We start from the raw sequence: 56,238 nt of genomic DNA, 5'->3' as shown, positions 1-56,238 counted from the left end.
CAGCGGGTAATAACCGTTCCGGCATGTTTCCGCCGGGAACTGCTCTCCGAATGCCGTTAAATGACGGCTAATCAGCTCGAGGACGTGGCTACGCGCAGAGATCAGTTCATCGCTAAACAGGCGCGAGTCTACGGGAGCAGGAATGGCAGACAGGCGTTCCTCTCTGATACGACTTAACATATTTCGGTTCCTTGTGGTCAGCGTGATGAAGGTTCTGCTACGTTCAGCGGGCGGGGGCCGCGCCATTTGCTCTGGCAGGCGGATAACGTAAAGGCAGAAATAAAGGTAAAGATCAGCGCCGTCGCCCCCATGATGATATAGGTCTGTTCAAAGCCGATGCGGTCATACATATATCCGGCAGGCGAGGAAACCACCACGTTCCCCACGTACAGCATCGCCTGATAGCCCAGTAAATACATGGTGGCGTTCACGCGCTTGTCGAAATGCTCCGCAATATATTTAAAGACCGACACCAGCAGCAGGCAAATTTCTATACCGTATAGCGGCTTGAGCACGGAAATTAACAGATGCGAGTCGCACATCCCGGAAATAATCAAACGCGCCCCGACGATCAGCCCGACAATTAATAGCCCGCGCCTGGCGCCAATAAAGTTAACGAACAGCGGGACAACCATATACATGACGAATTCTATGCCCGACTGCACGGTGCCGAGATAGCCAAACACCGCGTTGCCCTCATGAATATCGTCAAAGAAGGTAACGAAATAGCGCGAGAACTGCTGCTCGGCGATAAACATCATCCACGCCACGCCCGCCACGTACAGGCAAAAAGCCCAGAATTTACGGTTACGCAGCAGGGCATACACATCTGCGGGGGCAATTTTCTCTTTGGTCAGTACCGCATCGGCATGAACGGAGTTAGTGTTCACTTTCAGGCTGAGCAGGACAACCAGCATCACTATCGACGCCACGCTGCCCATAATGAAGTTATAGGTCGGTGAGAGGTTGAACAGCAGGCCGGAGAAGGACGATGCCACCGCCCAGCCGAGCGAGCCCCACATACGAATTTGCCCGAACTCCATGCCGTTTAAGCGGCTGAAGCGGTCGGAATAGGATTCACACGCCGCCACGCCCGCATACCAGGCAAAGCTTAAATAGAGTGCGCCGATAATAATCCCCAGCAAGGTGCTGGACATTAACAGCGGTTGATAGACGTAAATAAAAAATGGCGCCATCAGGGCCGACATGGCGACCACAAAATAGAGCAGGTATTTGCTCATGCCGATTTTATCGAGAATATAGCCGTAGATGGGTTTGAGAATAACGGAAAATATTCCGTTCACCGCGAACACGGTTCCAATTACCGTCCCGCTGAGATTCGCTTTTTGACCCAGCCAGATCGCCAGCAGGCCAATACTCGCGGACCAGGTAAAGAAATAGAGAAAAATAAAGCTGCTGATTTTGTAATATTCGGTTCTGTTGGTTGTCGATGTATTTTTCATACCATCCTCGCCGAGGTGTAGGGTCAGAATTTTTATAACGTGAACGACAGCAGACGTTCGCCTCCAGGGTCGCGGATTACGACCCGGTTATGGTTCATATCCAGATGCGGCGCGGCCGCAACGTTCTGTTTTTCACTGGCAATGACGGCGCAGCAGAGCCAGCGCTCTCCCGGTTGGAGATCGGTTTTTAACAGCGGAATGGAGGCGCACTCCGGGAACATGATGCTGCTGTTCGGCGGCGTGACGATGCTGTCCGGGGTGCGTTCAATGAAAGGCGATAGATCGACAATCGCACTGCTGCCGTTTTCTGCCGCCAGATAGCTGCCGCGCGCGCGGATTTGGTGCCCGGTTTTCATCACGGCGAAACCGCCCTCCGCCGTTTGCAGCGTGCGCGCGCTGTTGATGCGGTGCAGGCGCAAATGCCACTCGCCGAAGGGGATTTGCCAGGTCTCGATGTGCACGTCGTGCCAAGGCGACCAGCGTGAATAGATGTAGTTTTCATCCACCCGCACCGCGTCGCACTCGCGACGGCCGCGGAAATAGTTATCCCCGTCCGCCAGCAGCAGCATGGAATCACAGGCCGCATGCTTCAGGCCAAAGCGCCCGCGCTCAATGGTGAAGCCAAAGCGGCTGGAGTAGGCAAATTTGGTGTATTTCGCTTCGGTGTTGACGTAGTTGTTCAGCTCCAGCTGACCGGCGGTGAGCATGGTGACGTGCTGAGAGTTCGTCGAATGCATCAGGATCTGCTGCGCGTGCGGGATGACGTGCTTCTCCGCCAGCGCGGGCAGCGGCTGTTCTTCTGCCTGCCAGAACGGATGCGTCTCCGGCAGCGCCAGAATCAGGTAGCTTTTTAGCGCCCAGTAGGGCGAGCCGGGAGAGTTATAGTCCTCACACATGGCGAGGTTCGGACAGGCAAAACCGAGGGTCAGAATGCCGTCCCGGTCGGTAATTGTCCGCTGCTGCCACCAGCGGAGATGGCGCAGGATAATGCCCTTCACAATACCCGGCGTGAACACGTCAAGTTCAGAGAAGGCAACCGCGCTCCAGAAGGCGACCATCGCAAAGCGGTAGGTCAGGCTGCGGCCAAACGGTACCGACGCGCCGTCCGCGGCGGACCAGTAGATAAAGTCCTCCGCAAACAGACGCGAGCGCTCGCGCAGCACTTCTGCCCTCGCCTCGTCGCCGCTTAAAGTGGCGTAAATCAGGCCGTAGAAGTGGAACGCCATGGAGATGTAATAATCTTTCGGGCGACCCGCGCCGTCGGAATACCAGCCGTCACCCAGGTAATAGGCCTCCATCAGCGCAAACCGATGGTCGATGGCGGCCTGATCGTACGGCAGCCCGGCGCGTTTGAAGCCCAGCTGGACCATAATGGCAAAGTAGTTCCAGTTGCTGTCGGGCATCTGCGCGTCGGCAATCTGATTCAGCCACGCGTGCAGGTTCATCACCTCGCGCTCGCTGAAGCAATCGGTGAGTTTATTCCCCAGCAGGGAAAGCCCCAGACCGTAGGATGCCATCTCGACCAGACGCTGATCGTACGGACCGGTTTCGCCCCAGTAGCCCGGACTTTGCGGATCGGTGCCGATCCTGATGGCCTGCATGTACTTCTCGCTAAACGGCGAAGCATCGCCCGAAGCCAACAGCGGAAACAGCCCCCATAGCGCGCGGGAGAGCCCCTCCATCTGCGCGATATCCGTCGCGTAGTGCGCGCAGGTATCACCCAGCGAGAACCGCGAATGATTTACCGGAAACTGCTTATCCAGCGCGCCAAGTAAGGTATTCAGAAACGCCACGACGTCCTGGCGTGAAGACAACAGATTTGATTTTTCTTCGCTTTCCGCCCGCATAGTTCCACCCTCGTCATCAACTGCGGCCAAGCATAGTGAATGCGTAAGGTGGAGAAATGTTAGCCACGTCACAGGTGAGAACGCTCGATAAACCTGCGGTTGATAAAATTTAAAAAGGTGGTTTATAAATCTCTTCTGACGGGGAAAAGTTGAGTTTTATTGCACTATGCATGACGCGCCCATAACCGATCGTCTTGAGCTTATTACCTTAAACGACACCGTGGCGTCGTTCAGCCGCCTGTTCGCTAACACGGTGCGTTACCACCACTGGCATCAGTGTCTTGAAATTCTCTATGTGGAAGAAGGGTTTGGCGTCGCGATTGTTGATAACCGTCACTACACCATGCGCCCCGGACGCCTGTTTTTCTTTCCGCCATTTACCCTGCATAAAGTCAGGGTGGACGAACAGGCGGAAGCGATTTACCGGCGCACGATTATTCACCTCGACCACCATGCGGTGCTGAAGTGTCTGCGTGATTTTCCGCACACGCAGCAGCGGCTGGAAAAACTCTCGCGTCGCGGCTCAGAGGCGTGGGTGGTTGACCTGGCACACTGCCACAGCCATGTCGATCATCTGTTCAGCTGTTATCAGCCGCCGATGAGCAGCGAAAGCATCGCCGGGCTGCTGATTAGCCTGTTTGCTATGTTGCCTGACGATCGTACCGGCGCACCGGGCAGCAGCACGGGGATCGCCAGCCAGGTGATGTTCTGGCTGGACGAGCATTATCAGGAGAAATTCCGCCTCGACGCGCTGGCAGCGGAACTGGGCAGATCGCGCAGCTACGTGTCGCGAAAATTTCATGCGGAGACGGGGGAGAAAATCCACCACTACCTGAACACGCTCCGCCTGCGTAAGGCGTGCGAATGCCTGCTGCACAGCGATGCGAGCGTGCGGGAGATTGCCGTGCGGGTGGGATTTTCTGACGTGACCTGGTTTATCAGCGCGTTTAAGAAGGGGATTGGTGAGACGCCGCTGCAGTACCGGAAGAACCATCGTGCGGTATGACACCCTCACCCGCCCCTCTCCTTCAAAGGAGAGGGAAACAATCAACTGCTTTTCTTGCCCGGCTTTAGCCCACGGTGAAGCTCGTTGATGCGCTTCATCGACTTGATGGTGCGCTGCGGCTCGGTGGAAGCGACGGATAAAACAATCATCTCCAGGCACAGCAGCACCGTGCCGTGGAGCGGGATTTTGCCCTTCTCGCCGCCGCGCGGAACGTGGATCACCACGCTGGCCTCTTTGCTGAATCGCGAGTCGGTGGCATTGGTGAGCAAAATGGTGGGGATCCCCAGCCGTTTCGCTTCGCGCAGCGTGGTCTGTCCTTCCCGATGCGCGGATTTTTGCGCCATCATGATCAGCACATCCCCGCGCTGGAGACCTATCAGCTGCTCGGCCAGCCCTATTCCGGTGCGGTTAAGCGGCGTGGCGGGTAGCCCCATCCGGCTGAACAGCCTGGCGGTGTAGTCGGCCAAAATCCCGGACGCGCCAATCCCAAATATGGCAACCTGCCTCGCCTGCGCCAGCAGCGAGACCGCCTGCGCCATCGCGAAGCGGTTGTGGGGTTCAGACAATACTTCACACGTATGCTGATGCCCCTCCAGCACGAAATCAATGCTCGCATTGACGTCGCTGGTCAGCGTATTCACCGTGGTGGAGATCTTTTCGCTGGAGGTCACGACCGGGCCAAACCACTGCTCCAGCGTCTGCTTGAGATCGCGCAGCCCGGCGAAACCCAGCGCCTGGATGGCGCGAACGACGGTAGCGTCCGACGTTTTCAGCAGCGTCGCGATCTCCATTGCCGTCTGCTCCATCACCGCTTCACGATTTTCATTGATATAGCGCGCCACCTGCAGCAGGCGCGGCGTGAGCTGGTGCGACCGGGAGCGGAGGCGGTCGCCGAAGAGATCAACTTTACGGCTCATCGTGACGCCTCCGGCAGCGGACGTCCGGCAATCTGCGACTGGACCTGCGCGGCCATCAGCCCTAACGAGGCGAACGAGTTCGAGATGGCCTCTTCACGCGAGATCAGCACGTAATGTCCGGTCCGACAGGCATTCAGGAACTGACACCAGCCCGGCATCACCGCATCCATCGCCGCCAGCTCATCCTGCGGTTTGCCGCCCGTATCCCCGCGCCAGGTGGCGAAAACGAAATCCGCATCCAGCTCCGGCAGCCGCTCGGCGCTGACGTCAATGCGTCCCCCTTCCGGGATGGACTCAATCAGCGGCGGGAAGGTGAACCCGGCATCACGCAGCACGCGGCCCAGCGAGTGATAGCTGTGCATGGCATTGATTTTCCCCTGATTGGCCTGAATCACCGACACGCTCACTTTGCGGGTATCAATAGTCGCTTTCAGCGCCTTAATTTGCTCCTGATAGCGCCGCTCCAGAACCTTGAGCCGCGCCTGCGTGCCCGTCAGTTGCGCCAGCTTGCGGTAGATCTCCGGTGCGCCGCCGTCGAGATGATCGATACTCACCGTCGGGGCAATTTTCTCCAGCTGTTCCACCGGGGTATTGCGCGTCGGCTCGGTAACGATCAGGTCAGGCTTTGCGGCGGCGATGGCTTCAATGTCGATATCCGCAGTGCCGATAAACTTGATGTCGGAATTATCGAAGTCGACGCCGGTCAACATGCCGCTGGAGCGCAGAAAATGGCTGCCGTCCGGCCGGGTGCGGCCATGGCTCGCCACCGGCGGCACGCCAAGCTCAATCAGCGGAATAGTAATGTCCAGGTCGTGTAGCGAGACGATCCGTTTCGGATGCACCGGCACCGCCACCTTACGGTTCAGATCGTCAGTAAACATCTGCGTCGGCTCGGTCGCGCTCGCCGCAAACCCCACCAGCAACAGCAATGAAAACAGTATGCGCATGTTAATCCCCTAAAATCTGTCCCGACGCTGCCAGAGCAGCAGCAGGAAAAACGGTCCGCCAATCAGTGAAATCACAATTCCCGCCGGCAGCTGCAGCGGGAGGAATGCCAGCCGCCCGACGTTATCCGCCAGTAGCACCAGCAGCGCCCCCAGCACGGCGCTACCCGTCAGGAGCGCCGTTTGCCCGCCGCGGAGCAGCAGGCGCGCCATGTGCGGCGCAATCAGCCCGACAAAACCAATGCTGCCCACGCAGGAGACGCAGGCCGCCGTCAGCACTACCGGGGCGAGAACCCTTAGAAGCGCCAGCCGGTTTGTGCGCACGCCAAGGCCCGCTGCGGTGTGGTTACCAAGCAGCGCCACGTCCGCAGCGCGGGCGGTAAACAGCAGCAGCGCAAACGCCGGAAGCGCCCAGGCAGCGGCAATGCAGATCAGCGTCCAGTTTGCCGCGTGGAGGCTGCCCGCCAGCCATAGCATCGCCGTCTGCACGTCGCGCACGTCCGCCGTGGTCATAAAGACGCCCATTGCGGCGGCAAAGACCCACGACACGCCGATGCCGATCAGGATGAATCGCGGACGTGAGATATCGCGCGCCAGGACCACCACCAGCAGCGCGGTGAGCAGCCCCCCGGCCATGCCAACCAGCGGCCGCCAGGCCAGGCCCAGCGCCGGGAACTGAAATATCAGCAGCAGTACCGCCGCGCTACAGCCCTCTTTCACCCCGATAAGCCCCGGATCGGCCAGGCCATTGCGGGTAATGGACTGCATTGCCGCCCCCGCCATGCCGAGCATCCCACCGCACAGCGCCGCCATCAGCAGGCGCGGCAGGCGGATATCCATCACGATGTAGCGCGTCTCTGACGTCAGGGTTTCTGGATAAAACAGCGCGCGCCCGATGGCGGAAGTGGGGATGGGCAGAGAGCCGTGCGTCAGGCCAAACCCCGTCAGCAGGCAGGCGGCCAGCGTCAGGATGACCAGACATACCAGCGCCTTTGGGCGGACCAGCGCCGAGAAGGCGCCAACGCGCAGCGCACGCAGTCCGGCGCGCTTCATTTAAACATCCTCGAGGCCATGAAGATAAAGACCGGGGCGCCAACCAGCGCGGTCATGATGCCGGTTGCGAGCTCCCAGGGCGAAAACAGCGTGCGGGCAGCGATATCCGCCAGCAGCAGAACCAGCGCCCCGCACAGGGCGGACAGCGGCACCATCACGCGCAGATCGACCGACACCAGACGGCGAACGAGCTGAGGCACCACAAGGCCGATAAAGCCGATCGGCCCGGCGAGGGAGACCGCCGCACCGCAGAGCAGCGCGATGGCCATCAGGGCAAGCAGCCGCGTTTTCAGCAGCGATACGCCAAGCCCCTGCGCCATTCTGTCGCCCAGCGCCAGCATGTTGAGCGAGGGCGACAGCCAGAGCGCCAGCGCAAAGCCCACGCCAGCCACCCACAGGGCAGCGGCAATCGTTTCACCGCTGATCCCCGCTAAATCCCCCGCCAGCCAGGTGCGCATGGCGAGCAGCGTCTGTTCATCGAGGATGAGCACCGTGGCGGTAATCGACGAGGCAAGCGCCGACATCGCCACGCCGCACAGCGTGACCTTCATCGGTGTAAGCCCGGTGCGTCCGGACGAGGAGAACGTGAGCACCAGCAGAAACAGCGCCGCGGCTCCGGCGGCGGCAATCAGCGGGCGCCCAAACGGCAGCGTCATCCCCAGCGCGCTCGTCAGCACCACAGCCAGCGCCGCCCCGGCGTTGAGCCCCAGAATATGCGGTTCGCCGAGCGGGTTGCGGATCGTGGATTGCAGCAGCACGCCCGCCACGCCGAGCGCGGCCCCCGTCACCATCGCGGCGCAGAGACGCAGCAGTCTGAGCTTGATGATGATGTTATGGTCGAAATTGCGCGGATCGAAGTGGAGGATGGCCTCCACCACCGTTTGCGGGGCGATAAAGCGGGCGCCGATCCCCAGATGGGCAATCGCGCCCGTTGCCAGCAGTAGGGCGAACATCAGGAAAGCCAGAAAGGTGCGCATCATGGCTGTTTTGCGACCTGGCGAAACGGCATAAAGAACGGTTTACCGGTCAGCGGATTGATGGACATATGCACGTCGACATCAAACACCGCTTTAATCAGCTCCGGCGTGCAGGCGTCCCCTTCATGCAGTACGCCCTCGACTTTTCCCTGGCGTAAAAAGACCAGCGAATCGCCGTAGCTCACGGCGAAGTTGAGATCGTGCAGCACCACCACCACGGTACGTCCGTGCTCGCGCGTCAGCGTATGCAGCAGTTCGAGGATCTCCACCTGATAGCGGAGATCGAGGAACGTGGTGGGTTCATCCAGCAGGATATAGGGCGTTTGCTGCGCCAGCGCCATGGCGATCCAGCAGCGCTGACGCTGGCCGCCGGACAGGCTTTCGACGGGCATGTGGGCAAACTCGGCCGTGCCGGTCAGGCGCAGGGCCTCCTCCACCGCCTGCTCGTCCTCGTCGCTCCACTGGCGCATAACGTTCTGCCAGGGAAAACGCCCGCGCGAGACCAGCTCAAAGACGGTTAACCCTTCCGGCAGCAGCGGAGACTGCGGCAGGATGCCAAGCTGGCGGGCGACGGCTTTCGTCGGCTGCGCGTGGATCGCCTTGCCGTCGAGAACCGCCGCGCCGCCAAGCGGCTGAAGCAAACGCGCGATGGTACTCAGCAGCGTGGATTTTCCGCAGCCGTTCGCCCCCACCAGAACGGTGATTTTCTGCTGGGGGATCGCAAGGGAAATATCATCAACGATGATTTTTTTCTGATAACCGGCAGAAAGATTCTCCAGAACCAGACCCGGTTTTGTCGTGTTGTGAGCCACGTGCATGCCAACGTAATAAAAAAGGAAACAAATATAAATAAAAATCATTCTCTTTTGAGAGTTTGAGGCCGCGCCATGTAGTAGTCAAGGGAAGAAACACCCTGAAAAAACCAGGGGTAACGGTGTGCTACTACACTGGCCGGTAAAACAATAAAGACTTAATTTTCAATTAATTAGTTGATTACCCATGTGCTTTTCCGTTACGTTTCAGAGATGTAGCCGATTTTTAGCTTTTTTCATTTACTACTACATTTCCGCATGATTGAATGATTCTCAATTACATGTTCGATGCCAGTTCTGGCTAACGGGCAGACCATAAAGGGCAATGACTCACAGGTTCTTCCGTGAAGCACCTTCACGGATATTTTGGGATAACAGTTGTAATGGCTACGTTCACACCTTCACTCTCTGGGATAAAAGGGCGCGCGCTCTTTTCACTGCTGTTTATGGCGCCGCTGTCGCATGCAGCAGACACCACGGCTAAAGACGGCGAAACGCTTACCGTCACCGCCGATCCAAATGCTACGGCGGAGGCCACCAACGGCTACCAGCCGCTGAATACCTCCACCGCCACGCTGACCAACATGCCGATGCTGGATATCCCGCAGGTGGTGAATACCGTCAGCGATAAGGTGCTGGCGGATCAGCACGCCACCACGCTCGATGAAGCGCTCTATAACGTCAGCAACGTGGTGCAGACCAACACCCTGGGCGGTACGCAGGATGCCTTTGTGCGCCGCGGGTTTGGCGCAAACCGCGACGGCTCGATCATGACCAACGGCCTGCGCACCGTGTTGCCGCGCAGCTTTAACGCCGCAACCGAACGCGTGGAGGTGCTGAAAGGCCCGGCCTCAACGCTGTACGGCATTCTCGATCCGGGCGGCCTGATTAACGTCGTCACGAAGCGCCCGGAGAAAATCTTCGGTGGCTCGATTTCTGCCACCTCTTCCAGCTTTGGCGGCGGCACCGGACAGATCGATGTCACCGGTCCGATTGAGGGCACGCGCCTGGCGTATCGCCTCACGGGCGAGTATCAGGACGAGGATTACTGGCGCAACTTCGGCAACGAACGCAGCACCTTTATCGCCCCGTCGCTGACCTGGTTCGGCGACGATGCCACCGTGAGCGTGCTCTATTCGCATCGCGACTATAAGACGCCGTTCGATCGCGGAACGATCTTCGATCTCAACACTAAAAAGGCCGTCGACGTCGATCGCAAAACCCGCTTTGACGAGCCGTTTAATGTGACCGACGGGCAGTCCGATCTCGCTCAGCTTAACGCGGAATACCGCCTCAACAGCCAGTGGACCGCGAAGTTCGACTACAGCTACAGCCAGGATAAATACAGCGACAACCAGGCCCGCGTCATGGCCTACGATTCAAAAACCGGCACCCTGACCCGCCGGGTGGATGCAACCCAGGGCTCGACCCAGCGCATGCACAGCACCCGTGCGGATCTGCAGGGCAACGTGGATATCGCGGGCTTTTATAATGAGATCCTCACCGGCGTGTCGTATGAAAATTACGATCTGCTGCGCACGGACATGATGCGCTGTAAGAACGTCAAAGGTTTCAATATCTATAATCCGGTTTATGGCAAACTCGACGAGTGTACAACCGTCTCCGCCGCTGACAGCGACCAGACGCTCAAGCAGGAGAGCTACTCGGCCTACGCCCAGGATGCCCTGTACCTGACGGATAAATGGATCGCCGTCGCCGGGCTGCGCTACCAGTATTACACCCAGTACGCGGGCAAAGGTCGTCCGTTTAACGTCAATACCGATAGCCGCGACGAGCAGTGGACGCCGAAGCTGGGGCTGGTTTACAAACTGACGCCCGCAGTCTCGCTGTTTGCCAACTATTCGCAGACGTTTATGCCGCAGTCATCCATTGCGAGCTACATTGGCGACCTGCCGCCGGAAACCTCAAACGCGTACGAAGTAGGCGCAAAGTTCGATCTGTTCGACGGCATTACCGCCAATATCGCGCTGTTTGATATTCACAAGCGCAACGTGCTGTACACCGAAAGCATCGGGGGCGAAACCATCGCCAAAACCGCGGGCCGCGTGCGCTCTCAGGGCGTGGAGGTGGATCTCGCAGGATCGCTGACGGAGAACACTAACATTATCGCCAGCTACGGCTATACCGACGCGAAGGTGCTTGAAGACCCGGATTACGCGGGTAAACCGCTGCCGAACGTGCCGCGCCACACCGGCTCACTCTTCCTGACGTACGATATTCACAATGCGTTTGCCGGGAATACCCTGACGCTCGGCGGCGGCGGGCACGGCGTTAGCCGCCGCTCGGCGACCAACGGTGCGGATTATTATCTGCCGGGCTATTTCGTGGCGGATGCGTTTGCGGCGTATAAGATGAAGCTGCAGTATCCGGTGACGCTGCAGGTGAACGTGAAGAACCTGTTTGATAAGACCTACTACACGTCGTCGATTGCGACCAACAACCTGGGCAACCAGATTGGCGACCCGCGCGAAGTCCAGTTTACGGTGAAGATGGAGTTTTGATGTAAAAAAGCCCGGTGGCGCTAATGCTTACCGGGCCTACGATCCATTCCCTCTCCCTGTGGGAGAGGGTTAGGGTGAGGGCATCAGGCCTCAATATCCGCCATATCCCCTTTCTCCTGCAGCCAGTTACGTCGGTCTTCCGAACGTTTCTTGGCGAGGAGCATATCCATCACGGCGTTGGTTTGCTGTTCGTCTTCGTCGCTGATCGTCAGCTGCACCAGGCGGCGCGTGTTCGGATCCAGCGTCGTTTCGCGCAGCTGCATCGGGTTCATTTCGCCCAGCCCTTTAAAGCGCTGCACATTTGGTTTGCCCTTCTTACGCTTAAGCTGCTCCAGCACGCCCGCCTTCTCTTCTTCCGTCAGCGCGTAGTAAACCTCTTTGCCGAGGTCGATACGGTAGAGCGGCGGCAGCGCCACGTGGACGTGACCGTTTTTCACCAGCGTGCGGAAGTGTTTAACAAACAGCGCGCACAGCAGCGTGGCGATGTGCAGACCATCGGAGTCCGCATCCGCGAGAATACAGATCTTGCCGTAGCGCAGCTGGCTCAGATCCTCGCTGTCCGGATCGATGCCGATCGCAACGGAGATGTCGTGCACTTCCTGCGAGGCCAGCACTTCGTCTGAAGAGACTTCCCAGGTGTTCAGGATCTTACCCTTGAGTGGCATGATCGCCTGATATTCACGATCGCGCGCCTGTTTGGCCGACCCACCCGCCGAATCCCCTTCCACGAGGAACAGCTCGGTGCGGTTGAGATCCTGCGCGGTGCAGTCCGCCAGCTTGCCCGGTAGCGCAGGGCCGCTGGTCAGCTTTTTACGCACCACTTTCTTCGCGGCACGCAGACGACGCTGGGCGCTGGAGATGGCCATTTCAGCCAGCATCTCAGCCGCCTGAACGTTCTGGTTCAGCCACAGGGTAAACGCATCTTTCACCACGCCGGAGACGAACGCCGCGCACTGGCGCGATGACAGACGCTCTTTGGTCTGACCGGCAAACTGCGGATCCTGCATCTTCACGGAGAGCACGTAGGCGCAGCGGTCCCAGATATCTTCCGCCGAGAGCTTCACGCCGCGCGGCAGAATGTTGCGGTATTCGCAGAACTCACGCATCGCGTCCAGCAGTCCCTGACGCAGGCCGTTGACGTGGGTACCGCCGAGCATGGTTGGGATCAGGTTGACGTAGCTTTCGGTCAGCAGCTCACCGCCTTCCGGCAGCCACAGCAGCGCCCAGTCCACCGCTTCGGTATCACCGCTAAAGTTACCGACGAACGGTTTTTCCGGCAGCGTCGGCAGGCCGTTTACCGCTTCGCACAGGTAGTCGTTCAGGCCATCGGCGTAGCACCAGGTCTGCTCGGTGTTGTTGACGTGATCTTTAAAGGTAATTTCCACGCCCGGGCACAGTACCGCTTTGGCTTTCAGCAGGTGCGTCAGGCGAGAAACGGAAAAACGCGGGCTGTCGAAGAAGCTTTCGTCAGGCCAGAAGTGGACGCTTGTGCCGGTGTTGCGTTTAGCGCACGTGCCGACAACCTGCAGATCCTGCACTTTCTCGCCGTTTTCAAACGCGATATTGTAGACCTGACCGTCGCGACGGACGTTCACTTCCACGCGTTTGGACAGGGCGTTCACCACGGAAATCCCCACGCCGTGCAGGCCGCCGGAGAACTGATAGTTCTTGTTGGAGAACTTACCGCCCGCGTGCAGACGGCAGAGAATCAGCTCAACGGCAGGCACGCCCTCTTCGGGGTGGATGTCCACCGGCATGCCGCGACCGTCGTCGATGACCTCCAGCGACTGATCGGCGTGCAGGATGACGTCAACGCGTTTGGCATGGCCCGCCAGCGCTTCGTCCACACTGTTATCAATAACTTCCTGGCCCAGATGGTTCGGGCGCGTCGTATCGGTATACATCCCCGGGCGGCGGCGAACCGGCTCAAGCCCGGTGAGTACCTCAATGGCATCAGCGTTATAGGTTTGCGTCATGATTTAAACTAGCAATTCGCATTGATTGTCAGTGGCTGTGCAGTCCAAGAAAATCGACAATCTGGGTGAAATGATCCTCAAAGCCCGTGAAAGCATGGTTTCCGCCCTCTTCTATAGTCTGGCGGCAGGAGGCGTAATACGCCACTGCCTGGCGGTAATCCAGCACTTCATCACCCGTCTGCTGCAGCAGCCAGATGAGATCCGGCGCTTCAAGCGGGTCGACCTGCATAACTTTGAGATCGTAAATATGGCGTGACTCTAGCACATATTGCTGCCCGGTGTAGGGGTTCTCGTTTTCGCCAAGAAAGTCCCTCAGCAGCTCAAATGGCCGTACCGCCGGATTAACCACAACGGCGGGCAGCATAAAGCATTGTGAGAGCCAGGTGGCATAGTACCCGCCCAGCGATGAGCCGACTACGCCAAAGGATTCACCGCCGTGTTCAAGCACGATCGACTCGAGCATTTCCGCCGCCTCCGCCGGATACGGCGGCAGCTGCGGGATAATCATCTCAACGTGGGGGTGATGCTCGCTCAGCCACTGGCGAAACTGCGTCGCTTTTGCGGAGCGCGGCGAGCTGTTGAATCCGTGCAGATAAAGGAGCGTAGACATCAGTAGCCTTCTGAAGCGGTATCCGGGCGGAACTCTGCGCCTGCCAGACGGCAGACTTCCGTGGTCAGCGTGCCGTCGGCATGCAGTTCCAGCCAGCGCCAGCCTGGCGCGATGGTATCCAGCGTAAAGTTGGCGCAGTGCGGCTTAAACTGCACACAGGTCGACGGCGTCGCCAGCATGCGGCGTCCGTTCCAGTCGAGATCCTGTTCCTGATGGATGTGTCCGCACAGCAGGTGTTTCACGCGCGGGTATTTCGCCAGCACGCTATCCAGCGCCGCGGAGTTACGCAGGCTGTGCTGATCCAGCCAGCTGCAGCCTGCCGGCAGCGGATGATGATGGAGCAACAGCAGCGTATGACGTTCAGGTTCGGCAGCCAGTTTGGTCTCCAGCCAGTCGAGTTGAAACTCGCTTAATTCACCGTGCGGAACGCCAAATACCTGGCTGTCCAGCAGCAGGATCTGCCACTGTTCACCCGCAAATACGCACTTCGCCGGAGAAATCCCCGCATCCTGAAGGGAACTGTACATTGCGGGCTGGAAATCGTGGTTTCCGGGCAGCCAGACGCAAGGCACGCTAAAGCTCGCGATGCCTTCAGCAAAATGCTGGTAGGCCGCGGAGGACTGGTCCTGCGCCAAATCGCCCGTTGCGACAATCAGGTCGCAGTCGCGATGTTCAGCGTGAATGGCGCTCAGTACCGCCTGATAACTCTCCCAGGTATTAACCCCCAGCAAAGTTTCATGCTTTTCGGCAAAAAGGTGGGTATCGGTGATTTGTAATATCCTGACTGGCGCCCCACCAGCAACAGTCAGGTTCAACAGGCTTTCCAAATGGTGTCCTTAGGTAGGTTTATGACGCTAACAAACCGGAATCGCCATTGCTCCATGTGCTAAACAATATCTTAGCCAGTCGGCTAAAAACTGGTTAATTTGATGCTTTTCGTCGCGTTGATGCAACTTTTTATTCGGATAATCATACCGCGCCTTGAAGCGAAAGATCTGCTGACTTGAACACACTTCAGCGACCATCGCGTCATGATAGAGACGCACCGTCATCGACGGCAGGCTCCAGTAGCTGATGCTGGGCGCTGTTTGTTCTATTTCCACCAGCGTAGTGTAGCGCGTTGATTCTGTTATCGTTAACCGATACTGCGCGTTGCTCACCTGATAGCTTACCGTTTCGCCGGGTGCGTCGTTTCTCGGCAGCAGGCGGCGCAGCTGTGCGAAATTGGTTTCGCACAGGCGCATCATTTCTGGGAAGTCAGGCGTATAGCGCTTCATTTTTTCCACTCGTTTCGTAATGTCTGATAATGCAGCTGCAGCCATTGCAGGGCGATGACAGACGCTGCGTTGTCGATTTTCCCCTCTTCTACCCACTGATAAGCCTGTTCCCGGCTCACCACATGAACCCGAATATCTTCGTTTTCATCAGCCAGACCGTGAATACCTTCTGCGGTCGTGGCGTCCACTTCGCCCACCATAATGGATAAGCGTTCGCTGGTGCCACCCGGACTCGCCAGATAGCTCAACACCGGTTTTGTGCGGCCTACCAACAGCCCGGCCTCTTCCAGCGCCTCGCGACGGGCGACGTCTTCAACCGACTCGCCCTCTTCGATCATCCCGGCCACCATCTCCAGCAGCCACGGGCTTTCACTGGTGTCATACGCGGCAATGCGGATTTGCTCCACCAGCACGACTTCGTCACGCACTGGGTCAAAGGGTAGCAAGACAGCCGCATGCCCGCGCTCAAAAATTTCACGTCTGATTTCGCCGCTCATTTCACCGTTGAACAGGCGATGCCTGAAACGGTAAAGATCCATCGAAAAAAAACCGCTATAAAGCGTTTCTCGTGCAATAATTTCTACATCGTTTTTGGCGAATGTCACGGGCAACTTTTCTGGTTTTTGCATGAGTCGAGTCCTGGTAGCAATGGTGATGAAATTGTGAATTTCAAGGCTGTTTGGCTGCCGTTTGTAAGGCTATATGGTAGATTGGTGCAAATTACCGCCAGATGGCACGTAACGCCAACCTTTTGGTGTGGATGATTCTGTTAGAATCGGCAATTATTTTTTAATTAGATCAGCGCTAATACTGCTTCACAACAAGGAATGCAAATGAAGAAATTGCTCCCCATCCTTATCGGCCTGAGCCTGACGGGCTTCAGTGCAATGAGCCAGGCGGAAAACCTGTTACAGGTCTACCAGCAGGCACGTCTGGGCAACCCTGATTTACGTAAATCAGCGGCCGATCGTGATGCTGCGTTTGAAAAGATTAACGAAGCGCGTAGCCCACTGCTGCCGCAGTTAGGGTTAGGTGCAGATTATACCTACAGCAACGGTTTCCGCGACGCTAACGGCGTAAACTCCAATGCTACCAGCGCCTCACTGCAATTGACACAGACGCTGTTTGATATGTCCAAATGGCGTGCCCTGACCCTGCAGGAAAAGAGCGCGGGCATCCAGGATGTGACCTATCAGACCGACCAGCAAACGCTGATCCTGAATACTGCCACCGCGTACTTCAACGTGCTGAGCGCCATTGATGCGCTCTCCTACACCGAAGCGCAGAAACAGGCGATCTACCGCCAGTTGGATCAAACCACCCAGCGCTTCAACGTGGGTCTGGTGGCGATCACCGACGTGCAGAACGCCCGTTCACAGTACGACACCGTGCTGGCCAACGAAGTGACCGCGCGTAACAACCTCGACAACGCGCTGGAATCCCTGCGCCAGGTGACCGGGAATTACTATCCTGAGCTGGCTTCCCTGAACGTCGACAGCTTCAAAACGGATAAGCCGCAGGCCGTTAACGCCCTGCTGAAAGAGGCGGAAAACCGCAACCTGACGTTGCTGCAGGCGCGTCTGAGCCAGGACCTGGCCCGCGAGCAAATTCGTCAGGCGCAGGACGGCCATCTGCCAACCCTGAGCCTGAGCGCCTCTACCGGTGTCTCTGATACGACCTATAGCGGCTCTAAGACCAATACTTCCCAGTATGACGACAGCAATATGGGTCAGAACAAAGTGGGCCTGAGCTTCTCTCTGCCACTGTACCAGGGCGGTCAGGTAAACTCTCAGGTGAAACAGGCGCAGTACAACTTTGTTGGCGCGAGCGAGCAGCTGGAAAGCGCGCACCGCAACGTGGTGCAGACCGTGCGTTCGTCCTTCAACAACGTGAACGCGTCTATCAGTAGCATCAACGCCTATAAACAGGCCGTTGTGTCTGCACAGAGCTCCCTGGATGCAATGGAAGCGGGTTACTCGGTCGGTACACGTACAATCGTTGACGTGCTCGACGCGACCACCACGCTGTACAACGCGAAACAGCAGCTCTCCAGCGCACGTTACCAGTACCTGATTAACCAGCTGAACATCAAGCAGGCGCTCGGTACGTTGAACGAGCAGGATCTGCAGATGCTGAACAGCGCGCTGGGCAAACCGGTCTCTACCTCGCCGGACAGCGTTGCGCCGGAGAACCCGGAGCAGGTTGCCGCCGTTGATAACTTCAACGCTAACGGCAGCGCCCCTGCCGCACAGCCAGCGGCCGCGCGTAGCACGGCACCTGCAAGCAGCGGTTCTAACCCGTTCCGTAACTAAGAGTGTTATCACGCCCTCTCTCACCGGGAGAGGGCGCAGCTGAATCACACCCGAACGTAAGCCAACGTAAAGATCCCCCTGATTCCGCCCCTCTTCGCTTCATTTTCAACCACTCATCCACTATCCTGAGCGTTATTACCACTGGGTCCTGGAAGACAAACATGAAACGGACAAAAACGATTAACCACGCGTCGTTCCGCAAAAGCTGGAACGCACGTCATCTCACCCCTGTTGCGCTGGCAGTAACCGCGGTCTTTATGCTGGCAGGCTGTGAGAAAAACGACGAAACGGTTTCGCTGTATCAAAACGCGGACGACTGCTCCGCCGCAACCGGCCAGGCAGCAGAATGTAAAACCGCCTACACCAACGCCCTGAAAGAAGCGGAACGCACCGCGCCGAAATATGCCTCACGCGAAGACTGCGTGGCGGAATTTGGTGAAGGACAGTGTCAGCAGACGCCAGCTCAGGCAGGTACTGCGCCGGAAAATCAGGCGCAGGCGCAGTCCAGCGGCAGCTTCTGGATGCCATTAATGGCAGGCTACATGATGGGCCGCCTGATGGGCGGCGGTGCGGGCTATCAGCAGCAACCGCTGTTTAGCTCGAAAAACCCGGCCAGCCCGGCTTATGGTCAATATACCGATGCCAGCGGCAAAGGCTATGGCGCAGCGACCCCGGGCCGCACCGTGACCGTCCCGAAAACCGCGATGGCGCCGAAGCCTGCGACCACCAGCACCATCACCCGCGGTGGGTTCGGTGAGTCTGTGGCGAAACAGACCAGCATGCAGCGTAGTGCAACAGGCACTTCCACTCGCTCAATGGGCGGCTGATCATGGAACGAGTCAGTATTACCGAGCGCCCGGACTGGCGCGAAAAAGCCACTGAATACGGTTTTAACTTCCACACCATGTACGGCGAGCCGTACTGGTGTGAAGATGCTTACTACAAACTGACGCTCGACCAGGTGGAAAAACTGGAAGAGGTGACGGCCGAGCTGCACCAGATGTGCCTGAAGGTGGTGGATAAAGTCATCGACAGCGACGAGCTGATGACTAAATTCCGTATTCCGAAGCACACCTGGAGTTTCGTCCGTCAGTCGTGGAAAACGAATCAGCCTTCGCTTTACTCTCGCCTCGATCTGGCGTGGGACGGCGTGGGTGAGCCGAAGCTTTTAGAAAACAACGCGGATACGCCGACCTCTCTTTACGAAGCGGCATTCTTCCAGTGGATTTGGCTGGAAGATCAGATGAACGCCGGAAACCTGCCGGAAGGTAGCGACCAGTTCAACAGCCTGCAGGAAAAGCTGATTGAGCGTTTCGCCGAACTGCGGGAGCAGTTTGGCTTCAATCTGCTGCATCTTGCCTGCTGTCGCGACACGCAAGAAGACAGGGGCACGGTTCAGTATCTGCAGGACTGCGCGGCCGAAGCGGAAGTGGCGACTGAATTCCTCTATATCGAAGATATTGGCCTGGGGGAAAAAGGTCAGTTTACGGATATGCAGGATCAGGTGATCAGCAACCTGTTCAAGCTCTATCCGTGGGAATATATGCTGCGTGAAATGTTCTCCACCAAGCTGGAAGACGCGGGCGTGCGCTGGCTGGAACCGGCGTGGAAGAGCATTATCTCCAACAAAGCCCTGCTGCCGATGCTGTGGGAGATGTTCCCGAACCATCCTAACCTGTTGCCAGCTTACTTTGCCGAAGATGAGTTCCCGCCGATGGAGAAATACGTCGTTAAGCCTATCTTTTCCCGCGAAGGCGCGAACGTCTCCATTATCGAAAACGGTAAAACGCTGGAAGCGGTTGAAGGGCCGTACGGTGAAGAAGGGATGATCGTCCAGGAGTTTTATCAACTGCCGAAGTTTGGCGACAGCTATACGCTGATCGGCAGCTGGCTTATTAATGATCAACCTGCCGGGATTGGTATTCGCGAAGATCGCGCGTTGATTACGCAGGATCTGTCACGGTTCTATCCGCATATTTTTGTTGAATAAAACTTGCCCGGTGGCGCTACGCTTACCGGGCATGTTTTTACCCCACCTGCACCGACAGCATACTCAAACTGCCCATCTCAATGCCGTCAATCGGAATGGTAACCGGCTCCTGACCGTCCCATGCACCAAGCACATACAGCAGCGGCAGGAAGTGTTCCGGCGTCGGGTTAGAGAGCGAACCGCCTTCGTGTTCCAGATAGTTCACTAACGGATGCTTCTCAACCGGGCCTTGCCAGGTCAGGTTCGCTTTGACGTAGGCGTTAAAAGCGCTCGCCCACGGGTATGGCGTGTTTTCGCCATGCCAGCGCGCCGTACGCAGGTTGTGCACCACGTTGCCACTCGCCACCAGCATGATGCCTTCATCACGCAGGGTTGCCAGCTTGCGGCCCATTTCCAGATGCCAGGCGGCGGGTTTAGTGCTGTCGATGCTCAACTGCACCATTGGGATATCGGCATCCGGGTACATCTTAATCAGCACGCCCCACGAGCCGTGGTCAAAGCCCCAGGCTTCTTTATCCAGCGTGACCGGGACGGGAGCCAGTAAATCAACCAGTTGCTGCGCCAGTTCAGGCGAACCCGGCGCAGGATAATGCGTGTCGTACAGCGCCTGCGGGAAGCCGCCGAAATCATGGATGGTCTTTGGTGCTTCCATCGCGGTGACGCCCGTACCACGGGTAAACCAGTGTGCAGATACCACCACAATCGCCTTCGGACGCGGCAACGTCTCGCCCAGATGATGCCAGGCACGGGTATAGACGTTATCTTCCAGAACGTTCATTGGGCTACCGTGGCCTAAAAACAGTGCTGGCATACGTGAAGAAGTCATGGTGATATCCTTAGAGATATTGGCAATTTGATGGTGCTACATTACGCCCATTCAGGTGAAGATAAACGCAGATAACCGTGAAGATCATCACCAGGAAATTTGAACGTAAGATATCCCTTAAGGAGAGTGCATGTCAGTACCCTTAATTTTGACCGTGCTTGCGGGTGCCGCGACCTTTATCGGTGCGTTCCTCGGCGTACTTGGGCAAAAACCGTCTAATCGTCTTCTGGCGTTTTCGCTGGGCTTCGCCGCTGGGATCATGCTGCTTATCTCTCTGATGGAGATGCTGCCCGCAGCGCTTCACACTGAGGGAATGTCTCCGGTGATCGGCTACGGCATGTTCATCGTCGGCCTGCTGGGCTATTTTGCGCTCGACCGTATGCTGCCCCACGCCCATCCTCAGGATTTAATGCAAAAAAGCGTTACTCCAATCCCCGGCAACATCAAGCGCACGGCCATCCTGCTGACGCTGGGTATCAGTCTGCATAACTTCCCGGAAGGGGTCGCCACGTATGTTACGGCCAGCAGCAATCTGGAGATGGGCTTTGGCGTGGCGCTGGCGGTGGCCTTGCACAATATTCCTGAAGGACTTGCGGTTGCCGGGCCGGTTTATGCTGCGACCGGCTCAAAACGTACGGCCGTATTCTGGGCGGGAATCTCCGGAATGGCCGAAATTCTCGGCGGGGTACTGGCGTGGCTGATCCTCGGCAGCCTGGTGTCTCCTGTCATGATGGCGGCAATTATGGCTGCCGTCGCCGGGATCATGGTTGCGCTCTCCGTCGATGAGCTGATGCCGCTGGCGAAAGAGATCGACCCGAATAATAACCCGAGCTATGGCGTGCTGTGCGGCATGACAATCATGGGAATGAGCCTGGTGATATTACAAACTGTAGGTATCGGCTAAAACGGAAAGCACCTTCAGAATTGAAGGTGTAACTTTATGTGTCTTTTTTGTCATAACACACATTAATTAGTCTAAGTTATAATACATTCTGAAAGAAATTGTTTCATGCAATTGCATTTGATAAAAATATAATTATTTACTCAATCATTAATCTTGCAAAAAAAAGAGTCAATTCGTTTAGCAATTATAATAACCTGATGGACGTCTGATTCCCGCACTTTTCTTGATGGAATCCTAAGAAACCCTCACTTTCATACACTCCTGACACATACATTCCAGAGCATGATCATCATCCTTATGAATATAAACATCTCAGCTTAAAGCTCTTTTTAAATTTTCTAAAAATGAAATCACAAATAATAATGATATATTCCCCTTCGCTGCACTAAAACAATATCAGTTAATTAAAATTGATAATCATACCTTCATTACTATAAAGGAATATATTAAATGTTGAACAAAACACTGTTAGCCGTTGTTACTGCTTCCCTTCTTTCTGGCGTAGCTTTCAATGCATCAGCTGCTGATGCAGGTCATGGTAAAGTGACGTTTAAAGGTGAAGTTATCTCTGCACCTTGCTCAATCGCGCCTGGCGATGAAGACCTGCAGATTAACCTGGGTGAAGTTGCGGATTCAGCGCTGAACGGTGGCAAGTTCTCTCTGCCAGTTGATTTTACTATCCATCTGCAGGACTGTACGCTGACGGGCGGAACCACTGAAGCACCAACCACTATCAGCAAAGCGAAAGTAACCTTTAACTCTGCAAACGAAGATGCGACCACTAAACTGCTGAAAAATACCTATGAAGGTAACTACGGTGCTGCATCAAACGTTGGCGTACGTATCCTGACCGAAGGTAAAGCTAACGTAGACATGGGTGTAGCGCAGGTATTCAGCCTGGTTGCAGGTAAAGCGTATCAGGAACTGAATTTCAAAGCACGTATGGAATCACCAACCAAAACTGCAACTGCGGGTGATGTTTATACCCAGGCTAACTATATTCTGGCTTACGAGTAATCGTTATCGAATAGCGTTAGGGCAATATAAGTCGGTGAAGGAATTACCGACTTATATAGTCTATTTTATTAAAAGAAAAGGATTTTATGCGCAACATTAAAAACCCGACCATATCTGTATTATCTCTTTTAATAAAACAGATCATTCACCCTATTATTGTCGCAGGTGTAATCATAGCTCCTGCCTGGTCGGTAGAGTTCAACACCGACATGATTGACACTGAAGATAAAAGCAATATTGACCTCAGCCAGTTTGAAAAGAAAGGTTACATCCCTGTAGGGCAGTACATCGCTCGCGTTGAGATCAACAAAAAAAGCCTTCCCAACTTATGGTCATTTGACTGGATTAAAGCCGACAACGAAAGCGGCTCTCAGGTCTGTCTTACACAGAGCGATTTACGCTCATTTGGTTTCGCTGATGAGTTTATTCAACAACTTCAGCCTGTTAATACACAGGGTTGTCTCGATCTCAGCGCAAAACCTGAATTAATCATCGGTCTGAATAAAGCGGATATGGTTGTGTCCATCACTGCGCCTCAGGCATGGATGAAGTATCAGGCAAAAAACTGGACGCCTCCAGAATTCTGGGACGATGGCGTGGCGGGTGCCTTACTCGATTACAACGTCTATGCAAGTCAGTACGATCCTGATAGCGGCGAAAAAAACCAGAACATCAGCTCTTACGGCACACTCGGGTTCAACCTGGGCGCATGGCGTTTGCGCTCAGATTACCAGTACGATAAATCATATACTAATGGGCATATCAACAGCAGTGACAGTGGGCTGGATCGCACCTATTTATTCCGTCCTATACCATCATTGGCAGCCAAATTGACTCTGGGTCAGTACGACCTCAATTCCGATATTTTCGACACGTTCCACTTCACAGGGCTCTCACTGGAGAGTGATGAAAATATGTTGCCCCCGGATTTGCAAGGGTATGCTCCTCAGATTACCGGCATCGCGCAGACCAATGCCAAAGTAACCGTGACCCAAAATGGGAGAATGGTTTACCAGACCACCGTCGCGCCTGGTCCATTTAACATCACCGACCTGGGCGATACTTTCCAGGGGCAACTCGATGTTACCGTTGAAGAAGAGGATGGGCGTAAAAACACCTTCCAGGTCGGCTCGTCTTCAATCCCCTTCCTGACTCGTAAAGGTCAGGTACGTTATAAAACCTCGACAGGTAAGCCTACAAGCGTTGGCCACAGCGACGTTAACAATCCTTACTTCTGGACTGGAGAATTTTCGTGGGGATGGAAGAGTGACATTTCGCTTTACAGCGGAGCATTGCTGACGGCCGATGATTACCAGGCAGTCACAACGGGTATCGGTTATAACATGAACAGCTTTGGCGCACTGTCATTTGATGTCACACGTGCTGAAGCAACATTGCACAATGTGGATAGCGGCAAACAGCGAGGCTACAGCTATCGAGCAAACTATTCTAAACGCTTTGAAGAAACCGGCAGCCAGGTAACGTTTGCTGGCTATCGTTTTTCTGACAAAGAATACGTCACTATGAACGAGTATTTAATGTCGCGAAGCGGTGATGATTCGCTCAGTAATGAAAAAGAGAGCTATGTTCTCTCTTTAAACCAGTTTTTCACTTCGCTGGGAATGAACGCCTATCTCAACCTGACGCGCAATACTTATTGGGACGACACAGCCAGTACAAACTACACGGTATCGGTCAACCGTAACTTTGATATTGGCAACCTTCAGGGTATTTCGGCGTCGCTCTCAGTTAGCCGCTCCAGGTGGGACGGAGAAGATGAGACACAATATTATCTTTCCTTCTCAGTACCACTGGAGCAGAGCCGCAGCGCCTCCTGGAGCATGCAAAAAACAGGCAATAGCAGCCTCACACAGACGGCTTCGTACTACGATTCTTCAGACCGGAGCAATACCTGGAATATTTCCGCATCCGGCAAGGATAGCGATTTTAGTCACGCCGAGCCGACCGTTCGCGGTGGCTACCAGCATTATTCTCCTTATGGCCGTCTGAATATGACGGGGAGTATTCAGCCCAACTTTTACAACTCTTTCACGGCAGGCTGGAATGGCTCCTTGACCGCAACGCGTCACGGTATGGCCCTGCATGATTACAGTAACGGCAACAATGCACGCATGATGGTTGATACCGACGGCATTGCTGATATCCCGTTAAGTGATAACCGCACTGTCACCAACAGATACGGTATTGCGGTTACCAACGCCGTCAGCGACTACATCACCTCTACAATTCGCGTGAAAAGTGCCGATCTCCCGGAAGGTGTAGATGTGAATAATTCAGTGATCAGTACCACGCTCACTGAAGGTGCAATTGGTTACGCCAAAATGAATGCCACTAAAGGTTATCAAATTTGGGGTGTTATCCGTCTGCAAGACGGTCATTTTCCGCCGTTAGGTGTCAACGTTGTGGATAAAACAACAGGCAGAGATGCGGGCCTGGTTGCTGAAGACGGCTATGTCTACCTCAGCGGTCTTCAGGATGAAAGTGAACTCACACTTACGTGGGGTAGCAACAGCTGCGAAATTTTAGCGCCGAATAAAAGTAATGCCGATGGAAAAGCCATTATTTTACCTTGTAAATCAGTAAATTAATTCAGGATGAATGAAATGAAATTAACGTTAATTGCAAAAGGATTTTTGTGTTTACTCTGTCTCAGCACGCTCGCCCATGCCACCGTTTCACCGGACAGAACGCGGATAATTTTTAATGAGACGGACAAGAGCACCACGGTCAAACTAACTAACCAGAGTAAAACCATGCCTTACCTGGCTCAGTCATGGATTGAAGATAAAAACAGCGTCAAGACGCGTGAATACATTACGCCTCTACCTCCGTTACTGCGCCTGGAGGCTGGCGAGCAGAGCCAAATTCGTCTGATGGGACAACCCACGCTTGCTCAGTTGCCTAAAGACAGAGAGAGTCTGTTCTATTACAACATGCGCGAAATCCCCCCTCGTTCAGACGCGAAAAATGTCATGCAACTGGCGATGCAAAGCCGCCTGAAGCTTTTCTGGCGTCCTAAGGCGATTGTGCTTAAAGAAGGGCAAGCCGTGCCTATGGAAAAAGTGGATATCATCCGAACCGCATCAGGCATAACGATCAAAAACAGAACACCTTACCACGTCTCGGTTGGTTACATCGGTACAGACGGTAAAACCCTCTTACCTGGCGCCAGTGGGTTTATGGTAGCCCCTTTCAGCGAAAATACCTCTGACCTTAAAAACCTCCCGGCCAAATTCCAGATTGGCTATATCGGCGATTACGGCGGTTTGAATATGTTCAGTATTAACTGCACTTCGGTGCAGCCAGTGTGCCATAGCGAAATAGTGAAAAAGGGCTAATAATGAAAAAGATCGCTTCACTGCTGGGCTTATTGCTGCTGCTTTTTTCATCGTCGTCATGGGCGGTAGACTGCTACCAAAATCATAAAGGCGGTGCCACGGTTTACACCGCTAACCTTCCAAGCTTTACCGTCCCTTCAAATGCGGTCGTCGGAAGCAAAATATGGGAAAGCTCTGACGTTAACGTAACCGTTTATTGCGATAATGCATCAGGCTGGAGCAAAACCAACCAGACAGAAGACCTCTTCGCATGGATAAAACTATCTGCAAAGAACAGTGCGGATGTATTAAATAACCCCTATTTCACTTTTGGCGTTACCTATAACGGCGCAGACCATGAGATGAATGATGAAGGTATTGATACCGGGGCCTGTCTTGATAAATACGAACCATACTATGATGGTATATGGCATAACCCGGTATGTAATGGCATCACGATGCAGAAAAGCATCACGTTTCCTGCACGTTTCCGCTTATATGTAAAACTAAAGGCATTCCCTGACGATCCGGATACTGTTTATAACTTTGGCAGCGTCAATGTCCTTCAATTTGACGGCGAGGGTGGAGCGAACCTCGCTTCTAATGCAAAAAACCTCCGATATAACATTGATGGTCTCGATCATGTTCACTTTCTGGACTGTGGCGTTGATATACAGATATTCCCTGAAAACCAAATTGTCGATTTTGGCCAAGTCAATAACATCGACGTAAACAACCAAAAAGCCCCATTTAGCGTGTCGACAATACGCGACGCGACTGCGGCATGCTCACAGCAGTTTGATGTGACCATGAGTTTTAACACAGATGATTTGTTTGATACCAGCCACGTCGATATGGGTAACGGTTTAGTAATGCAAATTCGTGATGAAACTTTAGGACAGGATATCTTAATGAATACCTATTATCCCTTTGCAACCTATTTCCCAGACGGTAGGGCATCCATCGTAACCCATAATTATATGGCTAAGCTAACGAAGAACCCGAACAGAGAGGTTGAAGTAGGTCCCTTCAGCAAGGACATTATTCTTAAGATAAACTATGAGTAAATAAATACAAAAAAGCCGGGTTTCCCCGGCTTTTTCACATCAGCATGTTCAGCTTGCTTTGCGCTCGTGCGCCTGGCGATACTCAACCAGATCTTCAATCGTCACGACCGGCATATTGTGCAGACGCGCAAAGGTGATGCACTCCGGCGCGCGGGCCATGGTGCCGTCATCGTTGGTCAGTTCACACAGCACGCCCGCAGGCTTAAAGCCCGCCAGTGTCACCAGGTCGATGGTCGCCTCGGTGTGGCCGCCGCGGGTCAGCACGCCGCCCGCCTGCGCACGCAGTGGGAATACGTGGCCTGGACGGTGCAGATCGGATGGCTTAGCACCGTCTGCAATCGCTGCACGTACGGTGGTCAGACGGTCAGCCGCCGACACGCCGGTGGTTACGCCATGCGCCGCTTCAATGGTCACGGTGAAGCCGGTACCAAAGGCGCTGGTGTTGTTTTCGACCATCATCGGCAGCTCAAGCTGCTTACGACGATCTTCGGTAATACACAGGCATACGATGCCGCTGCCGTGACGGATGGTCAGCGCCATCTGTTCAACGGTCATGTTTTCGGCGGCGAAAATCATGTCGCCTTCGTTTTCACGGTTTTCATCGTCAAGCACCATCACACCGCGGCCTTCGCGCAGTGCATCCAGTGCATGTTCAACACGTTGAGTTGAAGTGCCAAAAGAGGAAAGTAGCGTCTGATTCATGGTAAAAAAACCTCATTAACATTATGGTTACCAGAATCAGGGCAGTCTTAGGAGCGCCGTATAAGCGGCAAAAAGATAACGTGAGCGGGCCCATGCCCGACTGGATCGTTACTCTCTCCCATCCGGACTCTAACCGTCGGCCCCGGAATTACACCGGATCTGCTGACCTTTGAGAATTCACCCAAAGCGCTCGCGGGCTTTCAGCGCTAAGCTGATTTACCGCCGGTGGGGAATTTCGCCCCGCCCTGAGAATAAGCGAGATAACTATAACGCTATTGATTACCCTGGGCAATGCATAAGCTTCAAACAATTTTGTTTAACCCGCGGCATGACGCGCTACAATAGGCACTAACACCTTTTCATCAAGGGAAACGACAATGATTGACCCAAAGAAAATTGAGCAGATCGCGCGTCAGGTTCATGAGTCCATGCCAAAGGGCATTCGTGAATTTGGTGATGACGTTGAGAAGAAAATCCGCCAGACGCTGCAGGCGCAGTTGGTTCGCCTTGATTTAGTCAGCCGCGAAGAGTTTGACGTGCAGACCCAGGTTCTGCTGCGCACCCGCGAGAAGCTGGCGCTGCTGGAACAGCGTCTGAGCGAGCTGGAAAACCGCAATGCGCCGGAAGAAGTGAAGCCGGCACCGGCCATTCCGCCGGTGGACGATCAGGAGTAAGTGCGGCCTGATGCCCTCTCCCACAGGGAGAGGGTGAAAAAAAACGGGCCAACTGGCCCGTTTTTTACTGACTGTCTTTCTGGATCTTCTTGATGATGTTGGTGGTTGAACACCCGTCCTCAAAATTGAGCACCATCACCTCACCGCCGTTGGCCCAGACCTCTTCGCTACCTGCGATTTGCTCTGGTTTGTAATCACCGCCCTTCACCAGCAGGTCAGGCAAAATTCCGGCAATCAGGCGCTGCGGGGTGTCTTCTTCAAATGAGACCACCCAATCCACCGCTTCCAGCGCGCCGAGCACGATCATGCGCTGCTCCAGCGGGTTCACCGGACGCGTTTCACCCTTCAGACGCTTCGTCGACGCATCGCTGTTCACCGCCACAATCAGGCGATCGCCCAGCTTGCGCGCATTCGCCAGATACGAGACGTGGCCCGCATGCAGGATGTCGAACACGCCGTTGGTCATCACCACTTTTTCACCGCGTTTGCGCGCGGCGGCAACGGCCACCTTCAGCTCGTCTTCGGTCATCACGCCAAAACCGGTATCCGCACGCCCGCGCACCGCGTTTTCCAGCTCGATTGGCGAAACGGTTGAAGTACCCAATTTACCGACGACCACGCCCGCCGCGGCGTTCGCGAAGTAGCACGCCTCTTCCAGGGAGTTACCCGCCGCCAGCGTTGCCGCCAGCACGCCGATCACCGTATCACCGGCACCGGTCACGTCGTACACTTCCTGCGCCTGGGTTGGCATATGCAGCGGCGCCTTGCCCGGCTGCAGCAGCGTCATCCCCTGCTCGGAGCGGGTGACCAGCAGCGCGGACAGCTCGAAGTCAGCAATGATCTTCATGCCGCGCTCAACCAGTTCTTCCTCGGTTTTGCACTTGCCCGCCACCGCTTCGAACTCAGAAAGGTTTGGCGTCAGCAGGGTTGCGCCGCGATAGCGCTCAAAATCGGTGCCTTTCGGGTCGATCAGCACCGGTACGCTGGCTTTACGCGCCAGCTGAATCATCGTTTGCACGCTCGCCAGCGCGCCTTTGGCGTAGTCAGACAGCACCAGCGCGCCGATATTGCCCAGCGCCTGATTGATGCGCTCGTGCAGCGGTTCAGGATCAACGCCTTCAAAGCCTTCTTCAAAATCGAGGCGGATCAGCTGCTGGTTACGCGACAGCACGCGCAGCTTGGTGATGGTTGGGTGTGTCGGAACAGAAACGAAGTCGCACTTCACGTTCACGTCCGCCAGCGACTTGCTCAGCGCACGCGCCGCATCGTCGATACCGGTCAGGCCCACCAGACGCGAGTGCGCGCCCAGCGAGGCTATGTTCATCGCCACGTTTGCCGCGCCACCTGGACGCTCTTCAATGGTGTCGACCTTAACCACCGGTACCGGCGCTTCAGGTGAGATGCGGCTGGTCGGCCCATACCAGTAGCGATCCAGCATCACATCCCCGACAACCATTACTCCAGCACGTTCAAACTCTGGCAGTGTTACTTTCATTCCTGACTCCAGAAAGATTCACAATTTGCGCGCGATAATATCACACTTGTTTTGTTACGCACGGCTCCACCAGCCATTTCTGCCAGCTTGCCGTCACCTGGGCGCGCTCTGCGGTAAAACAGTCCAGCGCCACGTGGCCCGGCTGTTCCTGCAACGCCAGGTGATGAAGTTCGTCGCGCAGCGTGGTGTAGGCGCGGGTTAAGGCCTGCGCCTCATGCTCGTCCATAATGTCGTTTTGCGCCAGCAGTTCCAGAATGCGCACGTTATCGGACCAGCGGGTTAGCTTCGGCTTGTCGTGGGCATGCAGCAGCACCAGGTACTGAGTGATAAATTCAATATCGGTAATACCGCCCTCATCGGCTTTGATATCAAAGCGATCGCGATGTTTGTTGCCCAAATGCGCGCGCATTTTCTCACGCATTTCGCGCACTTCAGTTTGCAGGGTGCTGCCCTCGCGCGGGGTCGTCATGACTGACTTGCGGATCGCATCAAACTGCGTTTTGAGCTGCGGATCGCCGTACACCACGCGGGCGCGCACCAGCGCCTGATGTTCCCACGTCCAGGCTTCGTTCTTCTGATAGTCAGCAAAAGCGTCCGTCGAGGTGACCAGCATGCCTGCCGCGCCGGACGGGCGCAGGCGCGCGTCCACCTCGTACAGAATGCCCGACGAAGTGCGGGTGCTGAACAGGTGCATGATGCGCTGGGCCAGGCGCAGGTAGAACTGCCGCCCGTCAATCTCACGTTCGCCGTCGGTCATGACGTCCGCCGGACAGTCGTGCAGGAAAATCAGATCCAGATCGGAGCTGTAGCCCAGCTCCCAGCCGCCCAGCTTGCCGTAACCGACCACGGCAAACCCTCGCCCCTCGCGGTCAGCAAGATGCTTCGGCTGGCCATAGCGGGCCACCATCTGCACCCACGCCTGGTGGACTACCGCGTCGATGATCGCCTCCGCCAGCCAGGTTAAGTGATCGCTCACTTTCATTACCGGCAGCGTACCGGCGATATCCGCAGCCGCCACGCGCAGCATCTGCGCCTGCTTAAACTGACGCAGCGCCTCCAACTGCTGCTCTTCGTCCTCTTCCGGCACGCGCAGCAGATACTGGCGCAGCTCGTCGCGGTAAGCGTCCGTCGCCGTCGGCTGATAGAGCGTGTTCGGGTCAAGCAGTTCGTCCAGCAGCAGTGGGTATCGCGCCAGCTTGTTGGCTACCATCGGCGACGCGGCGCAGAGGGAAATCAGGTGTTTCAGCGCGCCGGGAAACTCGCTCAGCAGTTCAAGATAGGTGGTACGCGTGATAATCCCGCTCAGCAGCGGCATCATGCGCGACAGCGGCACCGGCGCATCCTCGCGGGAGCAGACCTCGCTCAGCAGGTGCGGCATCAGATGATCCAGTACCTGCCGACCGCGCGGCCCAATGGCGCGCTTGTTCAGCTCAAGGCGGAAATCGGCAATCAGGGCCACCACGCGATGGCGGGCATCGTCGCTTAAGTGCGCCAGCACCGGCGTGGTGTCATCTTCCTGGAGCGCGTCCTGCCACAGTTCGCGCCAGTGCTCGGAGAGCGCATCGTCCGGCGATTCACTTTCGTCGTCACCAATAAGATCGTTAAAGATGCGGCGAACGCCTGCCATATGGGCATCCAGCCGTTCGGTCAACGTTGACCAGTCATCTACCCGCATGCCCCAGGCCAGTCGCGCCCGGTTAAGGTCATCGCCCGGCAGGGTCTGGGTCTGTTCGTCGTTAATGCTTTGCAGCAGGTTTTCCAGACGGCGCAGGAAAAGATAGGCTTCGCGCAGGGTTTGCGCGTCGCCGTCCGGCAGCAAATGCAGTTGCTCAATGGCGCTCAGCGTCGGCAGGAGCGAGCGCGACTGCAGCGACGGCTCGCGCCCGCCGCGGATCAGTTGGAAGACCTGAACGATAAATTCGATTTCGCGGATGCCGCCCGCGCCAAGCTTGATGTTGTCCTTCAGACCGCGACGGCGCACCTCGCGGGCGATCATCCCTTTCATATTGCGCAGGGACTGGATCACGCTAAAGTCGATGTAACGGCGGAACACGAACGGGCGCAGCATGGCGCGAAGCTCGTTGGCGTAGGCGTCGTCGCTGTCGCCCATGATCCGCGCTTTGACCATCGCGTAACGCTCCCAGTCGCGCCCCTGCTCCTGGTAATAATCTTCCAGCGCGGCGAAGCTCAGTACCAGCGGGCCGCTGTCGCCAAACGGGCGCAGGCGCATGTCCACGCGGTAAACAAAGCCGTCCTGCGTAGGCTGGTCCAGCGCCTTAATCAGACGCTGCCCGAGTCGGGTAAAGAACTGGGCGTTATCCAACTCGCGACGACCGCCTCGCGTGGCGCCATTCTCCGGCCAGGCAAAGATCAGGTCGATATCCGAGGAGAAGTTCAGCTCGCAGCCGCCCAGCTTGCCCATCCCCAGAATCAACAGCGGCTGCGGAACCCCTTCTTCGCTGCACGGCGTGCCCCACTCTTTACAGCAGGCGGCGTAGAGCCAGTCCCGCGCGGCGACAATCAGCGTCTGCGCCAGCTCGCTCAGCTGCTGCAAGGTGCTCTCTTCACTCACCAGCTCCAGCGCCTGCGCCCAGGCAATGCGCACCATCACCCGGCGGCGGAACTGACGCAGAACGCGCATCAGCGTGGCTTCATCCGCCACCTCTGCCAGCGCGGTTTGCAGCCAGCCAGCATAGTGCCGCCACTCGTCAGCCTGCGGCGGCGCGCTTTCCAGCTCTGCCAGCCAGTCAGGATTCGCGCTGACGCTCTCCTGCACAAAATCACTGAACGTGAGCACGCTTTTCGCCTGCTCGCTTAACGATGACGCGGGTAACGACTCGGGCAGACGTTCGCAAACGGTTTGCCAGTGCTGCTGTAACTGCGAAGAAAGCGGCATATCAGGGGTTCCTTGCCAGAATTAACGTTTTCCGCTGTGCAGCCAGTATGGATCCTGCGAAATGGCTTCGTTGCGGAAATGCTCGATCTCAATCTGCTGACGGGTCTCAATGGCATGCTTAAGCCCCTGCCAGTTCTCCAGCCAGGCCTGCGCCTTCACGCCCTCGTACGCTCCCGACAGAAGCAACATGCTGTCGATATTACGCGCCAGGCGGGGAAGCTGGTCGCCATACTGGTCGCCCAGCGGATGCGCGAAGGTGGTTCTCAGCTCGGCGGCGTGGCGGGAAAGATGGATATCCGCGAAGCGTTTAAAGTTGTCCGCGATTTTGGTCTGCGCTTTTGCATCGAGGAAGACGCGCCAGCCGCGCGTCACCAGAAACTCGGTCAGCGCCAGTTTTGCCGCGGCATTTTGCGGGCTATAAAGCGCGGTTTGCGCCGACACGTCGGAAAGCAGCAGCGTTTCGGTCTGGGTCAGCAGATCGCGTAAGTGAGCGCTAGCTTTACGCGGTACGATACCGCCAAACAGCGTCAGGGTATGACGCACCAGACCAATCGCGGCCAGCACCTGTTTTTTGGCATTTTTGACGTTACGCGCCCACAGTTCTTCATGGTACTGCCATTGGGAGAGCGCCAGCTCCAGCGCCGCTTCCATGCCCTGCTCAATGCTGGCTTTCGGGACGACGCGCAAAATCGGAGTCTCTCTCAGCACGCGTGGCGCATTTCCGGCAGCCAGGTGGTAGCCGCGCGCCGCTTTGCTCAAGCTGCCCTGACGTAAACCCGGCTGGCTTACCAGCTTGCGCGCCAGCTTCAGCACGTCGCTCGCATCCCCTTCCAGAAGTTCCAGCTCCAGCTCGCAGATCGGTTCCTGGAACTCACCCGCCTTCACCTCGCCTAAATCCAGCGCGATTTCAATGCGGCTCTTGCCTTCCGTCACCAGCCATTTCTCGCGAGCGAAATCGGTGCTGAACAGCGGCTGCACCTGCCCTGCCAGCGTGGCGGGCAGTTCGCCTTCCGGCCAGACCTCCGCCGGGAAACGTTCCAGCTCAAGTTCTGGCTTACTGATGTCGATATTGTATTCCGGGCGCTGATGCAAACCGCCGACCACGCGGCCGGCGATTTTCATCGTCATCTCGTAGCGTCCGTTCGCGCCGCGGATGCGCAGCCCCATATCGTGGTTGCGCAGCCAGTTGTCCGGCGTTTCGTAGTAGATGTTGAGCAACGGTACGGGTTCATGGTGCTCGCCGGAGAGCGTATTCAGATGCTGACGGAGCGCGTCAACGCTGTCTTTTTCGACGATAAATTTTAATTCGATTTCCTGAGCCATAGCCTTGTACTTTTGCGGGCGTCACAGACGCGTCAATGAGGGCGAACTTCCTCGCCATTTGTTTGTCAGTACATAGTATTTTGCGCCAAATTGCCATGCAATGAGCAATTTGTCGGGCGTAAATGTGTAGAGTCGTGACACAGATGATTCTGATTGCTGATGAATGCTTTGCGTAGAGACACTGTTGCCACTACTATCGTTCCACTTTTTATGAAAATAACGACTAATGATGCTTAAATTACGCCTGATTGGACTTACTTTACTCGCTTTTAGCGCCGCAACCGCAGTGCACGCTGAAGAGAAGCGTTACGTTTCTGACGAACTTAACACCTGGGTGCGCAGTGGCCCCGGAGACAATTATCGCCTCGTGGGCACGGTGAATGCCGGCGAGGAAGTCACCCTGTTGCAGACCAACGCGGAGACCAATTACGGTCAGGTTCGCGACAGTTCCGGCCGTACCTCCTGGATCCCAATGAAAGAGCTGAGCACCGTGCCAAGCCTGCGCACCCGCGTGCCGGATCTGGAAAACCAGGTGAGGACCCTGACCGACAAGCTGAACAACATTGACGGGACCTGGAACCAGCGCACCGCTGAAATGCAGCAGAAAGTGGCGCAGAGCGACGGCGTGATCAACGGTCTGAAAGAAGAGAATCAAAAGCTCAAAAACGAGCTGATCGTCGCGCAGAAAAAAGTGAACGCCGCGAACCTGCAGCTTGATGACAAACAGCGCACCATTATCATGCAGTGGTTTATGTATGGTGGCGGCGTGCTGGGCGTTGGTCTGGTGCTGGGTCTGGTTCTGCCACATCTGATCCCAAGCCGTAAGCGTAAAGATCGCTGGATGAACTAATTCGTCTTCTCTGCCAGACTTACGTATCATTCTGGAAAAGAGAAAACGGGAGAGTTGGGCGTGAAGAGTTATCTGGTCGGTGGTGCGGTACGTGATGCGTTGTTAGGTCTGCCGGTCAAAGATAAAGACTGGGTGGTGGTGGGCGCCACCCCGGAAGAGATGCTCGACGCGGGCTACCAGCAGGTAGGCCGCGATTTTCCCGTGTTCCTGCATCCGAAAAGCCGGGAAGAGTACGCCCTGGCGCGTACCGAACGGAAATCCGGTTCCGGTTATACCGGCTTCACCTGCTACGCCGCGCCGGATGTGACGCTGGAGCAGGATCTGCTGCGCCGCGATCTCACCATTAACGCCCTGGCCCAGGACGAAAACGGCCATATCATCGACGCCTACGGCGGGCAGGACGACCTGCGCGATCGTCTTTTGCGTCACGTCTCCCCGGCATTTTCTGAAGATCCGCTCCGCGTGCTGCGCGTGGCGCGTTTTGCCGCGCGTTACGCGCATCTGAGCTTCCGTATTGCGGATGAGACGATGGCGTTGATGACGGCCATGACCGAGGCGGGCGAGCTGGAACACCTGACGCCGGAGCGCGTCTGGAAAGAGACGGAAAATGCCCTCACCACCCGCAACCCGCAGGTCTTTTTCCAGGTTCTTCGCGACTGCGGCGCGCTGAAGGTGCTGTTCCCGGAAATCGACGCGCTGTTTGGCGTGCCCGCACCGGCGAAATGGCATCCCGAAATTGATACCGGCGTGCACACGCTGATGACGCTGAGCATGGCCGCCATGCTCAGCCCTGAGGTGGACGTACGTTTTTCCACCCTGTGCCACGATCTCGGCAAAGGCTTAACGCCGAAAGAGTTCTGGCCGCGCCATCACGGGCACGGTCCGGCGGGGGTAAAGCTGGTTGACGGGCTCTGCCAGCGTCTGCGCGTGCCGAATGACATCCGCGATCTGGCAAAGCTGGTCGCCGAGTTCCACGACCTGATCCATACCTTCCCGATCCTGAAGCCCGCCACCATCGTGAAACTGTTCGCTAATATCGACGCCTGGCGCAAGCCGCAGCGCGTGGAGCAGATTGCGCTCACCAGCGAAGCGGACGTGCGCGGCCGCACCGGGTTTGAAGCGTCCGATTATCCCCAGGGGCGTTTGCTGCGCGAAGCGTGGGAAGTCGCAAAAGCGGTGCCAACGAAAGACGTTGTTGAGGCAGGATTTAAAGGCCCGGAGATTCGCGAGGAGCTAACCAAACGGCGGATTGACGCGGTTACCGCGTGGAAGGAAAAGCGTTGCCCTCAGCCGAAAGAGTGAGGGCAATCGGTTATCAGAAGAAGACCACGTACACCGCAGCCGCGACGATAAAGCGGTAGATCGCGAACGGAATAAACGAGATACGCTTAATCAGCTGCAGGAAGGTTTTGATGGCAATCAGCGCCACGATAAAGGCGGTGATAAAGCCCACGGCAAACATCGGAATATCACCTGTGGTCAGGAAGCCAATGCTTTTGTAAAGGTCCAGCGCGGTGGCGCCCATCATCATCGGCACCGCCAGCAGGAACGAGAACTCGGAAGCCGCGTAGCGGCTCACGCCCATCAGCATCCCGCCTGAAATGGTCGCACCTGAACGGGAGAAGCCCGGCCACAGCGCCAGACACTGGAAGCAGCCAATGATAAACGCCTGACGATAGGTCATATCGTCCAGGCCTTCCGCACGCGGGACTTTTGGCTTCAGCACTTCCGCGGCAATCAGCAGGAAACCGCCCACCACCAGCGCGTACATGACGTTAATCGGGTTAAACAGCGATTTAATGGTGTCGTGGAATACCAGCCCCAATACCACCGCCGGGATCATCCCGAGCAGGATGTGAATCAGCGTCAGGCGGCCTTTGCCCTCTCCTTCACGCTGCGGCAGACGGCCAAAGTGGATGCCGATCAGGCCAAACAGGCGACGCCAGAACATCACCACCACCGCCAGAATCGAGCCCAGCTGAATTACCACCTCAAACGTCTTTGCGGTATCGCCTTCGAAGCCCAGCAGATGGCCAACGATAATCATATGGCCCGTACTGGAAACCGGTAAAAACTCCGTCAATCCTTCGACCACACCCAGAATTGCCGCCACCAGCAGCGAGTGCATATCGCTCATCTATAAACCCCTAAAAAAGATATAAAAAAACGGTCGCCCCTAACGGCTACCGTGAAAGATACAGCCTTAAGACCGATATAACCTAAAATGGTTTAGCAATTATGACGTTAATTGTTTCCTTTCAGATTTGTGCCACGCTCGATAATCACGCCTACGTTGGCCGCGCGCGCCACTGCCCCCGGCTTGCTCAGCTTAATGCGTACCCACGGTGAGTTGAATTTGGTCAGCAGCAGATCCGCCACCTCTTCCGCCACCCGTTCCACCAACGCAAAACGCTGTCCTTCCACGTGGCCGATCACCGCTTCGCTGATGTCGGCATAGCTCAGACAGTCATTCACGTCATCGCTTTTTGCCGATTTGCGGTTATCCCATCCCATTTCGATATCGAACACCAGTTTCTGCTCGATGGTCTGTTCCCAGTCGTAAACACCAATTGTGGTGATTACCGAAAGTTGCTCTATAAATACAATATCCATCACGACCTGCCTGCTTTTTGGCTAAACCGGATACCACTTCCGGCGAATTATGCGTATTATCCACAGATGCTGAGAATACAGATACATTTTCAAAACGGAACAGCGTTATGAGTGCAATCGCGCCTGGAATGATCCTCCTCGCCTATCTTTGCGGCTCAATCTCCAGCGCCATTCTGGTCTGCCGCATTGCCGGGTTACCTGACCCGCGTGAAAGTGGTTCCGGGAATCCGGGAGCGACCAACGTGCTTCGAATTGGCGGCAAGGGAGCAGCCGTAGCGGTTTTGATTTTTGATGTTCTGAAGGGGATGCTACCCGTCTGGGGCGCGTATGCGCTGGGCGTCACGCCGTTCTGGCTGGGGCTCATCGCCATCGCCGCCTGCGTCGGCCATATCTGGCCCGTATTCTTCGGCTTTAAAGGCGGCAAAGGGGTGGCGACCGCCTTTGGTGCCATCGCGCCCATCGGATGGGACTTAACCGGCGTCATGGCCGGGACCTGGCTGCTGACCATTCTGCTGAGCGGCTATTCGTCGCTGGGCGCCATCGTCAGCGCGCTGATTGCTCCGTTCTATGTCTGGTGGTTCAAACCGCAATTTACCTTCCCGGTGTCGATGCTATCGTGCCTGATCCTGCTGCGTCATCATGACAACATTCAGCGCCTGTGGCGTCGTCAGGAAACCAAGATCTGGACGAAGCTCAAGCGTAAGAAGAAAGACGCTCAGTAAACCGTTCGTTATGCCTTATAACCAAATGTGATTTTTGTCACCTTCTGCCTGTGGTAACTGTTAATGACACAACACAACCACACAAAAAGAAAATGGCAGAAATCACAGACACCACTCCCCTTTCAACGGCAGGAATTCCCCCTGATGGCGACATTCAGTGGGTGCGCAGTGCATCGGACGTTTCACGCCTCGTTAATCACGGCTCACAGGGCCGGGCTAACGCCCGAATCGTGGTGGGTATCGCACTCGGGGGAATTTTCCTCGATGCCTACGATCTGGGCGCGCTGGCGTTCGGCATTAAAGACATCACCCGCGAATTTAACCTGACGCCCGCCGGTACCGGCATGGTGGCCTCGGCAATTACCTTTGGTGCGATTGTCGGGGCGCTGCTCGGCGGTTACCTCACGGATAAAATCGGGCGCTACCGCGTCTTTATGGCCGACATGGTATTCTTTGTCGTCGCCGCTATCGCCTGCGCGCTGGCCCCGAATGAATATGTGCTGGCGGGCGCGCGCTTTGTGATGGGCCTTGGCGTGGGGATCGACCTTCCCGTGGCGATGGCGTTCCTGAGCGAGTTTGCCAGGCTGAAAGGGCCGGGCAATAAGGCCTCCAGCGTCGCGATGTGGTGCCCTACCTGGTATGCGGCGATCAGCATCTCTTACCTTCTGGTTCTCTTTTTCTACGCCGTGCTGCCGGAAAGCCACAGCGACTGGCTGTGGCGATTGATTCTCGGCTTTGGCGCGGTACCCGCGCTGGTGATTATCGCCATCCGCAGCCGCTATATGAGCGAATCGCCGGTCTGGGCGGCGAATCAGGGCAACCTGAAAGAGGCGGCGTCCATTTTGCGGCAGTCGTACAATATTAACGCCCACGTCCCGCAGGATGCGCTCACCCAGCCTGCGCCTGTCGTGAATAAAGCCAAATGGTCGAACTATCTGAACCTGTTCCGCGGCATCTATCTGCGGCGTACCACGCTCGCCACGCTGCTGTCCGTCGTCTCCTCGTTCGCCTATAACGCCGTGGCCTTTGGCCTGCCGGTGATTATTTCAAGCTTCTTCGTGCAGTCTATGCTGACCACTATTGTGATCTCGCTGGCGCTGAACCTGCTTTTTGCGTTTATCGGTGGATTACTGGCGGTGCGCTATGTGCCGCGCTTTGGCGCGTGGCGGATGTCGCTGGCGGGTTACGCCTGTCAGCTTGTGGCGCTGCTGGGACTGGCGCTGATTGGTCGACCGGACGGTGCTTCTGAAGGGGTGCTTGCCGTGGCGATGCTGGCGCTTTTCCTGTTCGGTCAGGGATTTGGCCCGGGCGCGCATACCATGACGTTCGCCTCGCTGAGCTACCCGACCTCGCTGCGCGGCGTGGGCGTGGGTCTCAACCAGACGCTGATGCGCAGCAGTTCCACGCTGTCGCTGTTCCTGTTCCCGCTGCTGGTTGCTTCGCTCGACACCGCCGTGTTCTGGGTGATTGCGCTGGCGCCGTTTATCGGTCTGGCGTCATTGCTGGCGATCCGCTGGGAGCCGTCCGGGTATGATGTGGATGCAGAAGATTACCGCTAGTCTCGCAAACCGGCTCACATGAGCCGGTTTTTTATCCATAAGCGACTCATATGACAGCCTTCATTTCCGCCAGGGCATACTTAAACGTACCCCGATAGTGTGGAAATGGAAGCACCATGTTAGCAGCTCAGGTCACTGATAATACGTATAAAGGCTGGCAGGCGTCGCTTGCCCTGCAGTTTTGTCACACCCCTGAGAAAACCCTCCTGCGTTCCGCTCGACACGTCGGGCCGCTCACCGTACAACGTCCGTTTTATCCCGAAGGAAAAACCTGCCATCTCTATCTGCTGCACCCGCCCGGCGGCGTTGTGGGCGGCGATACGCTGGATATTTCCGTTCGGCTCAATGCCAAAAGCCACGCGCTTATCACCATGCCCGGCGCCAGCAAGTTCTACCGCAGCAGCGGCCCGCAGGCGCGTCTGAGCCAGCACTTTTATCTTGATGAAAACGCTACGCTGGAGTGGCTGCCACAGGACACCATTATCTTTCCCGGCGCGAACGCCGCGCTGCGTTCCGTCTTCCACCTTAAGGCCTCCAGCACGCTGCTGGCGTGGGAGCTGTACTGCCTGGGCCGCCCGGTAATCGGTGAGACCTTCAGCCACGGTACGCTGGAGAGCCGCCTTGAGGTGTGGGTGGATGATGAACCGCGCCTGATAGAGCGCCAGCACCTCGGCGACGGCGATCTCACGCCCGTTGCCGGACACCCGTGGATCGGCACCCTGCTGTTCTATCCGGCCCGGGAAGAACATCTCGACACGGTGCGCGCGCTGCTCGCGCCTCTGGGCCATTTTGCGGGGGCAACGCTCACCGACGCTCTGCTGTCGGTGCGTTTTCTCTCCCACGACAACCTGATTTGCCAGCGGGCGATGCGCGACATCTGGCAGTCGCTTCGCCCGCTTCTTACTACCAAAACCGCCTGTTCGCCGCGCATCTGGCAGACATAAGAGAAACGTTATGGAACTGACCCCCAGAGAAAAAGACAAGCTGTTGCTGTTTACCGCCGCGCTGGTTGCCGAACGCCGCCTTGCGCGCGGGGTAAAGCTCAACTACCCGGAATCGGTCGCGCTGATCAGCGCCTTTATCATGGAAGGCGCGCGCGATGGCGAAACCGTCGCCTCGCTGATGGAGGCGGGCCGCCACGTCCTGACGCGCGATCAGGTGATGGAGGGCGTGCCGGAGATGATCCCGGATATTCAGGTGGAAGCCACCTTCCCGGACGGCTCCAAGCTCGTCACCGTCCACAACCCGATCGTGTAAGGAGCACGTGATGATCCCAGGTGAATACCAGATCCAGCCCGGCACTATTGCGATCAACGTCGGGCGTGAAGCCCAAAGTGTTGTTGTTGAAAATCACGGCGACAGGCCGATCCAGGTCGGATCGCACTACCACTTTTACGAGGTCAACCCGGCGCTGAAGTTTGATCGCGAAGCCACCAGGGGCTACCGGCTGAACATTCCGGCGGGCACCGCCGTGCGCTTCGAGCCGGGCCAGAAGCGAGAGGTGACGCTGGTGCAGGTGACGGGCGCGCAGCGCATTTTTGGCTTTCGCGGCGAGGTCATGGGCGAGGTGAAACATGGCTGAAATTTCACGTCAGGCGTATGCCGACATGTTCGGCCCCACCACCGGGGATAAGGTGCGGCTGGCGGACAGCGAGCTGTGGATCGAAGTGGAAGACGATCTCACGGTCTACGGCGAAGAGGTCAAGTTCGGCGGCGGGAAGGTGATCCGCGACGGCATGGGCCAGGGGCAGATGACCGCTGACAGCTGCGTGGATCTGGTTCTCACCAACGCGCTGATCGTCGACCACTGGGGGATCGTGAAGGCCGATATCGGCGTGAAGAACGGGCGGATCTTCGCCGTCGGCAAAGCCGGGAACCCGGACATTCAGCCCGGCGTGACGATCCCGATCGGCGCCGCGACGGAAGTGATTGCCGCCGAGGGGAAGATCGTCACCGCTGGCGGGATCGACACCCACATCCACTGGATCTGCCCGCAGCAGGCGGAAGAGGCGCTGGTCTCCGGGGTCACCACCATGATTGGCGGCGGCACCGGACCGGCGGCGGGCACCAACGCCACCACCTGCACGCCGGGGCCGTGGTATATCGCCCGCATGCTGCAGGCCGCCGATACGCTGCCGGTGAATATTGGCCTGCTCGGCAAAGGTAACGGCTCCAACCCGGACGCCCTGCGCGAGCAGATCGCCGCCGGCGCCATCGGGCTGAAGATCCACGAAGACTGGGGCGCGACGCCCGCGGCGATTAACTGCTCGCTGGAGGTGGCCGAAGAGATGGATATTCAGGTGGCGCTGCACAGCGACACGCTGAACGAGTCCGGGTTTGTCGAAGACACGCTGGCGGCCATCGGCGGGCGCACGATCCACACCTTCCACACCGAAGGCGCGGGCGGCGGCCACGCGCCGGATATCATCACCGCCTGCGCGCACCCGAATATTCTGCCCTCTTCCACCAATCCTACCTTGCCCTACACGGTGAACACCATCGACGAGCACCTCGACATGCTGATGGTTTGCCATCACCTCGACCCGGATATCGCCGAGGACGTGGCGTTTGCCGAATCCCGCATTCGCCGGGAGACCATCGCTGCGGAAGACGTGCTGCACGATATCGGCGCGTTCTCGCTCACCTCGTCAGATTCGCAGGCCATGGGCCGCGTCGGGGAAGTGATTATCCGCACCTGGCAGGTGGCGCACCGCATGAAGGTCCAGCGCGGCGCGCTGCCGGAAGAGACGGGCGATAACGATAACTTCCGCGTGAAGCGCTACGTCGCCAAATACACCATCAACCCGGCGCTGACCCACGGCATCGCCCATGAAGTGGGATCGATTGAGGCGGGCAAGCTGGCGGATCTGGTGGTCTGGTCCCCCGCTTTCTTTGGCGTCAAACCCGCCACCATCGTCAAAGGCGGGATGATCGCCTGCGCGCCGATGGGCGACATCAACGCCTCGATCCCTACGCCGCAGCCGGTGCATTACCGCCCGATGTTTGGCGCGCTGGGCGCCGCACGCCACGCCACGCGGCTGACGTTTGTCTCGCAGGCCGCTGATGCCAGCGGCATTCCGCAGCGGCTCGGACTGCAAAGCGCCACCGCGGTGGTGAGAGGCTGCCGGTCAGTGAAAAAGGCCGACATGATCCACAACGATTTACAGCCGAATATCACCGTTGACTCGCAAACCTATGAGGTACGCGTCGACGGCGAATTGATCACCAGTGAACCGGCAAAGGTTTTGCCGATGGCGCAACGCTATTTTCTGTTTTAAGGAGTCATGATGATCTATTTAACCCAACGCCTGGACCATGCGCATCCGGTTACCGCCAGCGTCACGCTGCCGATTGACGTGCGGGTGAAAAGCCGCGCTCGCGTGGCGCTGAACGACGGCCGCGAAGCCGGACTGATGCTGCCGCGCGGCCTGCTGCTGCGCGGGGGCGACCTGTTGACCACCGACGACGGCAGCGAAGTGATCGAAGTGATCGCCGCCCCGGAGTCGGTTTCCGTGGTGCGCTGCGCCGATCCGTTCCTGCTCGCCCGCGCCTGCTACCACCTGGGCAACCGCCACGTACCGCTGCAGGTCATGCCCGGCGAGCTGCGCTATCACCACGATCACGTTCTCGACGACATGCTGCGCCAGTTCGGGCTGGAGGTAACCTTCGCCAGCCTGCCGTTTGAACCGGAAGCGGGCGCTTACGCCAGCGATGCCCACAGCCATAGCCATTCTCACGCCCATTCACATTAAGGATCAATCATGCGTAAGTATTTACCGCTGTTACTGCTGGCTTTTTCCGTTCCCGCGCTCGCGCATCCCGGCCACGGCGCCGACAGCTTTCAGGCTGGGTTTTTCCATCCGCTGACCGGGCTGGATCACCTGCTGATGCTGACCGGGGCTGGCGTGCTGTCTGCCCTGAGCGGCCGCAAGCTCCTGCTGCCGTTTGCCACCCTCGGCATGATGCTTGTCGGCGCCGTTGCGGGCAGCCTGCTCGGCGGCTTTAGCGGCATGGAGATGCTGATTATCGCCTCGCTGGCGGTCTGCGGGGTGATGATGTTTAAAACTGAAAACCGCCTGCTGCTGGCGGTGCCTGCCCTGGCGATGTTCCACGGCTGGGCGCACGGCGTGGAGATGTCTGGCCACAGCTTCTGGCTGTTCACCAGCGGTTTTATGCTGGCCAGCGCGACGGTGCTGTGCGCCAGTTTCGCCGCAGGCTTGTTGCTGCGCCGTCACGACGGGCTGCGTAAAACCTTCGGCGGCGGGTTGATCGTCTCCGCCCTGCTGGCGCTGATGAGCTGATGGAGCATGCCCGCCAGCGGCTGCGCCTGATGCAGCTCTCCAGCAGCAGCCTGCCAGTCGGGTCGTTTACCTGGTCGCAGGGGCTGGAGTGGGCCGTAGAGGCGGGCTGGGTTACGAGCACCGACGCCTTCAGACGCTGGCAGATCCAGCAGATGGAGCAGAGCTTTTTCTGCGTCGATCTGCCGATGTTTATCCGGCTGTTCCGGGCCTGCGAACAGCAGGACATCGCGGCAGCAAAACGCTGGACGGCATATCTGCTCGCCTGCCGGGAAACGCGCGAGCTGCGCGAAGAGGAGCGCAACCGTGGGGCGGCCTTTACGCGCCTGATTAAAAGCTGGGAGCCGAACTGCCCGGCAGAGTGGCTGTCGCTGTTTGCACAGAGCCAGCTCTGCGGCATGGCGTGGCTCGGCGTGCGCTGGGGCATTGGCGCGCGCGAGCTGGCGCTGAGCCTCGGCTACAGCTGGATAGAGAGCGCGGTGATGGCGGGCGTCAAGCTCGTCCCCTTCGGACAGCAGGCGGCGCAGCAGCTGATTATCGAGCTGAGCGACCATTTTGCCGCCGGGTTTGAACAGGCATTTTTACGTGGCGACGACTCGCTGGGGGCAGCTACGCCACTGTCGGCCATCGCCTCCGCGCGCCATGAAACACAATATTCACGACTATTCCGTTCCTGAGGAGTCAACATGGCTGATTACAAACATCCCCTGCGCGTGGGCGTGGGCGGTCCGGTAGGATCGGGCAAAACCGCGCTGCTGGAAGCGCTCTGCAAGGCGATGCGCGACACGTACCATCTGGCGGTGGTCACTAACGATATCTACACCAAAGAGGATCAGCGCATCCTCACCGAGGCGGGCGCGCTTGAGCCAGAGCGCATCGTGGGAGTAGAGACCGGCGGCTGCCCGCATACCGCCATCCGTGAAGATGCCTCAATGAACCTCGCGGCGGTAGAAGCACTCAGCGAGAAGTTCGGTAATCTGGATCTGATCTTCGTTGAAAGCGGCGGCGACAACCTGAGCGCGACCTTCAGCCCGGAGCTGGCGGATCTGACTATTTACGTGATCGACGTGGCCGAAGGGGAAAAAATCCCGCGCAAGGGCGGACCGGGGATCACCAAATCCGATTTTCTGGTGATCAACAAAACCGATCTTGCGCCATACGTGGGGGCGTCGCTGGAGGTAATGGAGCGTGATACCAACCGCATGCGCGGCGAGCGCCCGTGGACGTTTACCAACCTGAAGGCGGGTGACGGTCTGGGGACGATTATTGCGTTTCTGGAAGAGAAAGGGATGCTGCGGGTGTAGTCGTAAATGTCCCTCTCCCTGTGGGGAGAGGGTTAGGGTGAGGGGGTTACGCCTCAGGCAGTTCCGCCAGCGGCCAGCGCGGACGCACGGACACGCTCAGGTCGGACGTTGCCCCCGCATTCAGGCGCACCATACCGGCGTAAGCGATCATCGCCCCGTTATCGGTACAGAATTCCGGACGCGCGTAGAACACTTCCCCGCGACGCTTTTGCATCATCTCCGCAAGCTTCGCACGCAGCGTGCGGTTGGCGCTGACGCCGCCCGCCATCACCAGGCGCTTAAACCCGGTCTGATCCAGCGCGCGCTTGCACTTGATCATCAGCGTATCCACTACCGCGTCTTCAAACGCGCGGGCAATATCGGCGCGGGTCTGCTCGTCGTTGTCGTTATTGCGGATAGTATTCGCCGCGAAGGTTTTCAGCCCGGAGAAGCTGAAATCCAGCCCCGGACGATCGGTCATCGGACGCGGGAAAACAAAGCGCCCTTCCGTTCCCTGCGACGCCATTTTAGAGAGCATCGGGCCGCCCGGGTAATCCAGGCCCAGCAGCTTGGCGGTTTTATCGAACGCTTCACCGGCGGCGTCGTCGATCGACTCGCCCAGCAGCTCGTACTTGCCAATACCCGTTACGCTAATCAGCTGGGTATGCCCACCGGAGACCAGCAGCGCCACGAACGGGAACTCGGGCGGATTGTCTTCCAGCATCGGCGCCAGAAGATGCCCTTCCATGTGGTGAACCGGAATGGCGGGAACGTCCCACGCGAAGGCCAGCGAACGGCCAACCGTCGCGCCGACCAGCAGCGCACCGACCAGACCCGGCCCTGCGGTATAGGCTACGGCGTCAATATCGGTTGAGCTTAATCCGGCCTCTTTCAGCGCCGCCTGAATCAGGGGAACCGTTTTACGCACGTGGTCACGAGAGGCCAGTTCAGGTACGACGCCGCCGTAGTCAGCGTGCAATTTCACCTGACTATACAGCTGGTTGGCCAGAAGCCCTTTTTCGTCGTCGTAAATGGCGATGCCGGTTTCATCGCAGGATGTTTCAATACCCAGTACACGCATGACTTGTTTTACCTCGTTTCAATACCGCGCAGTGTAGAGCCTGGGCGGGTTGATGTAAAACTTTGTTCGCCCCAGGAAGAAGGCTCGTGTATACTCCTCACCCTTATTAAAGTCCCTTTCAAAATCGCATCGGTGCTTTACAAAGCAGCAGCATTTGCAGTAAAATTCCGCACCATTTTGAAATAAGCTGGCGTTGATGCCAGCGGCAAACCGAATTTATTAAAGGTGAGAGTTACATGCCGGTAATTAAAGTACGTGAAAACGAGCCGTTCGACGTAGCACTGCGTCGCTTCAAACGTTCATGCGAGAAAGCAGGTGTTCTGGCTGAAGTTCGTCGTCGTGAGTTTTATGAAAAACCAACGACCGAACGTAAGCGCGCTAAAGCTTCCGCTGTGAAACGTCACGCGAAGAAACTGGCTCGCGAAAACGCACGCCGTACTCGTCTGTACTAATCTGTTGAGGGCCAACGCCCTCAATTGACAGACAGAGTAGTAGTCGTAAGGCCGTGCTTCCGGAAGGAATGCGCGGCTTGTTTTCGTTTATAAGTCGCTTAAATTTTTGGGGCATATGGCCGGAAGAATCCCACGCGTTTTCATCAATGACCTGCTCGCCAGAACCGACATCGTCGATCTCATCGACGCGCGGGTAAAGCTGAAAAAGCAGGGCAAGAACTACCATGCGTGCTGTCCGTTCCATAACGAAAAAACCCCCTCCTTCACCGTAAACGGTGAAAAGCAGTTTTACCATTGCTTCGGCTGTGGCGCACACGGTAATGCCGTCGATTTTTTAATGAACTACGACAAGCTCGAGTTCGTTGAAACCGTCGAAGAACTGGCGGCGATGCATAATCTTGAAGTGCCGTATGAAGCAGGCAGTGGGCCAAGTCAGATCGAGCGCCATCAGCGGCAAACGCTGTATCAACTGATGGATGGCCTGAATTCGTTTTACCAACAGTCTCTTAAGCACTCTGCGGCTGAGCCTGCGCGTCAGTATCTGAACAAGCGCGGACTGAGCGACGATGTGATTGCGCGTTTCGCTATTGGTTACGCCCCGCCCGGCTGGGACAACGTGTTAAAGCGTTTTGGCGGCAATAGCGAAGATCGTAAATCCCTCATCGACGCAGGCATGCTGGTCACTAACGACCAGGGACGAAGCTACGACCGCTTCCGTGAACGGGTGATGTTCCCGATCCGCGACAAGCGTGGCCGGGTAATTGGTTTTGGTGGTCGCGTGCTGGGTGATGCCCTGCCGAAATACCTCAACTCTCCGGAAACCGATATTTTCCATAAGGGCCGCCAGTTGTACGGTCTTTATGAGGCGCAGCAGGACAATGCGGAACCTCCGCGTCTGTTGGTCGTCGAAGGCTATATGGACGTCGTTGCGCTGGCGCAGTACGACATTAACTACGCGGTTGCGTCGTTAGGTACGTCCACCACTGCCGATCATATTCAACTGCTGTTCAGGGTGACCAACAACGTCATCTGCTGTTACGACGGTGACCGAGCCGGACGAGACGCCGCCTGGCGAGCGCTGGAAACCGCGCTGCCGTATATGACCGACGGACGTCAGCTACGCTTTATGTTCCTGCCCGACGGTGAAGACCCGGATACGCTGGTGCGTAAAGAGGGCAAAGCGGCATTCGAAGCGCGGATGGAGCAGGCACAGCCGCTTTCGACGTTTCTGTTTAACAGCCTGATGCCGCAGGTGGATTTGAGTACCCCTGACGGGCGCGCGCAGCTCAGTACCCTGGCGCTGCCGTTAATCAGCCAGGTGCCCGGCGAAACGCTGCGCATCTACCTGCGTCAGGAGTTAGGCAACAAGCTCGGTATCCTGGATGACAGCCAGCTTGAACGTTTAATGCCTAAACAGGCTGAAAACGGCACGGTTCGCCCCGCGCCTCAGCTAAAACGCACAACCATGCGTATACTGATAGGGTTACTGGTGCAAAACCCCGAACTTGCTCCGCAAGTGCCGTCGCTGGCGGGTTTGAACCACGAAAGGTTGCCCGGACTTGGCTTATTTTCAGAACTGGTCAACACTTGTTTGTCTCAGCCAGGTCTGACCACCGGACAACTTTTAGAGCATTATCGCGGCACAAAAGAGGCCGCTACCCTTGAAAAACTGTCGATGTGGGACGATATAGCAGATAAGGAAATTGCAGAAAAAACGTTCACCGACTCGCTCAACCATATGTTTGATTCGATGCTTGAGTTGCGCCAGGAAGAGTTGATAGCTCGCGAGCGCACCCATGGCTTAAGCAGCGAAGAACGCCGGGAACTCTGGATGATTAACCAGGAACTGGCGAAGAAATAAAAAATTTAACGGCTTAAGTGCCGAATATCGATCGGGAAGCCCCCGGCAGCCGCACTGAGAGGCAGCGGCAAAAATATAAGTACGCCCTCGCTTTAAAGGTTGGCAGCACCATCGCCGACACCAATCAAACGAATTAAGTGTGGATACCGTCTTATGGAGCAAAACCCGCAGTCACAGCTGAAACTTCTTGTCCAACGCGGTAAGGAGCAAGGCTATCTGACCTATGCCGAGGTCAATGACCATCTGCCGGAAGATATCGTCGATTCAGACCAGATCGAAGACATCATCCAAATGATCAATGACATGGGCATTCAGGTGATGGAAGAAGCACCGGATGCCGATGATCTGTTGCTGGCTGAAACCTCCAACAACACTGACGAAGATGCGGAAGAAGCTGCTGCACAGGTCCTGTCCAGCGTGGAATCTGAAATCGGGCGTACCACTGACCCGGTCCGCATGTACATGCGCGAAATGGGTACCGTTGAACTGTTGACCCGCGAAGGCGAAATTGACATCGCAAAACGCATCGAAGACGGGATCAACCAGGTTCAGTGCTCTGTTGCCGAATACCCGGAAGCGATTACCTATCTGCTGGAGCAGTACGATCGCGTTGAAGCGGAAGAAGCGCGCCTGTCTGACCTGATCACCGGTTTTGTCGACCCGAACGCTGAAGAAGATATGGCGCCTACCGCCACTCACGTCGGTTCTGAGCTGTCTCAGGAAGAGATGGATGACGACGAAGATGAAGATGAGGAAGAAGACGACGACAGCGCGGACGATGACAACAGCATCGACCCGGAACTGGCGCGCGAGAAGTTTGCCGAACTGCGTACCCAGTACGAAGTAACGCGTGACACCATCAAAGCGAAAGGTCGCAGCCATGCCGCCGCTCAGGAAGAGATCCTGAAGCTGTCTGAAGTGTTCAAACAGTTCCGCCTGGTGCCAAAACAGTTCGACTACCTGGTAAACAGCATGCGCGTGATGATGGATCGCGTACGCACCCAGGAACGCATCATCATGAAGCTGTGCGTTGAACAGTGCAAAATGCCGAAGAAGAACTTCATCACCCTCTTCACCGGCAACGAAACCAGCGAAACCTGGTTCAACGCGGCTATCGCGATGAACAAGCCTTGGTCTGAAAAACTGCACGACGTGAAGGACGATGTCTATCGCGGTCTGCAGAAGCTGCAGCAAATTGAAGAAGAGACCGGCCTGACCATCGAGCAGGTCAAAGACATCAACCGTCGTATGTCCATCGGTGAAGCGAAAGCGCGCCGTGCGAAGAAAGAGATGGTTGAGGCGAACTTGCGTCTGGTTATCTCTATCGCCAAGAAATACACCAACCGCGGTCTGCAGTTCCTGGATCTGATTCAGGAAGGCAACATCGGTCTGATGAAAGCGGTAGATAAGTTTGAATACCGTCGTGGTTACAAGTTCTCTACTTACGCGACATGGTGGATCCGTCAGGCGATCACCCGCTCTATCGCGGACCAGGCACGCACCATCCGTATTCCGGTTCATATGATTGAGACCATCAACAAGCTCAACCGTATCTCCCGCCAGATGCTGCAGGAGATGGGCCGCGAGCCGACGCCGGAAGAGCTGGCTGAACGCATGCTGATGCCGGAAGACAAGATCCGTAAAGTGCTGAAGATCGCCAAAGAGCCAATCTCCATGGAAACACCAATCGGTGACGATGAAGATTCGCATCTGGGTGATTTTATCGAGGATACCACCCTCGAGCTGCCGCTGGACTCGGCTACAACCGAGAGCCTGCGTGCCGCAACGCACGACGTCCTGGCTGGCCTGACCGCCCGTGAAGCAAAAGTGCTGCGTATGCGTTTCGGTATCGACATGAATACCGACCACACGCTGGAAGAAGTGGGTAAACAGTTCGACGTGACACGCGAACGTATCCGTCAGATCGAAGCGAAGGCGCTGCGTAAGCTGCGTCATCCAAGCCGCTCTGAAGTGCTGCGTAGCTTCCTGGACGACTAATCCTGATAAACAGCAAAAAGCTCCCAATCGGGAGCTTTTTTTTTGTTTATTCCCTCTCCCCGTGGGAGAGGGCCAGGGTAAGGGCATCAGGCCGCAAAAAAGCTAAAGCCCCCGCACCATCAGCGCCTCATCCAGCTCCCTGTAGGCCTCCACCAGCTTGTCCAGCGTCGCTCTGTTGAGCCCGCTAGGATTCGGCAACACCCACACCTGCGTAACGCCAATGGTGATGCTCTGCTTACCCCACTTAGCCCCGCGCTGGCTAAACGCCTGCTCGTAGGCCTGCTTACCGAGGATCGCCAGCGCGGCTGGCTGGTAGTCTTCAATCTTCTTCACCAGCTCCCGCCCGCCGCTGCGCAGCTCATGCAAGTTGACCTCGCTTGCCTGTACCGTCGGCCGCTCGACCAACATGGTGATCCCGCAGCGCGTGTCCAGCAGGTGCTGCTCCTCTTCGGGCTTGAGTAACCTGTCGGTAAACCCGGCCTGATAGATCACCTTCCAGAAGCGATTGCCCGGATGGGCGAAGTGAAAGCCGGTGTGCGCCGAGGACTTTCCCGGGTTGATTCCGCAAAACACCACCCGCAGGCCAGGGGCCAGAATGTCGTTGATCATCTTTACTCCCACTGATACGTCGTTATGGAAGTATAAAGGATTGATAATGCGTTGTTTATAAAAACAGCAGGCAGGTGTGAATGGCTGGATTGCTGCGGGGAGTTACTTTATAATTCACCGCCACGGCCCCTTAGCTCAGTGGTTAGAGCAGGCGACTCATAATCGCTTGGTCGCTGGTTCAAGTCCAGCAGGGGCCACCAAATTTTAGATGTAGAATCAAAGAATTAAGCCACTCGATTGAGTGGCTTTTTTATTGGTTTTTTATGAGCCGGTGGCACCGCCGTTAACCGTGACTCATCGAAGCCGTTCGGACACGTTCAGAGGCGCCAGGAGTTGCAATCAGACGCTCCACGGATTCCATCGTCACGAACGTACAGCTGCAGTCCACATTGGTGCACTGATGATAGCGCTCTTTGGTGTTTTCACTTAAATAGCGACTGGTACGCGCATGCGCTGAATGCTTGCACTTAGGACAATGAAACATATACCCTCCGTTTAATTCACTTTATGTGAATCAATGATACTCAAAAACAACGTAATGGCAAATGAATTACTCTCTATCCACAGAAAATTTTTCGTCGGTGACGTTCAGCTCAAGGTTCAGCTGCGTGGTAAATCCACTCCCGCTCAGCGTATGAACCACTTCGCTGATGATCCACGCCTGCTCGTCAATGACTCGTTTAAAGCCGTTAACCAGCACCGGCGTTTCGGGAAACAGATCGGCTCGCCCCAGCGCCAGCTGGATAGAAAATTTCACGGTTCCCCGCTGAAGCGCGCGCCACTTCGCCTCCGCAGCCCTGAGCGCCTGCTCTTCAGACGCATACACCGTAGCAAGCTCAAACACGTTCTCCGCCGATCCCACCAGCCTCTCTTGCGGCTTCGGCTCCATGCCTTTAGCTCCCGACGCGGCGGCATCCGGATGCTGTAGCACCTCTGTGGGCTGCCCCCCAATCTGGCGATTAATACTCAATTGAGGATTTTGCTGTTTTGGATCGCGCGTTTGCAGCCATTTGGCCGTCACGCCGGAATAACTTTCACGGTCGGCGACGGAAAAAAGGTGCCGATCGCCATCCCCACGTTCAATCATCATTAAGGGAATCGCTGTGCCGCTGGCCGTCACGGCCTGGCCCGCTTTCATGAAAATGACCTTCCCGGCTTTGATGGAAACAAATGCACCATTGCGTTCGGCCAGGCGGGTGAGAAACGCCGCGTCAGTCTCCTGAGACTGGTCAATATGAGAAATGGCAATGGATGAAAGCCCAGCCGCAACGCTTGTGGTCAACTGGTTCCGCTGAGCGATAGTAGTGACTATCGCGCCGATCGTCGTGTCATGCCACGACTGTTCGCGCCGCACGTTTAGCTTCCCACGAAAATCCGCGCTGCATCCCCGAATGGTCAGGGTATCCGGCGCCCCCCGAAATTCAATTGTGTCGATCGTGAAGTTCCCTTTCGGCTGGAGCGGAGCTCCCTCCCACCCCAGCCATAAGGAGAGCGTTGCTCCCCGGGCTGGCAGGTCTAACAGCCCATCGGAATCATCCAGTTGAATATCCAGCTGATCGGCTTCCAGCCCACGTTTGTCGGTCATGGATAAACTGATAAGGCGGTGGCTGAAATTTTGCGTGATATCACGGTCGTTAAGCTTAAGCATAAAGTCAGGGGCGATTTTGCCGCCCGCCCGGATATTCATCTCGGCGATCATCCCACCAGCCCTCCAATGCTATTACGTGCGCTAGTCACCAGCTCTTCAGCCTGCGTTCTCAGATCGCCAAACATCTTCATCAGCGATTCGTCCACGCGTTTTAGCGACAGGGAAAATTCAATTTTTCGCGCGGTACCATCACTGTAAAAATCCGAATGCGTGTGCGTGACTTTCTCAATGATAAACATGCCGTGAATGATGCCGGTACCATCTATCAACGGCCATACCCGCCCTTCATTCGCCATCAGCTCAACCGCCTTGAGAGAAAGCCGCCCTCCCGTGAGCTCCGGGTAAAGTACTCCGGTGAGGCTAAAGGAGGTCTCACCTTCGCCAAGATATTGCCAGGCTTTGGGCTTCCCGATGCGATCGTTGGACGCCCAACGGTAGTCCTTTGTAAACTGCATTGTCTGATACGGTAAGGTTCGTCGTTCAAAGACAAACAGACCCAGCACCATTAACATTTTCTCTCTCCTCAACCAGACATAAAGCTGGATTGCCGCCGTCTCGCTTGTTCACGTTCACTATTCTCTATTGCCTCCCGGATTTGACGCGTCAGATCCATTCCGGAGGCCGTGCCCCCCTGCAGCGTGATGTTGTACTCGCTTTTACTCTGATCGACGTAAGAGCGTCCCCCTGTGGCGATGGTTGGCTGATACCCCTGGTAACCGCCATAGGTCCCCGTACCCGGAATATAAGAGCTGCCCACAGGAGAGGATGCCGCTTCTGCTTTTGCCGCAGCGGAGTCGAGATTCCCCGACTCGTTTTTGATAAGACCGAGTTTCTCCAGCAGCCAGCTGGCCTTGCCGCTCAGGCTGTTAAAGAGATCAAGCGGTGCCGTTAACGCATCGCCCAACGCCTGCCCAAAAATCACGCCAGCATTTTTACAGCCATCCAGCGTTTCCTGCGTCGCCTTGATCGGCGCAACCAAATTGGTGAACCATTGCCAGATACCGCCCAGCTTCTCCGAGATAGCATCAAATACCGTTATCACCGGTGAGAACATCGCCCCCAGCGGTGCGAAGGCCGTCGAAAGCCCTTCCATCACCCCGCCAAAGAAGGCGCTGATGGGTTCCCAGTATTTAAAAATCAGCAAGGCTCCGGCGGCAATCGCCGCGCCAAGGGCAATCACCGGCCAGCTAAGGGCACCCAGCACCGTCATGATGGCGCCGCCCACCACGCTGAATACCGTTCCCAACATCCCGGCCGCGGTAATAACCATATTGACGCCCGTCAGAACCGGGGCGATAACCGTTCCTACGCCGCCCAGTACGCCAGCAAACGCCTGCGCGCCGACAACAATGCTGGCCAGGGTCTGCGTCAGCTCAGGGTTGGCATTCACCCAAAGGGTGGCCGTGCTGAGCCAGCCGGTTGCGGTTGTTATCAGGTTGCGCAGAGCGCCATCTGCTTTATCGAACACGTCAATCTTCAACCCGCTCCACGCGGCCTGGAATCGGTTGATATCGCCGTCAAGATTATCGGTCTGAACGGAAGCCGCGAGCGCGGTACTGCCCTTTGCCCCCTGCAGCTGCTTACGTTTTTCATCAAGCGATCCATCACCCGCGGCGGAAACCAGCGCCCCTGCGGCTTTTATGGCATCCGGAGTCTGAACATGGCGCAACATCGCGCTGAGCGCGTCCCCGGCGGCGGCACCGTACATCCCCTTTTCCGCCAGAACGCCAAGCCGCGCCGTTGTCTCTTCAAGCCCCATACCAGCGGCGTCCGCGGCTGGCGCAGCGGCGTTCAGGGCCGCCGCCATCTCAGCGAGGCTGGTATTCGAAGAGGTAAAACCGCGCGTAAGCACGTCTGCGATGCGTCCGGCATCTGCATCTGCCAGGTTATACGCGGCCTGCGTGCTGCTGATAATATCGGCCGCTTTTGCAGCGTCGATATTCCCCGCCTGACTGAGGTTGATCGTTGGCACAGTGGCCACAAGCACTCCATCGGCGTCATAGCCTGAACGGGCCAGTTCGCTCTGTGTCCGGACGACCGCATCCGCAGGCGTTCCGGTGCTAACACTAACTTCCCGTGCCTGCCGGCGAATGGCCTCAAGCCGGAGGTCTCCCTTCTCCAGGCCAAGGTTTGCCTGAATGGCAGAGATCTGTTTTTCAAAACTGATGCCTGGCGCCATAAAGCGGGACGTCTGGTCAAAGCCCGCTTTTGCCATACTCACGCCCGCATTAGCCAGTTGCTGCACTCGCGAGATAGCGCGCTTGCCTGACTCGTAGCGGTTCTGAACGGTACTCAGCCGCTCCTGCTGCTGGTTGACGCGGGCCAGCGCATCCCGCTGCCGGTTAAGCTGCTGCGTTTTCTCGCTGATATTGGTTCGTAGACGACGCTCGTCCGACGAAAGCGTGCGCGTGTTTATCCCCGCCTTTGCGAGCTCAGCACGTTGACGCTGTACCGAGTAGCGTAAGCTGTTGTACTCAAGCTTAAGATCGGCTGCCGATTTTCGGGCCGCGGACAGCGCATCAGCCTGTGCCTGGGTGGGGTTTTGCGTGTTTTTAAACTGTACCGCCAGCGCCGCTGCCTGCTGTTTCGCCTGAGCAAGGGACTGCTCCGTCATGGCGAGCTGGCCGTTTGCTTTCCTGAAGCCGTTGATACGCCCCGCCTGCTCATCGAGTGCCCCGAGCGCCACCTGCGCATCGCGGATATCGTTCGCGAGAGTGAGGCTGGCGTTATGGAGAGCGTTAAGCGGTCGGGTTGCCCGGTCGACAGCCTTAAACAATTCCTGAAGTCTGACATTATTACTCATGGTGGTTTCCGCTTCGCTGCAGCGCTTTTTCGCGCCATAAGAGGAGTTCGGTCACGCTCAGGGTGTACAGCTCTGACGGCGGCCAGTGAAATATCACCGCGATATCCGCCATCAGATCGTCGACCGACAGATTTTCAGGAAATTTCAGCGAGCCGAAGCCGGTGACAAAAAACCGATCACCTTGCCAGCAAAAGAGAGCAGATCGCAGGCATCCAGGCGCGCAACCTCATGCTCGGTCAGGGCTGGCGAGGTCATTCGCGGCAGCACCTTGATCAGCGCATCTACGTCAGATTGCGCCAGCGACGCCAGCGATACCCCTCGCAGGGTCCCTGCATTCGGTTTTGAAACGGTCACCTTTTCAATTTTTTGCTCACCGCGCTGAACGGGGCTATCAAGCGTGACGATATGTGGATTTTCGTTCATGGCGATCTCGTTGGTATTTTCCATTTCGTTACTCTTCACAAAGTTAACTTACCGGCCGGCGATCCCGGCCGGTTAAAGGGTTACAGGCCG

General features: G+C 56.7%; 55 protein-coding genes, 1 tRNA gene and 1 riboswitch (2 of these 57 only partly in view). Of the genes, 27 read left to right on the top strand and 29 right to left on the bottom strand.

Translation table 11 applies throughout. From position 1 onward, the window contains the following. The 3 genes in view from APT89_RS09245 to APT89_RS09235 are tightly spaced (at most 32 nt apart) and all read right to left on the bottom strand, a layout consistent with a single transcriptional unit that may run on beyond the window. On the bottom strand, positions 1 to 180 hold the beginning of the coding sequence (locus APT89_RS09245; RefSeq protein ID WP_041908119.1) for a glycoside hydrolase family 88 protein. The gene continues 1,008 nt to the left of window position 1, outside the view; 180 of the gene's 1,188 nt are visible here — the first part of the coding sequence; it begins with the start codon at positions 178 to 180; its stop codon lies beyond the left edge, outside the window. Between the two features lie 17 nt (positions 181 to 197). After that, on the bottom strand, positions 198 to 1,463 hold the full coding sequence (locus APT89_RS09240) for an oligosaccharide MFS transporter (RefSeq protein ID WP_041908117.1): 1,266 nt from the start codon (positions 1,461 to 1,463) through the stop codon (positions 198 to 200). 32 nt (positions 1,464 to 1,495) lie between these two features. After that, positions 1,496 to 3,310, bottom strand: a complete 1,815-nt coding sequence (locus APT89_RS09235; protein WP_060572130.1) for a DUF2264 domain-containing protein — start codon at positions 3,308 to 3,310, stop codon at positions 1,496 to 1,498. A gap of 166 nt (positions 3,311 to 3,476) precedes the next feature. On the opposite strand from APT89_RS09235, the gene APT89_RS09230 reads away from it, so the two are divergent. Then, a complete protein-coding gene (locus APT89_RS09230; protein ID WP_060572129.1) occupies positions 3,477 to 4,316 on the top strand; it encodes a helix-turn-helix transcriptional regulator in 840 nt (279 codons plus the stop codon). A gap of 41 nt (positions 4,317 to 4,357) precedes the next feature. On the opposite strand, the gene APT89_RS09225 is transcribed toward APT89_RS09230, so the two are convergent. Genes APT89_RS09225 through APT89_RS09205 form a run of 5 tightly spaced genes read right to left on the bottom strand, consistent with a single transcriptional unit; the run spans position 4,358 to position 9,019 of the window. Then, the gene (locus tag APT89_RS09225) at positions 4,358 to 5,233 is read right to left on the bottom strand and encodes a MurR/RpiR family transcriptional regulator (protein WP_028014433.1); all 876 of its coding nucleotides are present in this window, start codon (positions 5,231 to 5,233) and stop codon (positions 4,358 to 4,360) included. Further along, positions 5,230 to 6,180 (bottom strand): iron-siderophore ABC transporter substrate-binding protein, encoded by a 951-nt coding sequence (locus tag APT89_RS09220; protein ID WP_048957257.1) that lies wholly within the window; start codon positions 6,178 to 6,180, stop codon positions 5,230 to 5,232. The genes APT89_RS09225 and APT89_RS09220 overlap by 4 nt, the downstream gene beginning before the upstream one ends. Positions 6,181 to 6,189: 9 nt before the next feature. Continuing rightward, entirely contained in the window at positions 6,190 to 7,230 is a 1,041-nt protein-coding gene (locus APT89_RS09215; protein ID WP_060572128.1) for a FecCD family ABC transporter permease, read from the bottom strand. Beyond that, positions 7,227 to 8,210 (bottom strand): FecCD family ABC transporter permease, encoded by a 984-nt coding sequence (locus tag APT89_RS09210; protein ID WP_060572126.1) that lies wholly within the window; start codon positions 8,208 to 8,210, stop codon positions 7,227 to 7,229. Before APT89_RS09210 ends, APT89_RS09215 begins: the two co-directional genes overlap by 4 nt. Continuing rightward, positions 8,207 to 9,019, bottom strand: a complete 813-nt coding sequence (locus tag APT89_RS09205; RefSeq protein WP_028014437.1) for an ABC transporter ATP-binding protein — start codon at positions 9,017 to 9,019, stop codon at positions 8,207 to 8,209. The genes APT89_RS09210 and APT89_RS09205 overlap by 4 nt, the downstream gene beginning before the upstream one ends. A gap of 383 nt (positions 9,020 to 9,402) precedes the next feature. On the opposite strand from APT89_RS09205, the gene APT89_RS09200 reads away from it, so the two are divergent. After that, complete coding sequence (locus APT89_RS09200; protein WP_060572123.1) at positions 9,403 to 11,541, top strand: TonB-dependent siderophore receptor; 2,139 nt, start codon at positions 9,403 to 9,405, stop codon at positions 11,539 to 11,541. 83 nt (positions 11,542 to 11,624) lie between these two features. Here the strand turns inward: APT89_RS09200 and parE are convergent, their stop codons facing one another. From parE to nudF, 5 genes are read right to left on the bottom strand one after another with little or no spacing between them, the layout of a single operon-like run. Then, the gene (parE, locus tag APT89_RS09195) at positions 11,625 to 13,517 is read right to left on the bottom strand and encodes a DNA topoisomerase IV subunit B (protein ID WP_028014439.1); all 1,893 of its coding nucleotides are present in this window, start codon (positions 13,515 to 13,517) and stop codon (positions 11,625 to 11,627) included. 28 nt (positions 13,518 to 13,545) lie between these two features. Continuing rightward, on the bottom strand, positions 13,546 to 14,127 hold the full coding sequence (gene yqiA, locus APT89_RS09190; RefSeq protein WP_041908103.1) for an esterase YqiA: 582 nt from the start codon (positions 14,125 to 14,127) through the stop codon (positions 13,546 to 13,548). After that, positions 14,127 to 14,954 carry a 3',5'-cyclic-AMP phosphodiesterase gene (gene cpdA, locus APT89_RS09185; RefSeq protein WP_028014441.1) on the bottom strand — a complete coding sequence of 276 codons (828 nt, stop codon included), beginning with the start codon at positions 14,952 to 14,954 and terminating at the stop codon, positions 14,127 to 14,129. The genes yqiA and cpdA overlap by 1 nt, the downstream gene beginning before the upstream one ends. A 27-nt stretch (positions 14,955 to 14,981) precedes the next feature. Continuing rightward, entirely contained in the window at positions 14,982 to 15,404 is a 423-nt protein-coding gene (locus APT89_RS09180; protein ID WP_003862516.1) for a DUF1249 family protein, read from the bottom strand. Continuing rightward, positions 15,401 to 16,033, bottom strand: a complete 633-nt coding sequence (gene nudF / locus APT89_RS09175; protein WP_045631567.1) for an ADP-ribose diphosphatase — start codon at positions 16,031 to 16,033, stop codon at positions 15,401 to 15,403. The genes APT89_RS09180 and nudF overlap by 4 nt, the downstream gene beginning before the upstream one ends. Positions 16,034 to 16,237: 204 nt before the next feature. On the opposite strand from nudF, the gene tolC reads away from it, so the two are divergent. From tolC to APT89_RS09160, 3 genes are all read left to right on the top strand, one after another. Then, positions 16,238 to 17,716 (top strand): outer membrane channel protein TolC, encoded by a 1,479-nt coding sequence (gene tolC / locus APT89_RS09170; RefSeq protein ID WP_060572121.1) that lies wholly within the window; start codon positions 16,238 to 16,240, stop codon positions 17,714 to 17,716. A 161-nt stretch (positions 17,717 to 17,877) separates the two neighbouring features. Next, the gene (locus APT89_RS09165; protein ID WP_028014445.1) at positions 17,878 to 18,543 is read left to right on the top strand and encodes a DUF1190 family protein; all 666 of its coding nucleotides are present in this window, start codon (positions 17,878 to 17,880) and stop codon (positions 18,541 to 18,543) included. Between the two features lie 2 nt (positions 18,544 to 18,545). Then, the gene (locus APT89_RS09160) at positions 18,546 to 19,706 is read left to right on the top strand and encodes a glutathionylspermidine synthase family protein (protein ID WP_060572117.1); all 1,161 of its coding nucleotides are present in this window, start codon (positions 18,546 to 18,548) and stop codon (positions 19,704 to 19,706) included. A gap of 37 nt (positions 19,707 to 19,743) precedes the next feature. On the opposite strand, the gene ygiD is transcribed toward APT89_RS09160, so the two are convergent. Then, positions 19,744 to 20,532, bottom strand: coding sequence for a 4,5-DOPA-extradiol-dioxygenase (gene ygiD, locus APT89_RS09155; protein WP_060572115.1), 789 nt, complete (start codon positions 20,530 to 20,532; stop codon positions 19,744 to 19,746). A gap of 130 nt (positions 20,533 to 20,662) precedes the next feature. Here ygiD and zupT point away from each other — a divergent pair, with 130 nt between their 5' ends. From zupT to APT89_RS09130, 5 genes are all read left to right on the top strand, one after another. After that, positions 20,663 to 21,436: a zinc transporter ZupT gene (zupT, locus tag APT89_RS09150; protein WP_060572113.1), complete on the top strand. Its 774-nt coding sequence runs from the start codon at positions 20,663 to 20,665 to the stop codon at positions 21,434 to 21,436. Between the two features lie 450 nt (positions 21,437 to 21,886). Continuing rightward, the gene (locus tag APT89_RS09145; protein ID WP_060572111.1) at positions 21,887 to 22,453 is read left to right on the top strand and encodes a fimbrial-like protein; all 567 of its coding nucleotides are present in this window, start codon (positions 21,887 to 21,889) and stop codon (positions 22,451 to 22,453) included. A gap of 86 nt (positions 22,454 to 22,539) precedes the next feature. Continuing rightward, positions 22,540 to 25,062 (top strand): fimbria/pilus outer membrane usher protein, encoded by a 2,523-nt coding sequence (locus tag APT89_RS09140; protein WP_060572108.1) that lies wholly within the window; start codon positions 22,540 to 22,542, stop codon positions 25,060 to 25,062. A 6-nt stretch (positions 25,063 to 25,068) separates the two neighbouring features. Next, positions 25,069 to 25,812 carry a fimbrial biogenesis chaperone gene (locus tag APT89_RS09135; protein WP_181013165.1) on the top strand — a complete coding sequence of 248 codons (744 nt, stop codon included), beginning with the start codon at positions 25,069 to 25,071 and terminating at the stop codon, positions 25,810 to 25,812. A 2-nt stretch (positions 25,813 to 25,814) separates the two neighbouring features. Next, positions 25,815 to 26,858: a pilus assembly protein gene (locus APT89_RS09130; RefSeq protein ID WP_041908085.1), complete on the top strand. Its 1,044-nt coding sequence runs from the start codon at positions 25,815 to 25,817 to the stop codon at positions 26,856 to 26,858. 48 nt (positions 26,859 to 26,906) lie between these two features. On the opposite strand, the gene ribB is transcribed toward APT89_RS09130, so the two are convergent. Further along, the gene (gene ribB, locus APT89_RS09125; protein WP_010435670.1) at positions 26,907 to 27,560 is read right to left on the bottom strand and encodes a 3,4-dihydroxy-2-butanone-4-phosphate synthase; all 654 of its coding nucleotides are present in this window, start codon (positions 27,558 to 27,560) and stop codon (positions 26,907 to 26,909) included. A gap of 106 nt (positions 27,561 to 27,666) precedes the next feature. Continuing rightward, positions 27,667 to 27,817, bottom strand: a riboswitch (FMN riboswitch). A gap of 120 nt (positions 27,818 to 27,937) precedes the next feature. Between ribB and ubiK the strand changes: the two genes are divergently transcribed. Next, positions 27,938 to 28,234, top strand: coding sequence for a ubiquinone biosynthesis accessory factor UbiK (gene ubiK, locus APT89_RS09120; RefSeq protein ID WP_028014454.1), 297 nt, complete (start codon positions 27,938 to 27,940; stop codon positions 28,232 to 28,234). A 64-nt stretch (positions 28,235 to 28,298) separates the two neighbouring features. Here the strand turns inward: ubiK and hldE are convergent, their stop codons facing one another. From hldE to APT89_RS09105, 3 genes are read right to left on the bottom strand one after another with little or no spacing between them, the layout of a single operon-like run. Next, positions 28,299 to 29,729 (bottom strand): bifunctional D-glycero-beta-D-manno-heptose-7-phosphate kinase/D-glycero-beta-D-manno-heptose 1-phosphate adenylyltransferase HldE, encoded by a 1,431-nt coding sequence (gene hldE, locus APT89_RS09115; RefSeq protein WP_003862540.1) that lies wholly within the window; start codon positions 29,727 to 29,729, stop codon positions 28,299 to 28,301. A 40-nt stretch (positions 29,730 to 29,769) separates the two neighbouring features. Beyond that, positions 29,770 to 32,625, bottom strand: a complete 2,856-nt coding sequence (glnE, locus tag APT89_RS09110) for a bifunctional [glutamate--ammonia ligase]-adenylyl-L-tyrosine phosphorylase/[glutamate--ammonia-ligase] adenylyltransferase (RefSeq protein ID WP_060572106.1) — start codon at positions 32,623 to 32,625, stop codon at positions 29,770 to 29,772. A 21-nt stretch (positions 32,626 to 32,646) separates the two neighbouring features. Further along, on the bottom strand, positions 32,647 to 33,948 hold the full coding sequence (locus APT89_RS09105) for a CYTH domain-containing protein (protein WP_028014456.1): 1,302 nt from the start codon (positions 33,946 to 33,948) through the stop codon (positions 32,647 to 32,649). Positions 33,949 to 34,177: 229 nt separating this feature from the next. Here APT89_RS09105 and APT89_RS09100 point away from each other — a divergent pair, with 229 nt between their 5' ends. Beyond that, positions 34,178 to 34,798 carry a TIGR04211 family SH3 domain-containing protein gene (locus APT89_RS09100; protein ID WP_060572364.1) on the top strand — a complete coding sequence of 207 codons (621 nt, stop codon included), beginning with the start codon at positions 34,178 to 34,180 and terminating at the stop codon, positions 34,796 to 34,798. Between the two features lie 60 nt (positions 34,799 to 34,858). After that, positions 34,859 to 36,100: a multifunctional CCA addition/repair protein gene (locus APT89_RS09095; RefSeq protein ID WP_060572362.1), complete on the top strand. Its 1,242-nt coding sequence runs from the start codon at positions 34,859 to 34,861 to the stop codon at positions 36,098 to 36,100. 13 nt (positions 36,101 to 36,113) lie between these two features. On the opposite strand, the gene bacA is transcribed toward APT89_RS09095, so the two are convergent. Together bacA and folB are read right to left on the bottom strand one after the other, a co-directional pair. After that, entirely contained in the window at positions 36,114 to 36,935 is an 822-nt protein-coding gene (gene bacA / locus APT89_RS09090) for an undecaprenyl-diphosphate phosphatase (protein ID WP_028014459.1), read from the bottom strand. 107 nt (positions 36,936 to 37,042) lie between these two features. Next, the gene (gene folB, locus APT89_RS09085) at positions 37,043 to 37,411 is read right to left on the bottom strand and encodes a bifunctional dihydroneopterin aldolase/7,8-dihydroneopterin epimerase (RefSeq protein WP_045261137.1); all 369 of its coding nucleotides are present in this window, start codon (positions 37,409 to 37,411) and stop codon (positions 37,043 to 37,045) included. Positions 37,412 to 37,518: 107 nt separating this feature from the next. Between folB and plsY the strand changes: the two genes are divergently transcribed. The 10 genes from plsY to ureG all read left to right on the top strand — a co-directional run bounded on the left by plsY (position 37,519) and on the right by ureG (position 45,294). Beyond that, positions 37,519 to 38,133 carry a glycerol-3-phosphate 1-O-acyltransferase PlsY gene (gene plsY / locus APT89_RS09080; protein ID WP_045285917.1) on the top strand — a complete coding sequence of 205 codons (615 nt, stop codon included), beginning with the start codon at positions 37,519 to 37,521 and terminating at the stop codon, positions 38,131 to 38,133. 92 nt (positions 38,134 to 38,225) lie between these two features. After that, on the top strand, positions 38,226 to 39,692 hold the full coding sequence (locus APT89_RS09075) for an MFS transporter (RefSeq protein WP_060572104.1): 1,467 nt from the start codon (positions 38,226 to 38,228) through the stop codon (positions 39,690 to 39,692). 116 nt (positions 39,693 to 39,808) lie between these two features. Further along, a complete protein-coding gene (locus APT89_RS09070) occupies positions 39,809 to 40,636 on the top strand; it encodes an urease accessory protein UreD (RefSeq protein WP_060572103.1) in 828 nt (275 codons plus the stop codon). 10 nt (positions 40,637 to 40,646) lie between these two features. Next, complete coding sequence (locus APT89_RS09065) at positions 40,647 to 40,949, top strand: urease subunit gamma (protein ID WP_003862556.1); 303 nt, start codon at positions 40,647 to 40,649, stop codon at positions 40,947 to 40,949. A gap of 10 nt (positions 40,950 to 40,959) precedes the next feature. After that, positions 40,960 to 41,274, top strand: coding sequence for an urease subunit beta (locus APT89_RS09060; protein ID WP_028014465.1), 315 nt, complete (start codon positions 40,960 to 40,962; stop codon positions 41,272 to 41,274). Next, entirely contained in the window at positions 41,267 to 42,970 is a 1,704-nt protein-coding gene (ureC, locus tag APT89_RS09055; RefSeq protein WP_060572101.1) for an urease subunit alpha, read from the top strand. Before APT89_RS09060 ends, ureC begins: the two co-directional genes overlap by 8 nt. A 9-nt stretch (positions 42,971 to 42,979) precedes the next feature. Beyond that, on the top strand, positions 42,980 to 43,444 hold the full coding sequence (gene ureE, locus APT89_RS09050) for an urease accessory protein UreE (RefSeq protein WP_060572099.1): 465 nt from the start codon (positions 42,980 to 42,982) through the stop codon (positions 43,442 to 43,444). Positions 43,445 to 43,453: 9 nt separating this feature from the next. Then, positions 43,454 to 43,993, top strand: coding sequence for a HupE/UreJ family protein (locus APT89_RS09045; protein ID WP_047364615.1), 540 nt, complete (start codon positions 43,454 to 43,456; stop codon positions 43,991 to 43,993). Next, a complete protein-coding gene (locus tag APT89_RS09040) occupies positions 43,993 to 44,667 on the top strand; it encodes an urease accessory protein UreF (protein WP_060572097.1) in 675 nt (224 codons plus the stop codon). The genes APT89_RS09045 and APT89_RS09040 overlap by 1 nt, the downstream gene beginning before the upstream one ends. 9 nt (positions 44,668 to 44,676) lie before the next feature. Beyond that, complete coding sequence (gene ureG / locus APT89_RS09035) at positions 44,677 to 45,294, top strand: urease accessory protein UreG (RefSeq protein WP_022651876.1); 618 nt, start codon at positions 44,677 to 44,679, stop codon at positions 45,292 to 45,294. Positions 45,295 to 45,340: 46 nt separating this feature from the next. Here ureG and tsaD read toward each other — a convergent pair whose 3' ends face one another. Then, entirely contained in the window at positions 45,341 to 46,354 is a 1,014-nt protein-coding gene (gene tsaD, locus APT89_RS09030; protein ID WP_041908060.1) for a tRNA (adenosine(37)-N6)-threonylcarbamoyltransferase complex transferase subunit TsaD, read from the bottom strand. 236 nt (positions 46,355 to 46,590) lie between these two features. On the opposite strand from tsaD, the gene rpsU reads away from it, so the two are divergent. The 3 genes from rpsU to rpoD all read left to right on the top strand — a co-directional run bounded on the left by rpsU (position 46,591) and on the right by rpoD (position 50,665). After that, on the top strand, positions 46,591 to 46,806 hold the full coding sequence (gene rpsU / locus APT89_RS09025) for a 30S ribosomal protein S21 (protein WP_001144069.1): 216 nt from the start codon (positions 46,591 to 46,593) through the stop codon (positions 46,804 to 46,806). A 115-nt stretch (positions 46,807 to 46,921) separates the two neighbouring features. Further along, complete coding sequence (gene dnaG, locus APT89_RS09020) at positions 46,922 to 48,667, top strand: DNA primase (protein WP_047364620.1); 1,746 nt, start codon at positions 46,922 to 46,924, stop codon at positions 48,665 to 48,667. 153 nt (positions 48,668 to 48,820) lie between these two features. Next, the gene (rpoD, locus tag APT89_RS09015) at positions 48,821 to 50,665 is read left to right on the top strand and encodes an RNA polymerase sigma factor RpoD (protein ID WP_028014473.1); all 1,845 of its coding nucleotides are present in this window, start codon (positions 48,821 to 48,823) and stop codon (positions 50,663 to 50,665) included. Between the two features lie 102 nt (positions 50,666 to 50,767). On the opposite strand, the gene mug is transcribed toward rpoD, so the two are convergent. Further along, positions 50,768 to 51,274: a G/U mismatch-specific DNA glycosylase gene (mug, locus tag APT89_RS09010; RefSeq protein ID WP_023333460.1), complete on the bottom strand. Its 507-nt coding sequence runs from the start codon at positions 51,272 to 51,274 to the stop codon at positions 50,768 to 50,770. 124 nt (positions 51,275 to 51,398) lie between these two features. Here mug and APT89_RS09005 point away from each other — a divergent pair. Then, positions 51,399 to 51,474: transfer RNA gene (locus APT89_RS09005), tRNA-Ile, on the top strand. Between the two features lie 83 nt (positions 51,475 to 51,557). Here the strand turns inward: APT89_RS09005 and APT89_RS09000 are convergent. From APT89_RS09000 to APT89_RS08970, 7 genes are all read right to left on the bottom strand, one after another. Then, complete coding sequence (locus tag APT89_RS09000) at positions 51,558 to 51,758, bottom strand: ogr/Delta-like zinc finger family protein (RefSeq protein ID WP_045631357.1); 201 nt, start codon at positions 51,756 to 51,758, stop codon at positions 51,558 to 51,560. Between the two features lie 66 nt (positions 51,759 to 51,824). Continuing rightward, positions 51,825 to 52,973 (bottom strand): phage late control D family protein, encoded by a 1,149-nt coding sequence (locus APT89_RS08995; RefSeq protein WP_041908058.1) that lies wholly within the window; start codon positions 52,971 to 52,973, stop codon positions 51,825 to 51,827. Further along, a complete protein-coding gene (locus tag APT89_RS08990) occupies positions 52,970 to 53,434 on the bottom strand; it encodes a phage tail protein (RefSeq protein WP_060572095.1) in 465 nt (154 codons plus the stop codon). Before APT89_RS08990 ends, APT89_RS08995 begins: the two co-directional genes overlap by 4 nt. 11 nt (positions 53,435 to 53,445) lie before the next feature. Then, the gene (locus APT89_RS08985; RefSeq protein WP_060572092.1) at positions 53,446 to 55,725 is read right to left on the bottom strand and encodes a phage tail tape measure protein; all 2,280 of its coding nucleotides are present in this window, start codon (positions 55,723 to 55,725) and stop codon (positions 53,446 to 53,448) included. Then, complete coding sequence (locus APT89_RS08980; RefSeq protein ID WP_041908052.1) at positions 55,718 to 55,837, bottom strand: GpE family phage tail protein; 120 nt, start codon at positions 55,835 to 55,837, stop codon at positions 55,718 to 55,720. Before APT89_RS08980 ends, APT89_RS08985 begins: the two co-directional genes overlap by 8 nt. Before the next feature lie 32 nt (positions 55,838 to 55,869). After that, entirely contained in the window at positions 55,870 to 56,172 is a 303-nt protein-coding gene (locus tag APT89_RS08975; protein WP_041908050.1) for a phage tail assembly protein, read from the bottom strand. Between the two features lie 56 nt (positions 56,173 to 56,228). Next, on the bottom strand, positions 56,229 to 56,238 hold the 3' end of the coding sequence (locus APT89_RS08970) for a phage major tail tube protein (RefSeq protein WP_023309235.1). Its footprint extends 509 nt past the window's final position; only the last 10 of its 519 coding nucleotides appear in the window; its start codon lies off the right edge, out of view; it ends in the stop codon at positions 56,229 to 56,231.

Source organism: Enterobacter sp. 50588862, assembly GCF_001462935.1.
In the GTDB taxonomy this organism is placed as follows: Bacteria; Pseudomonadota; Gammaproteobacteria; order Enterobacterales; family Enterobacteriaceae; genus Enterobacter; species Enterobacter bugandensis.
The sequence above is the reverse complement of the archived record's forward strand: the minus strand, read 5'-3'. Positions and strand labels throughout refer to the sequence as shown.

What these genes read in the sequence shown, in the direction of transcription:
- glnE (WP_060572106.1), bottom strand. Translation starts at nt 32,625, where the DNA reads ATGCCGCTTTCTTCGCAGTTACAGCAGCACTGGCAAACCGTTTGCGAA.
- APT89_RS09180 (WP_003862516.1), bottom strand. Translation starts at nt 15,404, where the DNA reads ATGAAGCGCTATACGCCTGACTTCCCAGAAATGATGCGCCTGTGCGAA.
- APT89_RS09105 (WP_028014456.1), bottom strand. Translation starts at nt 33,948, where the DNA reads ATGGCTCAGGAAATCGAATTAAAATTTATCGTCGAAAAAGACAGCGTT.
- rpoD (WP_028014473.1), top strand. Translation starts at nt 48,821, where the DNA reads ATGGAGCAAAACCCGCAGTCACAGCTGAAACTTCTTGTCCAACGCGGT.
- APT89_RS09065 (WP_003862556.1), top strand. Translation starts at nt 40,647, where the DNA reads ATGGAACTGACCCCCAGAGAAAAAGACAAGCTGTTGCTGTTTACCGCC.
- plsY (WP_045285917.1), top strand. Translation starts at nt 37,519, where the DNA reads ATGAGTGCAATCGCGCCTGGAATGATCCTCCTCGCCTATCTTTGCGGC.
- tolC (WP_060572121.1), top strand. Translation starts at nt 16,238, where the DNA reads ATGAAGAAATTGCTCCCCATCCTTATCGGCCTGAGCCTGACGGGCTTC.
- yqiA (WP_041908103.1), bottom strand. Translation starts at nt 14,127, where the DNA reads ATGTCTACGCTCCTTTATCTGCACGGATTCAACAGCTCGCCGCGCTCC.
- mug (WP_023333460.1), bottom strand. Translation starts at nt 51,274, where the DNA reads ATGATCAACGACATTCTGGCCCCTGGCCTGCGGGTGGTGTTTTGCGGA.
- ubiK (WP_028014454.1), top strand. Translation starts at nt 27,938, where the DNA reads ATGATTGACCCAAAGAAAATTGAGCAGATCGCGCGTCAGGTTCATGAG.
- APT89_RS09000 (WP_045631357.1), bottom strand. Translation starts at nt 51,758, where the DNA reads ATGTTTCATTGTCCTAAGTGCAAGCATTCAGCGCATGCGCGTACCAGT.
- APT89_RS08990 (WP_060572095.1), bottom strand. Translation starts at nt 53,434, where the DNA reads ATGTTAATGGTGCTGGGTCTGTTTGTCTTTGAACGACGAACCTTACCG.
- APT89_RS09040 (WP_060572097.1), top strand. Translation starts at nt 43,993, where the DNA reads ATGGAGCATGCCCGCCAGCGGCTGCGCCTGATGCAGCTCTCCAGCAGC.
- ribB (WP_010435670.1), bottom strand. Translation starts at nt 27,560, where the DNA reads ATGAATCAGACGCTACTTTCCTCTTTTGGCACTTCAACTCAACGTGTT.
- APT89_RS09060 (WP_028014465.1), top strand. Translation starts at nt 40,960, where the DNA reads ATGATCCCAGGTGAATACCAGATCCAGCCCGGCACTATTGCGATCAAC.
- folB (WP_045261137.1), bottom strand. Translation starts at nt 37,411, where the DNA reads ATGGATATTGTATTTATAGAGCAACTTTCGGTAATCACCACAATTGGT.
- APT89_RS09100 (WP_060572364.1), top strand. Translation starts at nt 34,178, where the DNA reads ATGCTTAAATTACGCCTGATTGGACTTACTTTACTCGCTTTTAGCGCC.
- APT89_RS09220 (WP_048957257.1), bottom strand. Translation starts at nt 6,180, where the DNA reads ATGCGCATACTGTTTTCATTGCTGTTGCTGGTGGGGTTTGCGGCGAGC.
- APT89_RS09225 (WP_028014433.1), bottom strand. Translation starts at nt 5,233, where the DNA reads ATGAGCCGTAAAGTTGATCTCTTCGGCGACCGCCTCCGCTCCCGGTCG.
- ureC (WP_060572101.1), top strand. Translation starts at nt 41,267, where the DNA reads ATGGCTGAAATTTCACGTCAGGCGTATGCCGACATGTTCGGCCCCACC.
- APT89_RS08975 (WP_041908050.1), bottom strand. Translation starts at nt 56,172, where the DNA reads ATGGAAAATACCAACGAGATCGCCATGAACGAAAATCCACATATCGTC.
- rpsU (WP_001144069.1), top strand. Translation starts at nt 46,591, where the DNA reads ATGCCGGTAATTAAAGTACGTGAAAACGAGCCGTTCGACGTAGCACTG.
- APT89_RS08985 (WP_060572092.1), bottom strand. Translation starts at nt 55,725, where the DNA reads ATGAGTAATAATGTCAGACTTCAGGAATTGTTTAAGGCTGTCGACCGG.
- APT89_RS09240 (WP_041908117.1), bottom strand. Translation starts at nt 1,463, where the DNA reads ATGAAAAATACATCGACAACCAACAGAACCGAATATTACAAAATCAGC.
- APT89_RS09070 (WP_060572103.1), top strand. Translation starts at nt 39,809, where the DNA reads ATGTTAGCAGCTCAGGTCACTGATAATACGTATAAAGGCTGGCAGGCG.
- hldE (WP_003862540.1), bottom strand. Translation starts at nt 29,729, where the DNA reads ATGAAAGTAACACTGCCAGAGTTTGAACGTGCTGGAGTAATGGTTGTC.
- APT89_RS08980 (WP_041908052.1), bottom strand. Translation starts at nt 55,837, where the DNA reads ATGGCGGATATCGCGGTGATATTTCACTGGCCGCCGTCAGAGCTGTAC.
- APT89_RS09230 (WP_060572129.1), top strand. Translation starts at nt 3,477, where the DNA reads ATGCATGACGCGCCCATAACCGATCGTCTTGAGCTTATTACCTTAAAC.
- APT89_RS09160 (WP_060572117.1), top strand. Translation starts at nt 18,546, where the DNA reads ATGGAACGAGTCAGTATTACCGAGCGCCCGGACTGGCGCGAAAAAGCC.
- APT89_RS09130 (WP_041908085.1), top strand. Translation starts at nt 25,815, where the DNA reads ATGAAAAAGATCGCTTCACTGCTGGGCTTATTGCTGCTGCTTTTTTCA.
- APT89_RS09045 (WP_047364615.1), top strand. Translation starts at nt 43,454, where the DNA reads ATGCGTAAGTATTTACCGCTGTTACTGCTGGCTTTTTCCGTTCCCGCG.
- APT89_RS08995 (WP_041908058.1), bottom strand. Translation starts at nt 52,973, where the DNA reads ATGATCGCCGAGATGAATATCCGGGCGGGCGGCAAAATCGCCCCTGAC.
- bacA (WP_028014459.1), bottom strand. Translation starts at nt 36,935, where the DNA reads ATGAGCGATATGCACTCGCTGCTGGTGGCGGCAATTCTGGGTGTGGTC.
- APT89_RS09075 (WP_060572104.1), top strand. Translation starts at nt 38,226, where the DNA reads ATGGCAGAAATCACAGACACCACTCCCCTTTCAACGGCAGGAATTCCC.
- dnaG (WP_047364620.1), top strand. Translation starts at nt 46,922, where the DNA reads ATGGCCGGAAGAATCCCACGCGTTTTCATCAATGACCTGCTCGCCAGA.
- APT89_RS09165 (WP_028014445.1), top strand. Translation starts at nt 17,878, where the DNA reads ATGAAACGGACAAAAACGATTAACCACGCGTCGTTCCGCAAAAGCTGG.
- APT89_RS09140 (WP_060572108.1), top strand. Translation starts at nt 22,540, where the DNA reads ATGCGCAACATTAAAAACCCGACCATATCTGTATTATCTCTTTTAATA.
- APT89_RS09135 (WP_181013165.1), top strand. Translation starts at nt 25,069, where the DNA reads ATGAATGAAATGAAATTAACGTTAATTGCAAAAGGATTTTTGTGTTTA.
- parE (WP_028014439.1), bottom strand. Translation starts at nt 13,517, where the DNA reads ATGACGCAAACCTATAACGCTGATGCCATTGAGGTACTCACCGGGCTT.
- zupT (WP_060572113.1), top strand. Translation starts at nt 20,663, where the DNA reads ATGTCAGTACCCTTAATTTTGACCGTGCTTGCGGGTGCCGCGACCTTT.
- ureG (WP_022651876.1), top strand. Translation starts at nt 44,677, where the DNA reads ATGGCTGATTACAAACATCCCCTGCGCGTGGGCGTGGGCGGTCCGGTA.
- APT89_RS09145 (WP_060572111.1), top strand. Translation starts at nt 21,887, where the DNA reads ATGTTGAACAAAACACTGTTAGCCGTTGTTACTGCTTCCCTTCTTTCT.
- APT89_RS09235 (WP_060572130.1), bottom strand. Translation starts at nt 3,310, where the DNA reads ATGCGGGCGGAAAGCGAAGAAAAATCAAATCTGTTGTCTTCACGCCAG.
- APT89_RS09210 (WP_060572126.1), bottom strand. Translation starts at nt 8,210, where the DNA reads ATGATGCGCACCTTTCTGGCTTTCCTGATGTTCGCCCTACTGCTGGCA.
- tsaD (WP_041908060.1), bottom strand. Translation starts at nt 46,354, where the DNA reads ATGCGTGTACTGGGTATTGAAACATCCTGCGATGAAACCGGCATCGCC.
- ygiD (WP_060572115.1), bottom strand. Translation starts at nt 20,532, where the DNA reads ATGACTTCTTCACGTATGCCAGCACTGTTTTTAGGCCACGGTAGCCCA.
- nudF (WP_045631567.1), bottom strand. Translation starts at nt 16,033, where the DNA reads ATGCAAAAACCAGAAAAGTTGCCCGTGACATTCGCCAAAAACGATGTA.
- ureE (WP_060572099.1), top strand. Translation starts at nt 42,980, where the DNA reads ATGATCTATTTAACCCAACGCCTGGACCATGCGCATCCGGTTACCGCC.
- APT89_RS09200 (WP_060572123.1), top strand. Translation starts at nt 9,403, where the DNA reads ATGGCTACGTTCACACCTTCACTCTCTGGGATAAAAGGGCGCGCGCTC.
- APT89_RS09215 (WP_060572128.1), bottom strand. Translation starts at nt 7,230, where the DNA reads ATGAAGCGCGCCGGACTGCGTGCGCTGCGCGTTGGCGCCTTCTCGGCG.